Origin of the sequence: Shewanella sp. Isolate13 (assembly GCF_022398325.1) — a bacterium.
Classification (GTDB): Bacteria; Pseudomonadota; Gammaproteobacteria; order Enterobacterales; family Shewanellaceae; genus Shewanella.
Genome location: NZ_JAKEVD010000007.1, coordinates 57,672 through 115,342 on the forward strand (window position 1 = coordinate 57,672; position 57,671 = coordinate 115,342).

The window sequence follows — 57,671 nt, forward strand, 5'->3', positions numbered from 1 at the left end:
AGCGAACGTCTGGCAGTCGTATATTAACGCGGATATTGATTTAGTGTTTGTTAGCCACGTTTATTCTAATATTGGGCAGCAAGCTCCGTTAGCTGACATAGTGGACATTGCCAAGTCTAAGAATGTGCTGACACTTATCGATGTGGCTCAATCGGCCGGTATCGTGCCGCTCGATCTTGCCGCTTTGCAACCTGACTTTATGATTGGCTCTAGCGTTAAGTGGTTATGCGGTGGTCCGGGAGCAGCCTATTTGTGGGTGAGCTCGCAGCATATTGAGGGCTGTCAGCCCAAAGACGTGGGCTGGTTTAGCCATGAAAATCCCTTCGAGTTCGATATTCATAATTTTCGTTATCATCCGACTGCACTAAAGTTTTGGGGCGGAACACCATCGATAGCCCCCTATGCAATTGCTGCGCACAGCATAGGCTACTTTGCGGAATTGGGCTCCCATAAGCTTCGCGAACATAACCAATGGTTAATCGATGTGATTGCTGAGCAATTTGAGACAGAGCTTGTATCGCCTCGGCTTGAGGCTAAGCGCAGCGGTACCCTCATTTTAGATTTTGGTGGGAAACAGCAGCAGGTGCTAGCGGCATTGCTGAGGGCCGATGTGAGTGTGGATTTGCGTAGTGAAGGGATCCGAGTATCACCGCATATTTATAATGACATGGCCGATGTTGAGCGCCTTCTGTCTGTAATAAAGGGATGCCGATAGTGAAAGGCTAATCGTGATAACGAGCTGTAGAATGGTGAAAAAACAGGCCTAAGGCCTGTCATATCACTTTAAGCTTAAGGCTTTACCGCCCTTAAATGCACTTTGCGGTGATTGAATTCTTGGTTGAGATGATTTAATTCACCCACTGATAGCTTAGTCAGTAATGCGGCACCCTTGTCGTCAGTGACAAATTTCTGTGCGGTGCGATTAACAAAATCAACCACATAAACGCTATCGCTTTGCTGTGCTTTTGCCGCCGACAATGCAGCTTGGCTTGAGCAATCATTACATTCCGTAATAGGACTCATAGCGGCAAGACTTGCCGTTGAAAGTAGTAGTCCTGCACTCAACAGTGCTACTCGAGTTGCTGTTTTTCTCATAGTAGGTTCCTTATTACTCAGATGGTGATCTGTGTCACACTTTTAATTTAGTTCATAGTTTAGGCAGTGTCCAGAACTTTTTGTTGCTAACTTGTTGTTTAAATGTGTTTTATTTAGCGTGCACTAATTAATCTATCGATGTTGTATCGCGAGTGTGTGAGTTCATTCTGTCTAGTTTCTAAGCTTGCCTATCGGTGTCGATTGGCCGATAGTGATAGTCATGGGGTATTTTTCAAGGGATTTTATGAAGACATTCATGCTGTTACTCAGCCTGTGTTGTTTTAGCACATCTGCCATGGATTGGAGTATTCAGAAGCTGGCACCCAGTACTGCTTTTAGAGGTAGTGCGATACTCGATGGCGTGGCTTGGGTAACGGGGAGCGATAATAGTGTCTATATTTCCAAAGACGGTGGTAACAACTGGTTAGATATATCGGTTAAAGGCTTCCCTTTGACTGACTTACGCGATATTGAAGTGTTCGATACCAACACGGCGATAGTGATGGGCGCTGGTCAAGGTGGTTTATCTAAACTCTATATCACCGAAAACCAAGGTTTAAGTTGGCAGTTACTGTTTGATAATCCCGATGAGTTAGGTTTTTTCAACTCTATCGCTTTTTGGGATCGCAATAATGGACTGTTACTCGGCGACCCTGTTGGTGGTGGTTACGTGATTTTACGTACGGCGGATGGTGGTAAAACTTGGCAGCGGATTGCTAAAGATGCTCTGCCTAACCTGCTCGATAAAGAGGTCGCCTTTGCCGCTAGCGGCAACACCTTAATTGTTGATAAGCGCGGTAGGGCTTGGTTTACCTCTGGTGGCTATAGCAGCTCAGTCTATAGTAGCGCCGATTGGGGCCAACATTGGCGTAGACGCCCTGTGGCGCTTTATGATGATACCCAAACAGCTGGAGGGTATGCCCTAGCATTTAATGCGTTAGGTGATCTATTTGTGCTGGGTGGTGATTATCAGCAGCGGGATAAGCATGATGCTAACTTGGTCTATAGAAGAGGCTATGTTTGGCATAAAGCCCCAGGTACTACCCCAGGGCTACGCACCGCAATGGCGTGTTATGAGGAAACTTGTATTACATCGGGTAAATTGTCGACAGATATCTCATATGATCATGGTTATAGTTGGCAGCCGCTGCTAATTAATGGCGAAACTCAGGGATTTTTCACCCTAGCGATTGACGGCAATACTCTGGTGGCTGGGGGGCATGGTGGTCGAGTCGCTGTGTACACCTTTAGCGACTAGTTGTTTTCTCAAGAAGAAATGAACGCAATAAAAAAGCCCCAAACATCGCTGTTTAGGGCTCTAATGCTAACCCATTATTCGGGTTAGCGAGTCAACTCAGAAGGATTACAAGCTGTAGTAAAGCTCGAATTCTACTGGGTGAGTTGTTTGGTTGATACGTTCAACGTCTGCAGACTTTAGTTTGATGTAAGAATCGATAAAGTCATTACAGAATACATCACCACGAGTCAGGAACTCACGGTCAGCATCTAGGCACTCAAGTGCATTTTCTAGTGAAGTTGCAACTGTTGGGATTTCAGCGGCTTCTTCAGCTGGAAGATCGTATAGATCTTTATCCATTGCTTCACCTGGGTGGATCTTGTTTTGGATACCGTCAAGACCTGCCATCAACATTGCAGAGAATGCTAAGTATGGGTTAGCCACTGGGTCACCGAAGCGTAGCTCGATACGACGTGCCTTTGCACTCGGTACCACTGGGATACGGATAGAAGCAGAGCGGTTAGCTGCAGAATATGCAAGCATTACTGGCGCTTCGAAGTGTGGAACTAAACGCTTGTATGAGTTTGTAGATGGGTTAGAGAATGCGTTGACTGCGCGAGCATGCTTAATCACACCACCGATGAAGAACAGGGCCGATTCGCTTAATCCGCCGTACTTATCACCAGCAAATAGGTTAGTACCATCTTTAGCTAGTGACATGTGTACGTGCATACCGCTACCGTTGTCACCAACGATTGGCTTAGGCATAAATGTCGCTGTCTTACCGTATGCGTGAGCAACGTTATGAACAACATACTTAAGTACCTGAACTTCGTCGGCCTTCAATGTTAGGGTGTTAAAGCGAGTTGCGATTTCGTTCTGACCCGCAGTTGCCACTTCGTGGTGATGCGCTTCAACAACTTGGCCCATCTCTTCAAGGACTAAACACATTGCACTACGAATATCTTGTGAAGAGTCAACTGGTGCTACTGGGAAGTAACCACCTTTAACGCCTGGACGGTGACCTGTGTTGCCATCATCGTAGTGAGTACCTGAGTTCCAAGAAGCTTCTTCAGCATCAACCTTGTAGAAACAACCTGACATGTCCGCGCCGTATTTCACATCGTCAAATAGGAAGAACTCTGGCTCTGGACCGACTAATACTGTGTCAGCAATACCGGTAGAGCGTAGGTAGTTTTCAGCTTTCTTTGCGATTGAGCGTGGGTCACGGTTGTAACCTGTCATTGTGCCAGGGTTTAGGATGTCACAGCGGATGTTCGCTGTTGTTTCAGCGGTGAAAGGGTCAAGTACGAAACTTGCTGGATCAGGCATCAATACCATGTCTGATTCGTTAATCCCTTTCCAACCAGAGATTGAAGAGCCGTCAAACATTTTACCGTCTTCAAAGAAGTCAGCATCAACTTGGTGAGTTGGAATTGTAACGTGCTGCTCTTTACCGCGAGTATCGGTAAAGCGCAAATCAACGAACTTAACTTCTAATTCTACTAGTTGTTTTAAAACTGATTCTGCTGACATTCTAGAGTCTCCGAGTAGGGTAAAGGATAATCCCTTGGTTTTATCTTTAATATTTAACGCTGAACGCGATTCTGGTATTCATATAGCGAGACTCGTGCCAATAATTTAACTTATTGAAAATAATAGATTAGTTATTTGCCTTCCAGGCTAAAGTTATCATGGTTGCACTGTTTTGGTGCGCTCGATGGATCTATGTGGTGCACGCGCTATTGTTGTGCAGTACCATTCTGACTCTAGCGGATTTATGTTCGTCCCACTTACAACTGCTACACATTAACTAAGCTGGTTGGTTTTTTATAGGAGCTAACTCAAGGAATTAGTATCCCATCTTCGATAAGTGTTATTCAGATTTAAGACAGTGAGATTTTTGAGTGATTAAAGAGGAAAAAGCAGCGTAATTTAGCGAGGAGAGGCTCAAATATCCAATAAAAGACATTGTTTATTATTTAATCTGACGTCAATGGCATCACATCGCAAAACTATAAAAAAGTGTATAAAAAGCGGACGTTAAGACGAAAAAAATCAATGCGAAAGAGTTATTTTTAACGATTGGTTAAAAATAATCCTGTGAGATAGCGCCGAGCTAGAGTAGAATGTCACGCTTTTTATTGCAACTACTATACTAAACTGGCTTTAGTGAGTTGCAAATCCCCCCTATTTATATACCGATGGTAAGAGGTTTAGCCGTGTTAGAGAATTTACGTAACATCGCCATTATTGCACACGTTGACCATGGTAAGACTACCTTGGTTGATAAGATGCTGGCGCAGTCAGGAACCCTTGAGTCTCGAGGAGAAGCCACTGAGCGGGTGATGGATTCAAATGATCTTGAAAAGGAACGTGGTATCACGATTCTGGCCAAGAACACTGCCATCAAGTGGAACGATTACCGTATCAACATCGTTGATACTCCTGGTCACGCCGATTTCGGTGGTGAGGTAGAGCGTGTTCTATCTATGGTTGACTCAGTATTACTACTAGTTGACGCAGTAGATGGCCCAATGCCACAGACTCGCTTCGTGACTAAGAAAGCTTTCGCTCAAGGCCTAAAGCCAATCGTTGTGATTAACAAGATTGACCGTCCAGGCGCGCGTCCAGATTGGGTTATCGATCAAGTATTCGATCTATTCGACAACCTAGGCGCTACCGATGAGCAGCTAGACTTCCCAATCGTTTATGCTTCTGCACTAAACGGTTTTGCTTCATTAGATCCAGACGAAGTTAGCGCAGACATGACGCCGCTATTCGAAACGATCATTGAAAAAGTTTCTTCACCAGATGCTGATGCTGAAGGTGATTTCCAGATGCAGATTTCGCAGCTGGACTACAACTCATACGTAGGTGTTATCGGTGTTGGTCGTATCAAGCGTGGTAGCGTTAAGACTAACCAGCAAGTAACTATCATCGATGCTGAAGGTAACAAGCGTAACGGTAAAGTAGGCCAAGTATTAGGTTACATGGGTCTAGAGCGTCACGAAGTGTCTGAAGCTAACGCTGGCGACATCGTAGCGATTACTGGTCTTGGTCAGCTTAAGATTTCTGACACTATCTGTGCCACGACAACTGTTGAAGCATTACCTCCATTGTCTGTTGATGAACCAACACTAACAATGACTTTCCAGGTAAACACTTCTCCGTTCGCGGGTAAAGAAGGTAAGTACGTAACTTCACGTAACATCCTTGAGCGTCTAGAGCAGGAACTCGTTCATAACGTGGCACTTCGCGTTGAAGAGACTGACAGCCCAGATCGTTTCCGCGTATCAGGCCGTGGTGAACTTCACCTATCTATCTTGATTGAAAACATGCGTCGTGAAGGTTACGAGCTAGCCGTTTCTCGTCCAGAAGTTATCATGAAAGAGATCGATGGCGAGATGTGTGAGCCGTTCGAAACACTAACTGTTGACGTTCAAGAAGAACATCAAGGTGCAGTGATCGAGAAGCTTGGTACTCGTAAGGGTGACATGAAGGACATGCAGTTAGACGGTAAGGGTCGTGTACGTATCGACTTCGTTATCCCTAGCCGTGGTCTAATCGGTTTCCAAACTGAATTCATGACAGCCACTTCTGGTACAGGTCTTATCTACCATTCATTCGACCATTACGGTCCAGTGAAGGGTGGCGATATCGGTCAACGTGCACGTGGTGTATTGATCTCTAACGCTACTGGTAAAGCACTAACGTTCGCACTATTCGGTCTGCAAGAGCGTGGTCGTCTATTCATTGGTCACGCTGCAGAAGTATACGAAGGTCAGGTAGTTGGTCTTCACGCACGTGCTAACGATCTAACAGTTAACTGTTTGAAAGGTAAGCAGCTAACTAACATGCGTGCATCTGGTACTGACGAAGCTCAGGTACTAACTCCGCATATCGAAATGACACTTGAGCAAGCTCTTGAGTTCATCGATGATGACGAATTAGTAGAAGTAACACCACTGAACATCCGTGTTCGTAAGCGTTACTTGACTGAAAACGAGCGTAAGCGTCATAACCGTAAGTAATGACCGCGTTTAGCTTCAACCTGTAACCAGGTTAAGAATTTAAAAAGCCCTGGACATGAAAGTGTTCAGGGCTTTTTTAATGAGTTAATTGACCTCATATAGGCTACCAAGGCTGACTATTGCTTAGCTGTTCTGCAAATATCAGTGTAATAGCTCACAGGCTGATTAAGTTTGGCAATACTAATTTAGACGAATAGGTATAATTCGGAAAAATACCTCAAATAGTTGTAATCATATAGCTATTGAGTGCCCTCTATTAAATCGCTAACAGAATTAAAGGTTGTAACCATGAAGCGGATCTTATCCATTCAATCCCATGTGGTCTTCGGCTGCGCAGGAAACAGTAGCGCCGTATTCCCAATGCGTCGTCTAGGTATGGAGGTGTGGCCAATCAATACGGTTCAGTTCTCCAACCATACTCAGTATGTGCAAGGATGGACGGGAACGATTATGCCTGCAGGGCAGATCACCGAGTTGGTACAAGGGTTAGACAATATCGGTAAACTGCAAAGCTGTGACGCTATTCTCAGTGGCTACCTAGGTAGTGCCGAGCAGGGTGGTGAAATTGTCGCGGCAGTGAAAAAGATGAAAGCCCTCAATCCTCAGGCGATCTACTTCTGTGACCCTGTGATGGGCCACCCAGAGAAAGGCTGCATCGTTGCGCCGGGCGTGCAGGAGTTTCTAAAGACTCAGGCCTTGGCCGAAGCCGATATTATCGCGCCTAATCTATTGGAGCTGGAAACGCTGACCGATAGAGAGCTGCATAATCTGGATGAAGTGATAAATGCGTGTGAGTGCCTGTTAGAGAAAGGGCTTGAGGTTGTGGTAGTGAAACACCTTGCTAAGGCTGCCACGAGCCAAGAACAGTTTGAGATGTTGTTGGTGACCAAGACCGGCAGTTACTTAATCTCTCGCCCTCTATATGAGTTTGATAAGCAACCTGTGGGCGTAGGTGATTTGATCAGTGGCTTGATGCTAGCGAACCTGCAAGCAGGCTTTAACTCAGTAGAAGCTTTTGAGCGCACTAATGCTTCGGTTGATGCCGTACTACTAGAGACCTTTAATCAAGGCGCTTATGAGCTGCAATTAATTGGCGCGCAGGATGCCATTGCATCACCAACAATCAAGACGCACGCCAAACGAGTAAACTAACTCAAGCTTATTCGTATCCAAATCAATAGGCGGAATTTAATGAGCCTGCTCCTTTCATGGAGCAGGCTCTTTTCTTAGCTTTAAAAGAAGTTCCTAGCTCCTAGGACGCTTCGCTGCGAGGACGGGCTAAAGCCCTACTAGTAAAAGTAAAAGCAAACACCAGCAGCTTTGCCCTTTCTTAGCTTTTCCATCTCTTCCGTAAGCGCAGCGTGCCGTAAGTGACCTAGTCACGTTCGTAAGGCCGAAGGCCGTTCGACTATTACCATCCTGGCCTTTCCCTGCTTTCCTAGAACCTAGAACCTAGAACCTTCCGTTAATGGCCAATCCTATCCAGATGTTGAATTAAGTACATCCGTGCCTCGACAGGCGTTTCGCTGTGCCAGAAGCCGCCTAGGTAAGCGAGCAGTGGTAGCAGGAACATGATGATTAGCAGCATGATACTGAGTCCGCGTGCAGAGAGTTTCCAACCGTTACGAGCACTAAAATGCAGCGCCTCCTTCTTAGGGCAGGCGGACACGCAGCGCATACAGGCTTGGCACTCGTCTGAACGGATGTTGATTTGGTTATGTACCTGGATATTAGCCGGGCAGGCGCGGCTGCACTTATCGCAGCTCATCCCTTTTGATTCGATTAAACAATGTTGAGTACTGCGGCGGATCTTAAATGGACTTAAGAAGCTTACTAGTCCAAGCAACGCACCATAAGGGCAGATATAGCGGCAGAAACCTTGGCGGCGCCATGCGGCAAGCCCAAGAATGAAGCCGAAACAGATTAAGGTCACAAGCCCCGGAGTGATAAAGAACAGTGCCATCTTAAGATCGGCAATCTTGTGGTAATTACTGTTTAAGTAGCCGGGAATGCTCTGACTCGGCATGCCAACAATGATGTACAGCAAGGCCAGTAACAGCAGGTATTTGACCATACGTAGTGGCCAGTCTATCCAAGCGGGTGGCAATAGCTCCTGCTTGATGAAGCGCTTTCTGAGTTTATACAGGTATTCACCAGCCAAGCCTAACGGGCAGGCCCAGCCGCAGAAGGCGCGTTTACATAGTAAACCTGTCAGTAACACCACAGTTAACATGACCGCAGCTGCAGGGTGGTTTTGATCCCAGATCCCCAAGCTGAGAATCGCCTTGATCTCGATGCCGCCAGCAATGGGCAAAAAGGCATCGCCAACATCGGGGCTCATCAGCCAAGGTGTGATGCCAGCTTTAAGTAACGCGGCATTAACCGCAAATTGCACACCAACCAATAGCATCGACAGTGCCAAAAGATGTTGTACCCCGTCTCGTAGGTTATTGGCCCTCAGAGCGCCTTGAGCGACTTCAGGCTGAAACTTAGTCACTAGGCCGATAATGATAACGGCAAGGCCTAGAGCTGCGATAAGAGGCCAATATAGGCTAGAAATGATGGCAGCGGTTATTAGGAGGCCGGTAGTTAGTGCGCCCCATTTCTTACCACTCCAATACAGTAGGCTGGTGCTATAGGTCAGCGCTAAGGCAAGAGTTAAAGATTCGATAAAGCTCATAGATAGCGTCAGTTAAAATAGGATTGATACTATTGTGAAACTTTGTTTGAGAATTAGTTCTTGTTGAACGCTTAGCTTGTGCGGGAGATCGAAAAATGAGGATTATAGCGTTGAAAACGATGTGTTAGCTCACAAGTTAGGTTCCTAAGTTATGCTGCTTAGGAACCTCACTTTAGGGGGTGTTTATTTACCTTCTAATGAGGCAATAAACTTGTTCGATTCATCGATCGATTTGTTCATCTCTTTAATTAACCCTGAGATATCGGTCTGCAGGCTAGCAAATTCCCCTTTAATCGCGCCAATGGCTTGGGCGTTAAGGTTATGCTTTAGGTACAGCATATTGTCTTTCATCGCGGTGAGAACTGGTTCCATCTTGCTCTCGGCGCGGCGCATGCTTTTTACTAGTTGGTTATATGAACGGCGAGTCTCTTTGAGCTTAGACTCACTGTTACGGCGTAGGCTGGCCTTGCTGATCTCACCAATCTCTGTTTGCCATTCGTCAAATAGTGCCTCGGCCACATCTTCAACTTTGTCGATACGATTGGTGACATCATCGGCTGCATCTTGTGCCGATTCGTATTCGTCTTTGGCCTTGTTATAGGCACTTTCTAAGTCGCCACCATCATGGTTAAGGAGTGCTTGCATCTCTTCTAGCGCCGAGCTGAATTGCTCTTGGGCATCCTCTTGAGATTCTCTAGCGTCTTCGACCCGATCGACCATAATGTCGCGCTTGTGATAACCCACTTTTTCCATCGCGCCATAATAGGCACTCTGGCAGCCACCCAGTAGTAAACTAGTGCTAATAACAGCGGTGGTAATTAGTTTTTTCATTTTCTTTTATCCCTGAAAATTTAAAGGCTACTCTGAGCGAAACTTAGCTGCATCGATAATACTCCATAGGTGGGCAATACCGCCTATGATAGCCGGAACAATAAGCCACCACAGGGCATAACCGACAACGGCAATAACGCAGAAAAGTAGAGCCGCTAAAATACGCCCTTGAACAAGCTGTCCAAGGCCTGGGAAGAAAAAGCTCGCGATGGCGGCAATAACATTGCCCGCTGATCCTTGTTGAGACATCAATTCAATCCTTATGCTTGTAAAGAGAAGGTTATAAGCTTTATTGTACCAAGATAATGATTATTATCGTCTAATAGATTAAGACTAACTTTAACAGAATCAAGAGTAACAAGTGAAAAATAAGATTGTGATAAAACAGGTTCGTTCTTTCTTACTGAGTATTTGGGCATTTTTCTTACACCTACTCAGTCGCTTTCAAGAAGACCAAGTCAATATTAAGGCTGGACACTTAGCCTATGTCACCCTGTTGTCACTGGTGCCAATTGTGGCGGTGATGTTTTCCATGTTGTCGGCGTTCCCGGTTTTTTCCGGCATTCGTGAAAAGTTAGAGGCGTTTGTTTATGACAATTTTCTGCCTGCCGCCGGTGATACGGTGCAGATCTATATTAATGAGTTTGTTGCCAATGCCTCTAAGGGGACTAGCGTAGGTATCGCTGCCTTAGTGGTGGTGGCACTGCTGCTGATCTCGGCTATCGATAAGGCACTAAACAGTATCTGGCGCACCAAAGAGAAGCGCCAGGCGGCGGTCTCTTTTTCTATGTATTGGATGGTGCTGACCTTAGGACCAGTGTTGGTGGGGGCTAGTTTAGTCGCAACCTCTTACATAGTGTCGTTAAAGGTGTTCAATACCGAAGAGCTTTCCGGGGTGGTTCCCATATTGATTGAGCGCCTGCCTATGTTCTTTTCGGTGGCGGCCTTTCTACTGCTATATATGGTTGTGCCCGTTAAGAAGGTTAAGTTTCTGCATGCGTTACTCGGTGCATTGGTCGCAGCCATGTTGTTTGAGCTGGGCAAGAAGGGCTTCGCATACTATGTGACTCAGTTCCCGAGTTACGAGGCCATCTACGGTGCCCTGGCGATAATACCCATTTTATTTGTGTGGGTTTATGTTTCTTGGGTGATAGTACTCGTTGGTGCAGAGATCACCGCAGGACTGCCTGAGTATCTACACGAATGCCAGCTGATCCGAGAAAGAGTATCGGCTGAGGCTGAGGCCGAAGAGTTGGAGCTTGAGTCAAAACAGAGTGCTAGCCAATTCGAAGAAACGAATGAGCAAGCTAGCGAGAAAACGAGCACGCAAACGAGTGAGCCTAGCCTTGATAAGCAGGGCAAGTCTGTCGATAGGGATAAGCAGGACTAATGCCTATCGCGCAGCCCAAAGCCTTCCATCGAACCTGGATCGATGTTGGCGGTGGTCATCAACTGCACGTGGCACTGTATGGTAATCCCAAGGGGATCCCCTTGCTATATCTGCACGGTGGCCCAGGTGCGGGTTGTAGCGTCGAAGAGCTGAAGCTTTTCGACCTGTCTATCTATCAGGTGATTTTTGTCGATCAGCGTGGTGCGGGGCGTTCACGCCCTCGGGGGGAGCTTAAGCATAATAACCTCTCCAATTTACTGGCCGATATCGAGCGAGTTCGCTGCTGGCTTAATGTTCCTCAATGGATGCTGGCGGGGGGCTCATTTGGTGCCACCTTAGCCTTGTTATATTCCGCCTACTACCCAAACCGGGTGATCTCACAGGTATTATGGGGGCTGTTTGTTCCCAGCCCCGCGGGTATCGAGTGGCTCTACGGTAATCGCGGCGCGGCTCGCTTGTTCAAAGAGGAATATCGAGCCTTTGCTTATGGTGTACAGCCACAAGAGTTAACGGCTTTACTCACTAGTTATCGTTCCAGATTGGAAGATGAGTGCCAAGACGTTCGCTATTCTGCGACAGAGCGCTGGATTAGCTGGGAGATGGCCTTGGCCTATCCTGGCTGTATGTTAGGTGAGATTAATTCGCCCTTCAGTCAGTCTCTAGCAAGCATTGAGCTTTATTATGTTGCTAATGATTACTTTGGTGCATTTGAAAAACTCATCGTTCAATTGCCTTTGATCCAATGTCAAACGCGTGTACTGCAAGGTGAGATGGACTGGGTCTGCCCATTTAAAGTACTGCAAAACTTCTTTAAAGGTAGGGCGAGCCAGTTGATCGAGGTGACAGAGATTAAAGGTGGGTATCATGCTTTGGCCGATGTTAAGATGGCCAGAGCGGTAATGGATGCCATACGGGAAATGGCCAAACAATAAACAAGGAAACATAGACGCTATGAAAAAACTGATTGTTGCAGGCTTAACTATCGGCTTAACTATCGGCCTAACGGCTTGCGCTTCAACCGAAAAAGCAGCAGAGGCAGAAGTTGCTGTCAAAGCGCTTGACAGTGTGGATTTAGGTGGTCTGTCTAACGAAGAAGCCACGACTAAATTGCTCGAAGCACTGTTAAATAAGAGTTATTTGGCATCGCGTGCAGGGCCTAATGGTGTGGCGGTCAATTTTGATAACAGCCAGTTTATTCTGCAGCCGAGCATCAACCCTGATGGTATCGATCGCATCATGATGAATCGCTTCTATGCCATTCACCCTAAGTATGTGGGTAGTAAAGAGATGCTACTGATGATCGGAACCTTGAACCAAAAGCTTAATTTCGCCAAGTTTGTTATCCGCGATCAAGGTGCGGTGATCCAGGTGCAAGGGGCGGCAACATTTGTCGACACCATCACCATGGAGGAGATCCGTCGATTTATCCTATGGATAGATGAAGGTTTACGCCAGATCGGCGAGTCGCTCCCCGAAGGTTCTGAAGACGTGATTAAGCCAATACCTGTGATGCAGAATATTCAGTCGATATAAAGAAGGTTCTAGGAAAAGCAGGCCCTAGGAAAGGCAAAGAAAGGTTCTAGGTGCTAGGAACAGCTAAGACGGAAAAGCGGGAAAAGCTAAGACGAACGGCCTGCGGCCTTGCGGACGTGACTACGTCACTTACGGAACGCTGCGCTTACGGAAAATATGGGAAAAGCTAAGAAAGGTCCTAGGCCCTAGGTGCTAGGAAAAGCTAAGAAAGAGCTAGGTTCTAGGAAAGGCAAAGCCGATAAAGCATACTCTCTTCTGTAGGTTGGGCTTTAGCCCATCAATTTTGCTGTTCCTAGCAGGGCGTAGCCCGTCCTAGAAGCGAAGCGTCCTAGAACCTAGTACCTTGTGTTAAAGCGCAGCGCCCTAGGGTCTAGGTCCTTTTTTTAAGTATTTATTGTTTTAATCGGAGAGTGTTGTACGTGATTGCCCTAATTCAACGTGTGAGTGAAGCAAAAGTTGTCGTTGATGGCACGACTATCGGTGAGATAGATAAAGGCCTGTTGGTATTACTCGGTGTCGAGCGCGAGGATAACATTGAGAAGATGCAAAAACTGGCCACCAAGGTGATGAGCTACCGTGTGTTTTCCGATGAAAATGGCAAGATGAACCTTAACCTTGAACAGGCGGGTGGCAGTCTATTAGTGGTATCGCAGTTTACCTTAGCTGCCGATACTGGCCGAGGATTGCGTCCAAGTTTCTCCGGTGCGGGTACGCCAGATCAAGCGCGTGAACTCTATGAGGCATTTGTCGATTTCTGTAAATCAAAAGGGGTGAACACTCAAACTGGTCAATTTGCCGCAGACATGAAAGTGTCTTTAGTGAATGATGGTCCGGTAACCTTTAACCTGCAAGTCTAGAGCTTTACTGCGTGCTCAGGGGTTGTAAAGGCTAGTATTAGGAAAGCAGATGTCTGATTTAAACTATCAAAACTTGCTAAAGCAGCTGCAACAGACTTGGCATCAAACTATACCTGTAAGTGAGTTTATGCAGATAGCGCCCTTGGCATTTGATGGGGATACTTTCGAAGTCTCTGCGCCAATTGAGCCCAATATCAACCTGCACAACACCATGTTTGCAGGCAGTATCTATACGCTAATGACCTTAACTGGCTGGGGCATGTTGTGGTTGCAGCAGAAACTGGCAGAGCAAGAGGGCGATATCGTATTAGCTGATGCCAATGTGCGTTATATCGCCCCAATTGACTGTCGCCCAGTCGCTAGGGTTAATTGGCCTGATTGCGATTTATCAAAATTGGCCTTAGGCCGTCGAGTCAAAGTGCGCTTAGATGTGGAACTCTATTGCAATGATTTGCTATGTGCCAGCTTTTCTGGGCTTTATGTCAGCAAGGGCAAGTCTTCAAATAGGAAAGACGCTTAGATAGCAGTTAACTACCTAAGCGTTGTTTGAGTAGGGGGTTAGGTCTATTTAGACCTCAAACTCATTGACCAGTTGCCCTTCAGAAGAACCTGAAGATTTTGAGTTTTTATTTTCTATTATCAGCAGATTTGGCTGGGTGATATCACTTGAAGGCAGAGGAGCTACATTGGCGATTTTTGCCATTGGATACTTCTGCTTGAGCTCACTGATTTCACCGAACTGCAATGCTCGCATCGTACATGATTCCACGCATATTGGTTGTTTACCTTCGGCGACACGATCAATACAGCCATCACATTTGATCATATAGCCACGCTGCTGATCAAATTGAGGGGCGTCATAAGGGCATGCTCTTGCACAGCTTTTACAACCAACACATAAGCTAGATTCAATTTTTACAATGCCAGTAGCCCTTTCTTTATGGCACGCCCCCGTTGGACAGGCTTTTACACACACTGGATGCGAGCAGTGATTACATCCAATTGAGGTGTAGTAAGAAAAAACATCGTTACTATGTACAACTTTACCGTCTAAATCGAAGTTACCACCGGCATATTCATACACGCGACGTGGCTTGATTGTGTCGATTACATTGAACTTGTCTTGGCAGGCGATATGGCATGCTTTACAGCCACTGCACTTAGAGGCATCAAATAGGAATCCATATTGTTTATTTGTCATTTTTTACTCTCTCTATGCTGCAGTGAGCTTTACACGTAAGGTTGCTGATGTGCAGCCTTTGGCAATTAAACTTGGGCGAGTGGAAGTGAGCACGTTAATACTTCCGCCATAATCCACTTCATTGACTTCAGTGGCGGTTCGCCATGCTCCTTGAGATAGCGCAATGACTTTAGGCCTAACACGTGAAGTGATTCTGACTGGTAATACGATTTCACCGCGTGGACTCGCAATTTTTGCCAGTTGCTTATTGCTTAGCTGAAGCTCTCTAGCATCGATAGGGTTTAACCAAACACAGTCTTGTACTGCATGGCGCAGCATAGAATGGCTATGGAAACTAGAGTGCACTCGTCCTTTGGTGTGGTATGAAGCCACTTGGAATGGGTAATCAGTATTATCTTCAGTGGCGCCTTCCCAGTGATTTGCAAATTTAGGAATAGCACTGATTTCCTCACCTTCAGGCAAGATCCAGTTTTTGGTTTTATTTACAAGAGACTCTGAGTAGATCTCTATTTTACCCGATGGAGTATTCAGCTTATTTGCAATAGGATCTTGCCTAAACGCTTGTAAGCCTGGAGGTGTAGAGCCGTTGTAATGCTTGAAAATACCTTGAGTCTTGGCGGTGTCATAGTCAGGAAGGCCAAGCGCATTCATCGGTGTCGCCCATAAATGCTTCAACCATTCCTCTTTGGTTCGTCCTTCAGTAAATTGTTCTCCTTTACCAAAACGCTCCGCAATCATTGTGCAAATATCATAAGTTGTTTTTGCTTCATACATAGGCTCAATGGCTTTCTGTGTGATTAAGATATTGGCAAGATCGCCAGAATGCCAGCCATCACAAACGATATCATTGGTTTCAAATTGAGTGACTTCAGGTAGGATGATGTCCGCCATCTTTGCCGATGGTGTCATATAAATTTCAGAGACTAAGACAAACTTAACGCTGCTATTTGGATCGGCTAAAAGTTGTTGAGTACGGTTAATATCCGCATGTTGGGAGCCTGGCATATTACTGCCAGCAACAATAATTGCTCGCAAGTTTTTATCAAGCTTAACTTGCTCAGGATCCGCCGCGCTTGAATCAATCACATCATGTGTTAATGCTGTCATCGGCTCTTTGCTGAGATCATTGGCAATCGCATCTGTCCAAGTAAATGCTGGGATAGACTTAGTGACAGGGTTTTTTAAGCTTGGTATTCCTGGTGTCACAAAAGCATGGGTGTGGTTTTTAGCTCCGACTCCACTAGAGGTTCCTGGTAGGCCAAATTTGCCCAATACCGCGATTAAGGTATAAATGGCTCGGGCGTTGTTTTCGCCATTAGCTTGTCTTTGTAAGCCCCAGCCCATTTGAATAAATGGGGCACTGGCATTGGCAAGTTTAGAGGCTAGATCTTTGATCTGTTGCTGTGAAATCCCAGTGATCGCTTCAGCATACTGGGCATCTTTTACCGTGTTATCGCTACTATTACCTAATATGTAGTCTTTATAGCTTAGCTGCTGTCCTTTTGCTGAGTCAGGTAAAGTATCTTCCGTCCAACCAACAACGTAGCCTTTTAAGAATGCATCATCTACGGCATTGAGCTGAATGAGCTCATAGATTAGCGCCTCAACGAGGGCGGCATCGGTTCCCGGTAGAATAGGCAGCCAAGTATTTTCTTTACCACCGGCAGATTCTGTATAGCGAGGATCAATCATGATCACTTCAGCTTGGGTTTGGCTTAATGCTTCACTCCATTCATAAGCCACACCACCGCCACTCATGAAGGTTTCTTGTGGGTTATAACCAAAACATACCACTAAGTCTGAATTGCGTATCTCTTGTGTAGAGCTTTCTAATCCATTGAGGATTACGCTGCCAACACCATAGGTATACAGGGTTGCAGTATCAATTTGGTGGGTACTATATGAACCATGAATATTTAAGTAGCCACCTAGAAGATGGAATAGGCGTTTCCAAATATGGGTGCCACTGGTTTTCATTCCTGAGGTGCCACTTGATACCGGAAATAGAATCGACTCAGGACCCGCTTCAGGATCTGAATAGATCTCTGAAAGGTTTTCATAGATCTCTGCAATGGCTTGCTGCCAAGATATCTGAATGTACTCACCGCTACCACGTGGTCCTACGCGTTTCATTGGGTATTTAATACGGTTATCAGCATAAATTCGCTGACGCAGTGATCGACCGCGAGGACAGGCGCGAATTTGGCGATTTTCGTAACTGTCTATATCGACGTTATCGGTTTCTAATTGGGTGACTACGCCATCAACAACGGTAAATTTTACCGGACAATTTGAGCCGCAGTTAACAAAACAGGCCTGCCAGCCAGTAGTGACCGCCGGGACTGGTGGCTCTGGTGGATTCACATTGGCATCATCAGAGCTGGTTTTACAGCCAGTTATTGTTGCTGCACAACCCAGTGCCGCACTCGATTTCAAAAAACTTCTACGTTCCATACCTCTATCCTCGTAGTTCACTGCTTGCGATTAACGCAATTTGTAGCTAAACGACAACATCACTTGGTGTGCGTTATAGTTATGATTGATGTCACCCAAGGTCACTAAACCTGGAATATTGTTGATATGCGTTACCGCCGCGTCTGTGTCGTAGTAACGTTCGTACCGATAGCTCAACTTCAACGCCATCTGCTCATTCAGCGCATAGTCCGCATACACACTCGCGCTGTGGTTATAGCTGTAGTAATCGCCGTAAGGTCTAGTGCCTTCAGTCGTCACGTACGTGTCGCTTACTGAGTTGCTAAACAAATAGTCCAGTCCTAATGTCAGCTGCTCTTGCATCAAGCCGCCATAACTTAGTCCTACACCTATGTTGGTAAACTCATCTTCGATGTCGTTGTACCAATCAGCCTGAGCAAAGAATTGACTGCTCGCTTGTGCGGAATTAATCCACTGCTGTCCCACAAAGCCATAGGCGTTTGCATGCTTACTCAGTTGCAAGCTCAAGTTCATGTCATAGCCGTAGTCTTCCGACTCTGTTAAGCCGATTTGTGTTTCGTTGTAATCATCTTTGGCATAGCGAGTGCTCATATCGACACTTAGCCAGTTAAGCGGAGAGTGAGACACTCTCAACTCCAGCGCATTACGAGTGCGGTTGGCTAAGTAGTATTTGCGCATTAAGGCGTTTTGCTCTGATGAAGTCAGTGCATCTGTTTCATACTTTGAGCCACCACGTTCGGCATGCTCCGCCTTTAAATTGATGTTGAAGTTATCTAGTGCGCGTATATTAAACTCCATCCATAAGCTGTCATCATGGGTCTGTTCACGCTCACTGAAACTGCGATCCACTTCCTTACGGTTGTAACCAGCTAGTAAACGGTAACCACTAGCAATGCGGTAACTGGCATTCACCTTGTAATTGTTATGCTCATAATCCCGCGGCGTGTTTTGCCTAAACGCACCCGTCACACTGTTAAACTTGTATTGGGCAAACTCAGCTACTGAGCTCTTGTTGTCGCGCTTGCTGTAGTCAACACTCGCTCCAAGTCGTAAACGGTTAATCAGCATTGAGGTCACAGCCAAGCGCCCATCTAAGGTGTCGACTTGCCCATCCCAGTTTTGCAACGGGTTACCGCTCATCTGAATCAAATCGTCGTCTTGTATCATCCGCCCTGACACTAAACGGCCACTCATCACTGTACGATTAAGTTGGTATTGACCCGACAGTGACACTTGGTGCGCTTGATTATCTGGACTTGCTGAGTACACATCTTTAAGGTGCGGTAAGCTTAGGTGGTTGATGTTGTTCTCATAGAAACTGCCCATGTAGCTGAGCTCTGTTATCCAGTTATCACCATTTAGCGCTAATCCGGCATCCCACTGTTTGGTGGTGGCATCAACGGGTAAACCAAAGTTCACTGGGCTGGGTGTTAGGATACTGCTCGACAGATGACCGGTTTTGTCTTCTTGGCTGTAATGCGCAAAGGCATTGTAAAAATCACGGCCATAATCAAACCCAAGGCCAATCTTTTCGCGCTCAAGGGCTAAATCAAACTGATGGACACTCATACTCGGCGTCAGCATGCCGTTGTTGTGCCATAACTGGCTTTCAACATCACCCGCTTGGTAGGTTTTGATCGTGCTGTAGTCAAACGCCAGCTCATACAGACCCGTTTTACCGGTTTGCAGACTTAAAAAGCCGTTGTCCATGCCTAACTGATGCGCTTGCAATTGACCGCGATACCCTGACTCATCTTGATAACGGACATTACCACTGACGGCAGCTATGACGCCGTCTTCTGCCGTACCAAATGCATTGCCCGCATGAATATCGTTGATATCGTTGTAGCCGACCGACACACTGACACTACCTTGATACCCATTGCTATCACTACAACGTTTACACTCATACTTGCTCTGGTTCACCGACGAGGTGTTGGCATTACCCACACCAAAATCCGCCGCCACTGCTGAGCTAGACACCGCGATTACCGACAGCGTGATCACATTCATTTTGAATAACTTCATCTTGCTCTCCGTTAGCGTTGCAGCAAGCTGCCTGAAGGATGGTTAGAGCCATGAATTTGGCCGTGACAGTTCAAACAGCTCTTACCGCCACCAAATGCATCCATACCTGGCTCTGGTACTACGCGACTAGCATGACCATCGTTGGCATGGCACTGCTGACATAGCTGTGGTGCGCGCTGGTTTAACAAATCATCATTGACGCTGCCGTGAGGGTTATGACAGGTAATGCAGTCTTCAGTTACCGGTGAGTGCTCCCACAGGAACGGCCCGCGTTTTTCTGCGTGACAGCTGTAACAACTGTCGTTAATGGTGGGTTTGGTTAGCGCAGCTTCATTCATAGAACCGTGGGGAGCGTGACAATCGATACAGGTCATCTGGTCCCACTTCAGTGGGTGCGATGAGCGCTTGTTCATGTCGGCTTTTTCTTGGCTGTGGCATGAAATGCAGGTGTCGTTAACCTTCAGCTTGTCCATCACGGGGTCGTTCGCGCTGTGCACTTGGTGACAATCGCTACAGGCGATTTCTTCGAGGTTGTGGGTAGAACTATGCCAGGCCATCTGCTGAGCATCGTTATGACAACCTTGGCACACGGTGTTTTGCGCATTGGCCGACAACTTGCTGTCTGAAGCAAAGCTAATCATCGGCTCTTTACCACCTTTGTTGTGATTGCCTTGTGGACCATGGCAGGCTTCACATTGCAGCCCCGCCATCGGCGATTGGTTGTTGCTACGCAGTCCGTGTACGCCATCGAAGATAGCCATCACTTTCTCGCTTTTTCGGTGACACATCAGGCAAGAGTCGGCACCCTTCGGTGAGTATTTTCCGGCTGCAAACTTCTTAACTAGTGTGGCTTCTAAAGCTTCACTGCTTAAATCTTTCCAAGGGGTGGCCTGTGCTACGCTTGTAAAGAGCACGCTTAACAAGACGATAGAAAGGGGGATTGAGTAATAATAGTTTTTCATTTATTTTATTTTCATCACTTCCGCTTTTTAATTGCACGTCATGATATTTAAATGAGATTTTTGTTTTTTTCATTTTTAGTATCAGAAAAAGACAAGTGTGATATTTATCACTGTAAGGGTTCAAGTAATGGGAAAGATAAGAGTAACTAAAGTAGCTAACTTGAATTTTGCTTTAGATATCTCTGATTCAGATGAAGTAAAGAAGAAGTTGTTAAGTATAGGGTTAAACAGAACGGACTGGATTCTAACCAGTTACGTTAGAAGTTTTCTAAAGAAGCAAAATCTGTTTTTTTGCAATAAGTTAGTCGATGTTATAAGGGCTAATATATCTAGTCATTATTATGCATCTTTTAATCAAGAGTTAAGTGTTTTAGATAACTTAGTTAGGCTTATTGAATTTAATAATATGTCTTCTGCCACTCACTGGGAGGTAGAGGTTAAAGATGGACGTTGTTATATATTTATTGCGGATACGCTCAATGTTAATGGTTATTCTGTATTTGATGAAATTATTTTTTTAACATTTATTTCTGACTACTTGCCTTATTATTTAGGTTTGGAGTGTGATGATCTTGTTGTGCATCTTTGTGGTGAAAGCGATTACTATTCTGATTCATGTAGACATTTTAAAAACATTGAATTCGCTAACCGTTTCACAGGAGTATCGTTTTTAATTGATAATTTCGAAAGATTACCTAAGGCGAAAAATGAGGAGTCATTATCACTGCCTTTTTCTGATCTTGTTGTGGCGGCTATTAATACTTGCTTAGTCATGGAGTTGAAAGTCACTGTCGCTAATGTCGCGTTTTTACTAGGGATGTCTTCTAAGTCTGTGCAACGAGAGTTAAATAAGAATGGTTTAAAGTTTATGCAGATTGTTAAAGGTGTTAAGTTTGCACTAGTAGAAAGGAAGCTCGATGATGTTGTTTTAAAAAATATTTCTTTAGAGATTAGTCCAAACAGTATTAATAATTTTTATCGAGACTATAAAAAATATAGAACTAGAGGTTGATTTTGAATAGTTTCAACCTCTGAATAGAGAGTTATTAAAATTGTTGTAACGAACTCATCGCTAGCGCTTTGGCTGACAGCAGAGTAGATCTTTTAATGCGCCGCCGTTGATTACGCATTCCAAGCCATTGGCCTTTAATATATCGCAGCCTTTTTGGGCGCGAATACCTGCGCCACAATAGAGTACGAATACTTGTTGGCGGTTTTCAACCTTGTGTAACCAAGCATCTAAGTTATCTAGTGGCACGTTTATGGCTTGTGGCAGATGCTCGCTGGCAAACTCTTGCGGTGAGCGCACATCAATCACGGTCGCGCCGTCCTCTATCAGTTGCCAGCATTGATCGCCTGCAGGCTTAGTCGATAATTTTGAAATCTGAGTGTTTAACATATCCACCTCTATTTATTATGATCTTTGATTAAGCGAGTACTGACGGAGCTTATGCTGCTCAAAATCGTACTGGCTAAAGTTTAGACACACATTTAAACCTTTAATTAGATTAATTTCAATAAGTTTTAACTAATACTGCTTTTTGATGGTTAACGGCTTATGACTAGAACACAAAATTAACAAAGAAAATCAGTTATAAAAAAGGATTTTGGTTCTAGGGCGTTGCACTTCAAGGACAGGCTAAAGCCCTGCTAGGAAAAGCTAAAAGCATCACCAGTGCTCTTTCTTAGCTTTTCCTGCTTTTCCCATCTTTTCCGTAAGCCCAGCGCTCCGTAAGGCAGTATGCCGTTCGTCTTAGCCTTTCCTAGAACCTGCTTTTCCTAAAACCTAGAATCTAGAATCTAGAATTGTATTTATACAGAGCCCCCTCTAATTGCCTAAAGCTGCATGTTTGCGTCATGTCACAAGGTTGCTGGTCATGGCTTTGATATGGTTAACAGTAAACTGAGCGTGAGGTGTGTAAGGTTAATGTATTGTGATAATTGATTGTTGGTTTATTTAGCCAGTAAAAGTTTGGTGGTCATTTAATGGTAGAGCAAATAGCTAAAGTTCCGGTAATTGAATTTCGAGCACCACCTAGTCATAAAGAAGGTTTAGAAGTTTTAGATTTAGATAACTTTTATAAGAAGTTGTCACAGTGTAGCTTTGATCCTGCCAAACCACACCGCCTTAAATATTACTGCTTTATTTATATAACTGAAGGTGAGGGGCGGCATTTTATCGATTTTAAATATCACTCTTTCAAGCAAGGGAGTTTTATTTTTATCAGTAAAAATCAGGTTCATGCATTTGATATTGCGAGTCAGGCAAAAGGAAAAATGATCAATGTGACTGAAGAGTTTTTTGATACTATTTTGACTAATGTTCGATTACCATTTTTTGTGCCTACTTATTTTTTAAGCTCATATACACCAGTATTTGATTTGTCACCAGCACTGGCTGACACTTGTGGTTCACTTCTGTATGAAATTGAAAAAACACAATTGAGGCAAAGTTGTGATTCACTGTTTTCTCAACTGGTTTTTTCATCTTTATTGGTCGCGCTTGGCGAAGAGCGTAAAAGTAGCATGGAGCACTTAAGCGAAGCTCAAGCTGTACGTTTTAATCATTTTCTTATATTGATTACTCAAAAGTACACTGAAACGAGGCACGCTCAAGACTATGCTAAAATATTAGGGGTTACATATAAGTCTTTGAATCAATTGTGTAAACTTGCTTGTGGTAAAACAGCTAAACAGTTAATTGATACACACATTATACTTGAAATTAAACGACGTTTAGCGATAGGTAGTTCGCAGGTGCAGGAGGTTGCATATCAGCTTGGTTTTGATGATGTAACCTATTTTATGAGATTTTTTAAACGACATACACAATTGACGCCTTCGAAATTTAAGGCTTGTAGCTATTCTTAATTGTTTGCATTTTAGTGTTCAGACAGAGACTCCGACGAGCCTAGCATTCACTTAACTTTTAGTGTTTTTTTGCGTGATCTCATTATTCGGAAAAATGTGAACTTGTATTTGTCGTCAAGTTCACACTTTGTACCTTAGGTTCGAAAATGACCACTTTAAAAGACAATAAGTCCATATTTATCCCTCCTTGCTTTGATCTATTTTGGTTTCGTTAAGCTTTAATTGCTTAGTTGTGCCTCATTAAGTTGGAGACTTGTGAATTAACGGCTGCAGCGAGTGATTAAGTTTAATTGTGACTAACATTGCGTAGAGAGTTTAGGTTTAAAAAGTCAGTCGGATACATTGCTATATTCACTGTTACTTTCTTAAATGCTTAAGCATGTGTAAGTCAAATAAGAAAAAACAAATTATAAAATTCCTTAAAGGGTGAATGATGATGGATATTTTTGACTTAAATTTTCCGTGTAAAAAGCTGTTACTTGCCAGCATGGTTTCTTTGCTGGTGGCGTGTGGAAGTGATAATGATGACCCTGTTCAACCGCCGGTTGAAAATACGCCACCAGTTGCTAATCCAACAGAGGGAGCAACCACGTTAGGTAATAGTGTCTTAATTGACGCACTTGCAAATGACACAGATGCTGATGGTGATTCATTGGTCATCACTGATGTGAAAGTCAAAGAGGGTACGGGGCAAGCGACAATTAGTGATAACCAAATTCTATTTGAGCCTGCAGAAGTTGGCACAACGATAATCGAGTATTCTATCGAAGATGGTAATGGTGGTTCAGCTCAATCAATCATCACCATAATCGTGTCTGAAAATAATTTAGTTTATGTTGGATCTAATAAGTGTGTTTCTTGCCATATTGATAAAAAAAGCTTTTTTGAAACAGGGCATAACTTTAAGTTTACTAAAATTGAAAATGGTGAGGAGCCTATTTATCCCTTTACATCTATTTCTGGAATTTTAGACTTTATAGAGGGAGTTGATAACACCTTAGGTAAGCCAACTGGTTGGGGGGATATCAGTTATGTGATCGGTGGCTATAAGAGTAGTGCCATGTTTGTTGATATGAATGGCTACATCTTTAGTGGGGATAAAGTCGGGGGAGCTGTCGTGCCAAAAGGCCATCAAGTGACAGCTGAAATGATGTATGCATATGCTCCTAATGATGCCCCTGATGCACATCCTTACGATTACTGTGGACGATGCCATACAACTGGCTGGAAAGATTACACTGAAGCGACAGGTGATTATCGTAACTTGAACAGACAAGATGACATGCCAGGAATGGGCGGTACTTTCGCGTTAACAGGTGTGCAATGTGAGAGTTGTCATGGTGCGGGTGGAGAGCATATTCAAGAGCCATCTAAGCAAAATATTGTTAAGCGTGCAACTGCACGTACTACAGAAGATTATCTTCGTGATGACATGGGTTACGGCAAGGCTGTAGCTTGTAGTGAATGCCATACTGTTGATGATTCAATAAAACGCTATCCTGACTATATTTCGCCGCAAAACGCAGTATTTGGTGGAGATACACAAGGAGGTCGTATTGCCAAGAACGGCGGTGGCCTTAATGGCCGAGGCGGCAGGCATGCAGCAACCACTATGATTGGTACCGATCCAGACTCTGGAGAAGCTATGGGTAAGAAGAAAGATTTTACTTGCTCAACTTGTCACAACCCTCATAAATCTGAGCATTACCAAACGCAACCAGGGCATGAAAACGCGATCGTTAGAGAATGTACAGATTGTCATTCTAAGAAGTTTAATCCGGGTAACGGTGGTGGAGTCGCACATGCGACTATTGCCAAATGTACCGATTGTCATATGCCAAGTGAATCACATATGTTTAAGATTGATATTTCACGGGCGTCTGATGACGCAAGTAATTTCTCTTTAGACGGCAAATATAATAAACCTTGGTTAAGAGCATCTGATAGCTGTAAGACTTGTCATGAGCAGGATTATGATGAAAGAGCTATTGCAATAGGCAATATCCATTAACAGCGATACCTTAATGAGATATTAAATCAACGCCAAGGAGGTTTATGCTCCTTGGCGTTGTTATTTCTTCAGGCTAAATACAATATTAAAGCGATCTGAAAAGGCAATTTAGTGCCATTTTTTAAAGATAAGTGAGGTATTGATGCCGCCAAAGGCGAAGTTATTACTCATCACATAGTCGGTTTCAAGCAAGCGGATCTCATCTTTGATGTAGTCCAGCTCGCCGCACTCAGGGTCGATATCGGTCAGATTCAGTGTCGGTGCAAACCAGCCCTCGTTCATCATCTCTATGCTCACCCAAGCTTCTAGCGCACCGCAGGCGCCGAGGGTATGGCCAGTGTAGCTTTTGAGTGAAGAGATAGGCTGCTCAGCACCAAATACCGCATGGGTCGCCTGTGTCTCAGCGATATCGCCGCGATCGGTGGCGGTGCCGTGGGCATTCACATAGCCAATCTTGTCTGCATCTATGTTGGCATCTTTCAGGGCCAGGCGAATCGCCGTTTCCATGGTGCTGCTGTTTGGCTGCGTTACATGCAGGCCATCGGCATTGGTACCAAAGCCAACAATCTCCGCGTAGATCTTAGCGCCGCGAGCCTTGGCATGCTCAAGTTCCTCTAGCACTAGCGTGCAGGCGCCTTCACCAATCACTAGACCGTCGCGCCCCTTGTCGAACGGGCGTGGCGTCTCCGCTGGCGTATCATTCTTAGTGCTGGTGGCAAATAGGGTATCGAAGACTACCGCCTCGGTTGGACACAGTTCTTCGCCGCCGCCAGCAAGCATAAGATCTTGTTGGCCATACTTGATCGCCTCATAGGCGTAACCGATCCCTTGGCTACCTGAGGTACAGGCGCTGCTGGTGGTGTGCACTCGGCCCTTGAGGCCAAAGAAAACTCCCACGTTTACCGCCGTGGTGTGTGCCATCATACGGATATAGCTGGTGGCAGTAACACCCGACATATCGCCATCTTTAAGCATGTCACCGAATGCCACAATTGGATCGGTACTGCCCGTCGATGAGCCGTAAGCTATGCCCATGGCGCCCGATGTCACCACGGGATCATCGAGTAGGTTGGCATCTATCAGTGCCAGTTCACTAGCACGGGTGGCCATGATCGACACCCGTCCCATGGAACGGATCTTCTTACGCTTGTAGTGGCTTGGTACTTCGAAGTCAGTAATAGGCGCTGCTAAGCGGGTATGCAGATCGGCAAACCTGTCCCATTCGTCCATGCGTACCACGCAGTTCTTCTGCGTCTTTAAGCTCTCAGCAATGCTTGGCCAATCATGGCCTAGGGCTGAAATGCCACCAACGCCAGTGATCACTACGCGGCGAGGAAAAGCTGCTTGGCTCATATCATGCCTCCGTTTACCGAGATCACTTGGCGGGTGATATAGGCGGCGTCTTCTGACATTAAGTAATTGGCTAGGCCTGCAATCTCAGACGGCTTACCCATGCGGCGCATCGGCACAATATCGTTGACCATCTCTTTTGGTATATCGCTAACCATATCGGTCTCGATAAGGCCTGGGGCGATGCAGTTTACGGTGATTTTACGTTTAGCGAGCTCTAAGGAGAGCGCCTTAGTCGCGCCAATAATCCCCGCCTTAGATGCGCTGTAGTTGACCTGACCACGATTGCCAGCAATGCCCGATACCGATGCAAGGGTAATGATGCGTCCACCTTGGCGGCTTTGTACCATAGGCATCACAGTCGGATGAATAACGTTATAGAAACCATCTAGGTTGGTGTGGACTACGCTGTCCCATTCTGACTCTGTCATCGCAGGGAAGGCGGTATCGGCATTGATACCGGCATTGAGCACCACGCCATAATAGGCACCATGCTGCTCAATGTCTTGCTCTATGGCTTGTTTGACCGCGGCTCTGTCGGCGATATCAAACTGCAGACAGCTGACCTTAATCCCGAGCTGCTCAAGCTCCGTCTTGGTGGCATCGGCGGCGGTTTGATTGCTATGAAAATGCATCGCAATATCATGGCCTGAAGCGGCAAGTTTTAGGGCGATGGCTTTGCCTATTCCGCGGCTTGAACCGGTAATTAATACTCTTTTCGTCATCTTGTTGCTCCCTGCGTAGCGCCCATTAGTCTGATATTTGTGGTTGCCTCAGTGAGGCTAGTTATGACTGAGTAGGTACGCTGCACCTTGGTATTTTTATCGATAAATTACTGAGTAGACTCGGCAATGTAGGCTAAGGCATCTTGTGGCTGGAACACATTCACATTGGCTTCGGCCACTACCTCTTGGTTATGCAATATTTGGCAGTCAAATACCGCTAAGCCCGATTCCTCTTGGTAGAGGCGAGTCACTCGAGTTTGATAGCTTTGTCCAAGCTTAAATATTGGGATATGCATCTTCAGCTTGCGGCTTCCCAGCAAGAATCCCACTCTAATAATGTCGGCCCGCAGATGGGCTTCTACACCTGCCAGTGCCGCGATGCTTTGTGCCATATATTCGATGCCTACATAGTTGGGCACGCCATTGAGAGTGGCATCGAAATAAGGACTTGAGGCCGATATCTCCGTCTGGGTCAGCAAGCTATCAGGGCTATAGTGCAGTAGCTGGCTGATTAAGATCATCGGCTGACGGTGAGGGATAAACTTTTCCACCTCTTGTTCGGCAAGCTTAGTGACATCACACGGAGTTGCATCAAGCATCTTGGTTGGTCTCAATTGAGTCATTGTTTATATTCTTTGGCGCTTCTTTGCTTGAGCAGTTACGGCTCAAGATCAGGCTAGCATTACTGCCACCAAAGGCAAAAGAGTTACTCATTACGTGATTAATATTGGCCTGTTGCCCTTTGGTGACTAGCGGAAGGCTTGGGTCGTTAGGATCTTGCTCGCCATCCCACACCTGCGGTGGCAATTGCTGGTGAGTATTGTAATCACTGAGCAGTAGATAGCAAAATGCCGCTTCTATCGCACCTGCGGCGCCCAAAGTATGGCCGGTTAGTGACTTGGTTGAGCTGCATGCTGGCAAGTTATTGCTAAACACTTGGTGTACGGCGCGGCTCTCCATGGCATCATTCTTGGGCGTCGCAGTGCCATGTAGGTTGAGGTAATCGATCTGTTCCGGCTTAAGCTTGGCCATATCAAGGGCGGCTTGCATAGCATTGACTGCGCCTCTGCCTTCGGGGTGCGGCGCCGAGATATGGTGGGCATCGCTAGATTCACCTATGCCACTGAGAATTATTGCTTGCGCCTTATTTTGTCCTGTTGATCTCTCTAGGGTAAAGAGCGCGCCGCCTTCTCCGATATTGATACCATCACGATTGACGCTAAAGGGTTGGCAATGACCGCTAGATATCGATTCGAGGGAGTAAAACCCATTAAGGGTAAGCTTACACAGGGTATCGATACCACCGACAATCACCATGTCGCAAACATCGGCATCGATAAGACGCTTGGCGCTGGCAAAGACTTTGGCGCTAGAGGAGCAAGCGGTTGAAACGGTATAGCAAGGACCAGTTAACTCAAAGTAGGCCTGCAAAAATTGGCTGGTATCGCCAAGTTCTTGCTTGGCATAGTCATACTCTTTTGGAAACTCACCATGAGCTTCAAGCTCGCTTAGCGCGGTTTCGCCAGTGGCAATACCCGAGGTGCTGGTGCCGATAACGATGCCGATCCGTCCACAACCATAGCGTGCCTTCGCTTGCTCAACGGCTTGTTCAATTTGCTGGGCAATCAATAGCGTAAGTTGGTTATTACGGGTATCAAATCGCTTTAAGGCGGATGGGAGTTCGGGCAACTTGGCATTGACTTGGCCAACCAGTACTGAACGTTCAAATAGCAGGTCGTCACGCCACTGCATGCCAGTGGTACTGGCTTGGAGTAGATTATCGAGCACGACTTGCTGGGACTGACCTAGAGGGCAGCATAAACCTAGATGGGTTATCGCGATTTGTGTTGTTGAGTTCACTAAAATGTCCACTAAATCAGGTTTATAACGGGCTGATGGTCAGCTTAAAGTTGGCAGCATCAATATTTAGGTTAACATCGGTCTGCCACTTGTCTAACTCACTCTTATTTGAGCCATTCTTATTTAAGCCGTTTTCACTTATATTGCTATAGCGTATGGCTATTATCGGCTGCTTGCCAGCAGCCGAGTTAATAGTGCCATTTTTAGCAAAAAAGAGCCCGCGACACAAAGTGGCATCGCAGTCATAGCTCTGCATCTTCGCGCCTCGTAAATGCTGGTTGACGCTGGCATCGGGCCAATAGATGAGTTGCATAATAGCTAACAGATACTCCGCCTTGAATTGATCGCCGAGTAGTTGGCTCTGCTCGCTGATTAAGATGTTGCCATCATAGGTGAGGGTAAACAGTGCCTGCCCAAGTGGCGCAAGGCCAACTAGGGTGAGCCGCTGTGGCTCAAGCTCTAACTGACTAAGCAGCTCGTGTTGGCTATCTTGAGTCTGGATGCTGACCTTTTGAGTTGCACTTATCGTGTGCTGCTCCCCTAAGACTTGCTGGGAGACAGGTGCTAAGCAATAGCTCACATCGGCCGCCAGTTCGACACAGGTTTGACGCTGCAGTATCTGGCTACAGGCACTAATGACTAGGCATAGAGTTGCAAAGGCTAATCTTCTGCTTAACTTCGACATAGTTCTACAACCATATTGAGTCGGCGTTTCGATTCGCTAACGAATGGATTGTTCTCATCCCAAGCGTAGCCCGCGAGAATAGAGCTGATCATCTGCTTGATTTTAGGGTCGGGCCTGTCGAAGAAGATCGCCTCTTGGAAGCTGCAATTGTACCAAGCCTCGACATAGGTTCTGAAGGTGTCGACCCCTTTCATTAGAGGTTGGGCATAGTCTTGCTGCCAATCGACCTGCTCGCCATCGAGCTGTTTTAGCAAGGTGTTAGCCGCTATGGATGCAGACTGCATCGCTATGGTCACACCCGATGAAAAGACCGGATCGAGAAACTCGCCGGCATTCCCCAGCAGGGCGAACTTATCGGTTGCTAGTGTCTTTACATTTGCCGAGTAGCCTTTGAGTAGCGCAGACTCATTAATCAGCTCGGCATCGGCGAGTAACTTTTGCAGTCCCGGCTCTTGGTTAATCATGGTCTTGAGAATCGAATCTAAGTCGCTATTGCCGATCTCATCGCTGAAGCCATTATTACCGTAACCGCTTAGAGAGGTGAGTTGCTCTGGCTCACCGACAACGCCGACCGAGCAACGGCCATCGCTGAAAGGAATAAGCCAATACCAGATATCTTGGTTATCTGGATGCACACTGATCAGGATCTTATTTCGATCAAAGTTAGGATCTGTGATCTTGTCTCGAATATGGTTAAATACGGCGCTCCGCGTCGGCAGTGTCGAGGGCTTTTCTAAGTCGAGTAGTCTAGGTAACACACGGCCAAAGCCGCTGGCATCGAGCACAAACTTGGCTTTAACAGTCTGCTTTTGGCCTTTGTCGTTGCTCACTTCAAGGCTTGGTTCAGGGCTTAAATCGATCGAGTCGACCCTGTGACCGTAACGGATCTGGACTCCTTGTTTTACCGCTTCATCGGCTAGCAGTTTATCGAAATTGGCGCGCTCGACTTGAAAGGTTGTGCCGGGACCTTGGCTAAACTTGTCGGTAAAATCGAAGGTGGTGTACTTATCTTGGTAACGAAAAGCGGCACCATTCTTAAATTGAAACCCTGCTTGATTGACCGCTTCAAGCATATTGGCTTCATCGATAACTTGCATGCAGCAGGGCAGTAGACTCTCACCGATAGAGAAGCGCGGAAAATGTTGTTTCTCTAACACCAATACTTTCTTACCTTGAGCGTGTAATAAGCTAGCGGCAATGCTACCCGATGGCCCCGCGCCAATAATGGCCACATCAACCGATTCGGTTACACCAGATTCACTCTCATACTGAACAGCTTGATCAGTCGACATCAGTAGACTTCCTTGTAAAATTTTGGATAAAAGGGGAGAGCAAGAAGGTAAAGTCAATCCCCAGTAATAGGGTTAGGCCGAACGCATTAATTGCCGGTGTTTGGCTAAAGGCAAGCAAGCCAAAGGCAAGCAGGGTCGACATGGCTGACATAAATACCGCCATCATCACCCCGCGAGTCTGTTGTTTCGACTCGGCAAAAAATAGACTGTAATCGATGCCTATGCCGAAGACTAAGATCAGTGCCAGTGCATGAAATAGGGTTAACGGGTTATGACTGACCCCTAAGCAGGCTAAGGTTAGCAGAGCCGACAGGGCTGGCACCGCGACGACGACGGCAGCGAGCCTCAGGCCAAATCTAAAGGTGAAGATGATGCCTGCGATCAGCAGCGCGAGTGCTAACAAGCCCAAGGTGAGCTGGCGATAGTGACCCATGACCGTCGATATATCGCCGACTTTATCGACTAGCTGAACATGAGGGAGAGCTTCGAAGCGTTGCGCCAGCGTCTCTAACTGGGTGATCCCACCAAGCAGCACGATAGCGCCATAACCTGTCTCACCCTCTGGTGGCGACAGCCATAGCGGCTTTAAGCTTGCGCCCGCTGCATGGTTTAATAAGCTATCGGCAGTGATGAAATCTTCTTTTGCCGCTTGGTATTGCTCTACGAGTGCGCTCTTAATGCTGGGATCTAAGCCTAAGCTGGCAAGGATCTCATCGAGGTGTTCTAGGTAGATCAGCCCCTGTAGTTGGTAGTGGTCTTGTTGCTCCGATTGACTTGGCAGGAAGCGGCTTAGGCTGAGGTGATTACCGATTAAGTTATCTTGCTCAGCTTGTTTGAGGAGCGGCTCCAACTGAGCCAGCTCATTGGTAACCTGCTGCTCGCTATCTCCACTCACCAGTAGAAACTGGTTGTCGGTGCCGCCACTGAGCAGGGTGCGTAGCTCATCTTCCTCGGCTTGAATGTCGGTAGGTGTATGCTGCAGCTGGCGGATATCGTCATTAGCCTCTATCTGGGTAAAGCCTATGGTGATAAAGATGCATGTCCCAATCGCGAGCAATAGCCGTTTAGTCAAACCTGTCGGCATCAGGTTAAGCATAAAGCCTTGGTAGCGACTGGCGTAATCGAGTGCTCGGCTAGCATCACGCACAGGACGAGCGGCAAGTATTGGGTAGGCCAGTAGTAAGGTTAAGTAGGCACCGGCTAAGCCTGAGGCGCAGAATATCGCGACCTGTTGCATCCCTGGGAAGGGGGCGAGGCCTATGGCACTGTAGGCGATAACACTGGTCAGCAGCGCCAGTGATATGGCGATGAAAATCTGTTGGATAACCCGATCACTACTATAGCTTGGGTGATTTAAGCGCTCACAGTAGTAATGAAAGCAGTAGTCGATGGAGATCCCGATAAGGCTAGTACCAAAGACCAGCGTCAGTAGGTGTAGCTCACCAAATACCGCTGTTGTGGCAACCACTGCAAATAGAAAACTGCTACTGACGGTGACTAAGGCGATTGTCAGCGGCATAAAGGATCGAAACGCAAACCAGACCAAAGCAATAACACCTAGCAGGGAGATCACGCCGATAGTCGAGACCTCTTTCTTGGCATTATCGGTAGCGGCTATAGCATGAAATAGTGCTCCCGCCTTGGCGATCTCAATATTGCTGTCTTGCTGCATGACGGCATCGAATGCCGATGTCAGTGCCGAGAGTTGCAGCTGTTGTGCGTTAGGGTTAAAGGCACTATCACGGCCTTTAGCCATGACGATGGCGGCAAATTTAGGGCTCTGGTTTGGAGCTTTAGCGGAGATAGTCTTGAGCAGCACTCCTTGCTTAACGTTGAGTTGCTGTGATGGCGCCAGCGCGAGCAGGTTATCAGGGTAAAGCAGCAGTGGGTCATGGCTCAGCAAGTCGCTGTTAGCATAGCTAAAGGCGTTATAGAGCTTTTCGAGCGCGGTTTGCGTGAGCGGCTGCCATTGCCCCCGTTCAAGAAGTTGTTGCTGCTTATCTGTGAGTAGTTGAAATCTATGTTTAAAGTAATAACTGTTTAGTGCCTCGGCCTGCGCCATATCCGCGCTGCTAACATCGGTAAAGGCACTTTCTTGATTATTTACTCGAGTCCCGTCTTTCGAGGGCTGGTTAAGCTTAGCCATTGCTGTCTTGGCTGCATCGATTGCCGACTGCTCGTTATCACTAATGAAGCCTAAGTAAATGCGGTTCGCCAGCTGCTGTTCGACCTGCGCCATCGCTCGCTGGGTCATTGGGCTCTCACTCACCTTGGGTAGCATGGCGAGAATATCGCTTTGTACTCGAGCGCCGCTTTGCCATAAAACAAGGCCTGTCGCAAAAGTAATGCTGATTAGGGTTAGCCAAATGAGCAGTCTCAACTTGGCTGTCTTGTGGCTTAGAAATCGATTAAAGCTCGGCTTCATTATGGCTGTTTGCCCTCGTTCTGAGGGACGGTATTTGGCGATAGTTCAGGTAACGGAGCGGGGCTAAAGCGTTGCTTATCTGCTGCCGTTAATGGGCTTTCATCGATGGCTGAAAATTCGATACGGCTGCGATCGCCGTTACGGCTAAACAGCACCAGAGTTTGGATCTGCTCGTTACCAGCCAACACCATCTGTGGCATCGCTTTCTCTAGCAATGGGTCGGTGGGGATTAACCCTAGTTGCCATTGTTGTGTCGCTTGTCCTTCAGTATTGGGGGCTAGCTGTAGGCTGAGGGAAAAATGCTGCTCTAACTGTTTAATGTCACCGCTTAATAGGGCGTTTAACAGCTTTGGCATCAACTCACTCATCTGATTGACACTGCCTGCTTGCTCGGCGTTATTGATGTTGATATTGCCTTGGCTATCTATCTGGATAAGTTGCTTATCCTTTAAGATCAGAGTGCTGGCAAACGGGGTATTCTGTTGCCAAATCACGCCCAGATCTTTAGCAAAGACAAACTCCCCCTGACTCACTAGCGGCTTCTTAAGCACCTTGAGGTAGCGATATTGGCTGAAATCCCCTTTCGCCTGCGGGCTTGGCGATAGCTGGGCCGTTAGTCTCGTCAGCTCGGCACTGCTTGCCTCATGCTGAAATAGCTCCGAGTAATCGGTGTGTGTATCAGCCTGCGCGTAACTGCTGCTGAGCAGCAGCGTCGGCACGAAAGCAAATGCTAGGACGAGTGCTAGAGCTTGTGTTAGGGGAATGAGACGTTTCATTCGCTTTGCTCGGCAGTGGGGGACTGAGGCAGTAGATGAGCAATCTTCTGTTGGAAAACATCAGGCGTGACAAAGCACAGCTCCTGAGTTTGCATATCTACCGCAGCCTGAATGGTGTGCCCCTTAGTGATTCGCTTACCGGTTTGGGCATCGACCACCTGATAGTTTATCTTGAGTCGGTTTTCCCATTCGACCAGTGCCGCCTTGATGATAATCCTCTGCTCGAAGGTACTCGACTGTACGTATTTTATCTGCACATCGACAATCGGCCAGACGTAGCCCGAGTCCTGCATGGCGCGGTAGCCGTAGCCGATTTTATCTAGCAGTTTACAGCGTACCAGCTCAAAGTAGCGTAGGTAGTTGCCATGCCAAGTGATCCCCATAGAATCGACGTCATGGAATGGGATCTCTACTTCTAGTTCTGCGAATAAGATACCTTTCATTAGCAAGCTCCCGTCATTAGCCGCACACTTCCCAGTAACCATTTTGAATCTTATCCACGGTTGAGCGCAGGGTCTGCTCTAATGGTCTGTCTTCGGTCAGTAGCTCAAAGTCTGCTTCAACCTGAGCTAAGGTCTTACCCAGTGAGAGCGTAATCGAGCTGGGCTGCAGCTCCTCTTGGGCGATGCGCAGGCGAATACCTTGAGACATGGCCAGTAGCGCCGCCGCTGCCACTTGTTCGGTAAGCTGTAATACCCGCATACAGTCGCGAGCCGAGATGGTGCCCATGCTCACTTTATCTTGGTTATGGCACTCGGTTGAGCGGGAAAATACGCTAGCAGGCATGGTGTTTTTCAGCGCCTCAGCCGTCCAAGCCGACACGCCAATCTGCACCGCTTTAAAGCCGTGGTTAATCGCCTTACGCTTGCCTTGGGCACCCGACAGGTTGGCGGGTAAACCGTTATTGAATTTTTGATCCATCACTAACGCCATCTGACGATCGATCAGATCGGCAATATTCGCCACCGCGTTTTTCATCGCATCCATGGTAAAGGCGATGTGACCACCATAGAAGTGACCACCGTGCAGGATATGCTCGCCTTCACCGTCGACAATCGGGTTATCGTTGGCGCTGTTCAACTCGGTCTCGATAAACTGGCGCATAAAGGGTAGCGCATCTTGCAGTACGCCAATCACATGGGGGGCGCAGCGGATAGAGTATCTGTCTTGCAGCCTGTCAGAGTTACGTGGATGGATATGATGATTGAGGTCTTCACGGATCCATGCGGCGATCTGGTTTTGCCCCGGGTGAGGTTTTGCGGCAAACAAGATGTCATCGAAGTGGTTCGAGTTGCCTTTTAATGTTAGCGAAGCCATGGCAGTAATACGGCTAGCAAGGCGAGCCATATATTGTGCACGATCATAAGCTAAGCAGGCAAGGGCGGTCATAACCGCAGTGCCGTTCATTAGCGCTAAACCTTCTTTTGGACGAAGTTTTAGCGGCACGATATTTAATTCTTGGTAGACGTCACTGGTAGCGCGTCGCTCACCTTGATAAATCACATCACGCTCACCCACTAACACTGCTGCTAGGTAAGAAAGCGGCGTTAAGTCGCCACTGGCACCGACCGAGCCTTCTTCAGGGATCACTGGGATGATGTTGAGGTTGAGTAGGGTTTCGATACGCGCGAGTAGCTCATAACTCACGCCTGATTTACCAATTGCCAGTGAGCTGAGTCGGCATGCCATCACGGCACGGGCTTGCATGGGGGACAGTATCTCTCCCATACCGCAGCCATGAAAACGGGTCAGGTGCAGCGGCAGTTCATGGACTAAGTCTAAACCAACGGTAACAGTGCAAGAATCACCATAACCTGTGGTGACGCCGTAAACCACACCCTCTTCTTTTAGCAGGCTATCGATGAACAGGGCACCCTTTTGGATATAGGTGCGATACTCGGCCGTCTGATTTAGCTTGGCTGTCGCGCCCTTGGCGATAGCCACCACATCTTCAAGCGATAGGCTGTTATAGCCAAATTCAACGGTTTGCTGGCTAAGGTTATGGGTATTGTGTTGGGTCATTTGCTTGCTTGTCCTTTACTGCTACGACTACTGCTGCGACTGCTTTGTGCATCGGCACGCTGGAACTCTTCATCCTTGCGCCAGAAATCATAAAAATTAAACCATTGCAGTGGCTCACTCAGAGCAAAACGCTCCAAGCGACTGCTAAATTCATTTACGGCTTGCTCGAGCCTTTCGGCGCGCCCCGCTCTTGGGCCTTTTAAGGTATCGGCGAAGTGCTCAAGGTGAACATGATAGCGACCATTTTGGCGCAGACAGAACATGGTATAAACCGGACAGTCCAGCAGCCCCGCCAGAATGAATGGCCCCTGTGGGAATGCGGCCTGCTCACCCAGAAATTCTTGGTAGATTACTCGTCCAGCCGTTTGAGACGAGGTTCTGTCTCCTGCAATTACTACTAGTTCACCGGCTTCAATCTTTTGCTGTAGTAGCATCGAGGTACTCGGGCCGAGCTCGGTCACCTGAATAAGATTCAGTGAGCTGTCGGGATTAAGCTGCTTGAGCACCCGATTAAAGTTCTCGGCGTTTTGCGTCAGCACCATGACGTTAACCTTGACTTGGCGCTGGTGGATTGAGATCGCGCGGCACAGCTCTAAATTACCTAGGTGTGAGACCAGTAACACGGCGCCATTGCCGGCAGCAAGTTGGCTGGCGAGCATTTCGCGGTTGGGAAAGTCCACCTCTGAGAGCTTGATACGATCGCACCAGGCATCGATTCTATCGAGGGCGGCATTACCGAAGGCGAAAAAGTGCTTCAGACTATCGCGCCAGCTGAGTGGCTCCCCCAACTGTGGGTGGTTAGGGCGCTGGTGCTTCACATGGGTTAAAAACTGCTTCGATGCGGTGCGCGCCGTGGTGCCTGTGATAAAGAAGTAGCAGATCACCGGATACATGATGGCGCGGCACAGCCAGTGCCCACCTAAGCGGTAGCTTTGGGCTAGCAGCTTAATTCCCCAGTAGCTGCCGCGTTCCCCCATGCTGGACCAGTGTTTGTTCTGGCTCGGCCTAGTCAGCTTGTGCAACAGCTTCTTGGGCTGGCGCAACAACATGCCAAAGAAGAGTTTGCTGTGCATCAGTGAGATGCGCACATTGTCTTTGAGGCCTTGGAAATGGCTGACACCATCTTCGGGGTAGATCACCCGTGTTGGCAGATGGATAACGGGGACGCCTTGCCAATAGAGCCGCACCAGCACTTCGATATCGAAATCCATGCGCTCGCCCAAGGCGTGGCTTAAAAATAGCTTCTCTGTTGCCGCCAGTGGGTAAACTCGAAAGCCACACATGGAGTCTTGAATATCGAAGCTTAAGGTCTCAATCCACACCCAGAAGTGGGTGATATAGCGGCCATACAAGCGACCCTTAGGCACGGACTCGTCGTACTGTGGCAGGCCGGAAATCAGTGCCTCTGGCGCTGACTCTGCACGGGCGATCATCGCCGGAATATCATCTAAATCGTGCTGACCGTCGGCATCGACCTGTAGCGCGTGGGTGAAACCATCGGCGTAGGCTCTGCGCAGGCCAGTCATCACCGCCGCACCTTTGCCGCGATTAAATGGGTGGTGAATGAGCGTCACCCAATCATATTTCTCAGCCAGCTCGATGAGCAGAAAGCGAGTGTCATCGTCACTGCCATCGTTAATCAGATAGCAGGGGAGTTCAAAGGCCGCGAGGCGCGCCAAGGTCTTCTCGATTGCGCCGCGATGATTGTAGTTTGGAATAACCAGAGCTAGACGCATTAGTTTGCATCCGTTGTGTTAGAGGCACCATTGAGTGCAATGCGTCCCGATGCAAAGCGCTTATCGCCATCGCTGTAGGCAAAGGTAAGCTTAGCCTTGGCCGCATTGTGGCTGACGTTGAGCTCCACCTGAGTGCCGGGCAACATGAGCTGTTGAAACTTTAGAACCTCTAAGGTTGCGACATCGATGGCATACCCGAAATGCTCACAGCCGAGCTTTATCGCCCAATCGAGCTGGGTCACACCCGGCAGTACCGGTTGCTCTGGAAAGTGGCCATTAAAATAGTCGAGTTCGGCAGCAATATCGAGCCGCCAAGTCACTGAGTCTTGGTCCTTGCTGCAACTGATGATGGTGGGCAATTTAGATCTAATCATTTGCTCTTAAACTTATCGATATCGAATAGGGCTAACATGCTAGATTGAACGCGCTTCCCCTGCTGATCCAGTGGCAGCTGGGCTACATAGCGCCAGCGTCTTGGTAAGGTGACTCGTTCAAACTGTGACAACAGGTGATTTTTCAGTTGGTTATTGAGCGCCAACTTGCCGTTTGCTTCGAGTTGTTCTATCCCTTGGGGTGAAAGCTCTATGGCTGCGCCAAGCTGCACTCTAGGCTGTTCGAGCATCACCAGTGCGGCTTTAGCCACATAGGGGTGACTCTCTAACAGTGACTCCATCTGCACCAGCGACAAGCGCTTCTCTTCCACCTTGATAATTCGGTCTAAGCGGCCTTGAAGGGTAAATTTACCATCGGCGTGCAGGGCAATCTTATCATCGCACTTTAGCCATTCACTATCTGGCAGGTAGGGCGATTTGAGCACTAGTGCACCATCGCTTGGATCTTGCTGGATTTCAATTGGCGCGAAAGCTTGCCAGTCGGCGTTAGGCTGGTGTTGACGACGATAAGCGATACCGCCAGTTTCGGTGCTGCCAAACACCTCTATCGGTGCTTGCCCATAGCAATGTGCCACGGCTTTAGATGCATCAAAACTTAACGGCCCGCCAGAGCTGAAGACTAAACTCGGTGCACGCAGTTGACGCTCGTTATCGAGCGCATCGGGCAATCGAGACAGTTGGGCCGGACTACTGATCAAACACAAGTTTGGAAATAGGTTGGCGTAGTAGTTTAAGGTCTCAGGGTATTCGACCAGATCGCTTAAGAATGGGCGACTCGCCGCCAGAGGCCAGAGGATCTTAAACAGTAGACCGTAAATATGCTGATGAGAGACGGTGGAGATGACACTGCAGTGAGGCAGGTGCTCAGCAAAAGTCTGCTCTAGTACACTGACTTCGGCATCGAGCTGCTCGATAGATTTTACGACTCGCTTAGGCTTTCCGCTGCTACCTGAGGTGAATAGAACTAGCTCACCCAAGTTATCGGTTTTCGGCCAGTCACTCGTGGGTGGGTTGAGATCTTTATCGAGACGCAAGAATGCTTTGCCTTCACAGATGGGCATATCGGAGAGTACGCCATCGAACTCGTGGGTCAGTTGGCTCAAGGTTCCCGCTTGCCTGTTTGCGGGGAGTACAACCTGTTTCCCCGCGAGTAATCCTGCGCACAGTCCAACGGCAAACAGATCGCTGCTATCGCAACATAGCAACCAACGCTGGGAGCTGGAGTCAATGAGTTGCTGTTGCAGCTGGGCGACTTGGGCGGTAAATGCAGAGCCCGTCACAATATCGTGATGATTGAAGCTAATTAGCTGCTGGGCTGCAGGGCCTTGGCAGAGCCAAGATTTAAGGAGATCCGTCATGACTTTTTCAACCAAAATGTTCTGTATAACCATTCGCCACCAAATAGCGACCCGATAAGCAGATAGGCGATCAGCCCGTTATAAAGCGTCCATGTTTCAAGGCTGGCATAGAGTGCGGTATAAAGCGCCATTGCGCCATTAAAGATAAACAAACCGCACCAAACTAAGGTGACGGTCTTGAGGTAGCCGATTGCCTCATCGGGCAGCTCTGGCTCCTTTAATCTCGCCAGCCTCTCTATCATGCTGGGCCCACGCCTTAGTGAATAGCCAAAAAGCGCCAACATGGTGAGGTTTATTACCACAGGATAAAACAGTAACCAGTGATTTTCTTTGGCTACAAAACTGCCAGCGGTTAAACCTATACCCACAAGGAGCGGCAGCACAAGCGCCTTTACTTGCTGCTGTTGCAGCACCAGTCGTAGGATTAAGACTGCGCACAAGGCGAGCGCGATGCTGCCAGCCGGCAAATAGTGCAGACCAAAATAGACCGCCAGCGGGTAGCCTATTACCACGAGGGTCGTCACTATTTGCAGGAGCAATCGCATTACTCTTTAACTAAGCCTTCGATGGCCGACACAACGTCATCTACGGTTCTCACCGCTTTAAACTCTTCAGGCTTAATCTTCTTGCCTGTCATCTGTTGTAGCTTAATCACCAAATCGACGGCATCGATGCTGTCTAGATCTAGCTCTTCATACAGAGAAGCTTCTAGGGTGATATCTTCCGCATCAATCTCGAACTCTTCGACGAGGATCTCAGTCAGCATTTCAAGGATCTGTTCACGACTTTGCATACTTCCCCCTAGACTCGCTGTGACTCAATGAAACTGACTAAGCTGGCAACACTATAGAAATGCTGTTTTGTTGCATCTGAGTTTGCTTCAATCTTCACATCAAATTGCTTTTTGATGGCAAGGCCAAGCTCCAATGCATCGATAGAGTCGAGTCCAAGCCCTTCACCAAATAGCGGTGCCTGTGAGTCGATATCTTCAATGCTGACGTCTTCAAGGTCGAGACAGTCAATGATTAGTTGTTTTACTTCGTTATCTAGGCTCATAAGTATCTATCTAATTGTTGTTTATAATAGTTTTCTAGGTCACGAGTCATCTGCCGTGCCATTTTTGCATCGCCGCCTGCACAGGCATCATAACGTAAATAGGGCAGTGTTTCGCCTATTTCGATATGCATGCCTATGGTTCGTCTCGGCAGCTGATACCAAGCCTGCTGCTTACTGAGTCCAACAGTATTGGTTTTCAAAAATACAGGCAATAGGTCGCTTCGTGTTCTAAGGGTGATATTGGCGGCCCCACGTGCAAAGGGGTTCACTTTTTCACCTATGACTGTGCGGGTTCCCTCTGGGAAAATAATTAAATTAGTGCCACGCTCAAGTACCGATTTACAGTCCTCCAATAGCAGCTCTGCGCCGCGGTTGGGAATGTAACCTGCACAAGAGACTACGCCTCGCAAAAAGGGGTTGCGCCATAGTCCTTGCTTAACGATGCAGCCTGCATTTGGCATCAAACTGATAAGCACGACCACATCGACTAAGGTGGGATGATTTGCCGTGACAATGACGCCTTTTGCATCGCGAAGACGACCCAAGTCTCCATGACTGACATTAATCACGCCAGCCCAGGTGAGCATCTTTACGAATCCCTTAAACATAATATGTACGGCGCGCTGTACCCGCTCGATACGCTGCTGGGGCGTACCAGGCCAAAATCGCAGGATGGGCAGGATAGTAAGCGAACTTAAAAGGCCACCAAGGCCGAAGGCGATATAGCAGGCGGTGCCGCCGAGCCAGCGTGGCACATAGGCCAAGCCAGTTAACTTAGGGGCGAGAGGTTGCGCTCTCTGTGATGGTTTACTTGCTAAAGACTTAGTCACAGCAGATTAGCTCCCAATGCCAACCCGCCAAATAACCTGAGATACTCTGCTTAGCCGCAAGGCTTGCGAGTAACTGGCCGAAACAGAGTTGCTCACGTTCATCTCTATGTTCGCGCTTGTCGGCAGTTAAGTTCAAAGTCGCGATAGCACCTTGCTGGCAGTTTGCTGGAGCCAGCATAAAGGCGATGGCGATAGGCCATTCTGGTTCAGAGGAGAACTGCTGATAAACTTGCGGCACGGGCTCGTCTGCATAGGCTAACAGTAGCGGCTCAGGATCAGCATGCAGCTGTCCAAAGGCTTCGATGAAAGCCTGAGAAAAACTATTCTTGCCCGCCGCAATGGAGGTCGATGCAGCTTGATTCCCCGTTAAAATGCTGAAAATGCCACTGGCGGTGTTGTGTACCGACTGACTAAAACCTGTAGGTGACAGAGGTGATTCGGCAACAATATCCTTGAGTAAACCTACAGTGCGGTTAATTTCGCCGTGTTGCGAGGAAAATATGCTGCGGCATTGCTCAGGCGGATCACACTGAGATACCGCTTCAAGGATGATTTTGGTGAGTTTGCTGAGTCTTCTACGCTGCATAGCTGGCACATGAGCCAGTTTTGGCACAGCAGAGTGCTGTACAGAGTCGTCTTGGGCTATGCTTGGCCAATTTAACCATTCATTGGCTTGTTGGTACTGCGGCGACCAGGCGCCCCATGAAAGAATGCTAAACTTCAAATGCATCGCCTTAGATCCGAATATCCTTTCGTATCACCTTGACTGGTAAAAAGATAGTGCTGACCGACGACAGCAATTATGTCTGTAAGTGGTCAAATATAATGTTATTTAGAGCCGCTATTCTACATCATAAATGCAGAGCTTAATAAGCTCTTTTATGATACAGGTGTCGCTTAAAGGTGAGAGGGAGGTGAATAAATGTTGGCTTTGGATGAGAGCCCTGTTAATCCAGGGCTCTTGAAGAAATGATTTAACGGCTGTGATGGCCTAATTTAGATGCTGCTGTAACCGACGTAGTGCAGATTTTACTTTGCGTGAGTTTTCAGGTCCCATACGGATCATTAACTTCTGCGCATTTGGCAGTGCTTCAAGTTTTGGGTCGACAAACTGGTAGTTCACACTCACACCATCTAGCTCGATGGGCTGTTCGATTATCGGTGCATCTAACATCACCTCAATCGCCTGCTGCATACGTTCATCGAATGAGATGTCGTTATAGCCGAGCTCGACAAATGCTTCGCTCAATAATGGCGTTAGCTCCTTGTAGGTCTTCGCTAACTCCTCATCATTTAGGCTAGCTAGAAAATCGGCGTAGAGATCGTATCTATGGTAACTATCAGGGTTGATGTAGGTCTTGTTGGCGATCTCCGATACGGTAAAGCTATTATTTGGTGCCTTGAGCGGACTCACTTTGCGGGCCAGTTCGCCCTGAGCTAGGTTATCGACAAACACCACAAATTGACGCACTAGATTATCTTCAATCAGTAGCGGCTCAATCGCCATACCATCGGCAACGTCAGTGACTTTGCTGTGAACGAATTCGTCGCTCTCCGCGAGTGTTGGCAGAGGCTCGACTTGTGGAGTCGGATCGACTTCCGGTAGCTGTACAGGTTCAGCTTCTATCACCACTTCTGGCTCTGGAACCGCTTCAGTTTCAAGTGGCTGTTCAGGTACAGGATCTGGAATAACCACAGGGGCAATCACTTGAGGCTCTTCGACTTTTTCATTGCCACTGAGGTAGTAGTAGCCGCCAGCAGATAGTGCCACCACAGCAACTATAGCCAAAATTGCCAGACCATTGGTGCCAGAACTTTTTTCCTGAGGGGAAATTCTATCTTCTTGACTGAGTTGCATTTTAACTCCTCTGCTACCGCGCAGTGAAAGGACTAATAATATAAAGTATAGCTTCAATCCATTCTGCAAAAATCCAACAGATTGTCTATAGGTTGAAGCTCTATTAAGGATATTTAATTTCGAAAGCAGACCAAATGAGTCGTTTACGCTTGTACGAATTGCTCACGGTCACCTAGCCAGCGTTCGATGATGGCGTCGACGCAGTCGGGCGCTTGTTGCATAACGTGGGCGGCGAGCTTCTGTACATGGGGGATAAGGGCTTGATCACGCATCAGATCGGCAATCTTCATATCGGCGATACCCGTCTGTTTGGTGCCTAATACCTCACCCGGCCCGCGGATCTCTAAGTCTTGCTGAGCAATCACAAAGCCATCGTTACTCTGTCTGAGCACACCGAGCCTCTTGGTGGCCGTTGCCGATAGTGGCGCCTTGTATAGCAGCACACAGTGACTGGCGACGGCACCACGGCCGACTCGCCCCCTAAGCTGATGCAGTTGAGCTAGCCCTAGACGCTCGGGGTTTTCGATTATCATTAAACTGGCGTTGGGTACGTCCACGCCAACTTCGATCACAGTCGTTGCCACCAGTAAGTTGAGTTCTCCGGCTTTAAAGCTCGCCATGATCTGCTGTTTCTCGGCAGGTTTCATCCGGCCATGGACTAGGCCTATCTTTAGTTCGGGTAGCGCTCGCTTCAGCTCTTCGGCAGTATCTTCGGCGGCTTGGCACTCAAGCGCTTCCGATTCTTCAATCAAGGTGCAGACCCAGTAGGCTTGACGCTGATCGGTGAGGGCTGCCTTGCGGACGCGGTCGATCACCTCTTCGCGGCGCTGATCGGAAACTGCAACCGTAGTCACAGGTGTTCTACCTGGTGGCAACTCATCGATAATCGAAGTGTCGAGATCGGCATAGGCGGTCATAGCGAGCGTTCGTGGAATCGGCGTGGCCGTCATAATTAACTGGTGTGGGTGAAAGCCCTGACTGATGCCTTTCTCTCGTAGCCCTAAGCGTTGATGCACGCCAAATCTATGTTGCTCATCGATAATAATCAACGCCAACTTATTGAATACCACCTGCTCTTGGAAGATAGCATGGGTACCAATCACAATATGAGCGTCACCCGATTCGATATCCGCCAGCGATTGGGCTCTGGCTTTACCCTTAAGCTTACCTGCAAGCCAGCCGACCTTAAGCCCGAGAGGCTCGAACCAAGCGGAAAAGTTAATGGCATGCTGCTCTGCCAGTAGCTCCGTTGGCGCCATCATGGCGACCTGATAGCCGCTCTCAATCGCCTGCAGTGCTGCTAAGGCGGCGACTAAGGTTTTACCTGAGCCAACGTCACCTTGCACTAGGCGCATCATCGGTTCGTGTTTAGCCAAGTCTTGAGTGATGTCGGCTACGACTCGTTGTTGCGCGCCAGTAGGCTTAAAGGGTAAGGAGGCTAAAAATGGATTAAGTAGCTGACCTGTAGCATGCATGCTGACCGCACTGTCACGGTTGCTGCGCTGACGCAGTCGAAGCATACTTAAGTTATGGGCCAATAATTCTTCCTGAATCAGGCGTTGCTGCGCTGGATGTGTGCCTTGCTCCAGCTCAAATAATGACACCTGATTATTGGGTCTATGCAGGATCTGCAGTGCCTGCTTTAAATCTAAGTTGTTTGGTTGCAGGTGTGGCGGCAGCAGCTCATGTAGGCCGCCATTGTCTAACAATGCCAGTGCCTGCTCGGTGAGTTTGATCCAGCTAGCCTGCTTCAACCCTTCTGTGGTTGGGTAAACCGGTGTAAGTGTATCGCTTAGCTGTAGATCTTCGCCCGGGGATATCAGCTTATATTCTGGGTGGATAATTTCGGCAAAGTGCTTACCACGGCGAATTTCACCATAGGCACGAATAGTCATACCGATCTCTAAGCCGTTGCGCTGGGCCACCGAGAAGTTAAAAAAGCGTAGGGTTAAGCTGCCGGTATCATCGCGCACCGTGCAGGTCAGCATGCGCTTACGCCCTTGAATAATTTGGCTGGACTGAATGACGGCTTCTATGGTGCCGTAACTGCCAGGATAAAGCGAGGCAATAGGGTAGACTTGAGTGCGATCCTCATAACGCAGCGGCAGATGAAACAACAGGTCTTGCACTGTTGTAATCCCTAGCTTTGCTAATCTCTCGGCCATTTTACTGGCAACGCCCTTGAGATCGGTTATTGGAACAAGATCGAGTCTTTGCAAACTGTTAGCGCTCAAACACTGTAAATTTATACATATATTATCAGAGTTATTGGTTTACGCAAATTTGATAGTTTCTTATTATAACCAACCCTTCTGTTTGGCAATTCTTGCGGCATCAATGCGGTTAGTGGCATGTAACTTACTCATAGCCTCACTAAGATAATTTCTTACAGTCCCTTCGGCAATAAACAGTGTGTTTGCTATGTCTGCTGTACTTTTGCCTTCTGCGGCTAACCTTAGTGCACGGCGCTCTTTGTCATTGAGTGGATCTTGCTCGCCTATCGCCATAATCGCAAGTTCGGGGTCAATTACCCGCTTGCCTGTCATGACTTGGTTGATCGCGGCAATCAATGTGTCTGATGGAGCATCTTTTAGTAAGAATCCACCCACCCCAGATTCTATTGCTCGCTTAATGTAACCAGCGCGGCCAAAAGTAGTGATGATGACGATTTTTAATTCAGGCTTATTGGTTTGGCACCAAGTTGCTAGTTCTAGCCCTGTGAGACCAGGCATCTCAATATCTGTGAGTAACAGGTCAAATTCGTGCTGTTTTAGTAAGGATAATGCAGCGTCTCCATCGGGAGCTTGTACAACATCAAATTCGCCACTTAAGCTCAGCAGTGCACTTAAAGCTCCCCTTACCATGGCTTGATCTTCGGCTAATAGTATTTTCATTATTGCTGCAATCCTTGCTGTGGCAGGGTGATGGTAAATTGGCACTGTTGGTTTAGGTCCCAAGTGAGCGAGCCTTGAAACTGCTGCAAACGCTCACGAATACCACTTAATCCATTACCTTGGTTAACACTGTCTGGTTGACCATTGTCAGTGATTTGAACAATGGTTTGTTGTTGGTTTTGGCTAAACCGCAAACTGCATTCTTGAGCTTGGCTATGGCGAATAATGTTATTACACAGCTCGGTTAAACTGAGAATTAAATGGGTTTCAAGCTCAGGGCTTAGGCTTGGTATTTCGCCCTCTAACGTTACGCTTAAGCCTTTATCACGTAAAGTTTGGCATAAGCCGGTTACGCTGGCTGCAAGGCCTTTATGTTTATAGCCGGATACGGTTTGACGAATTTGGCTTAGGCTATCGCGGGCTATGCTATTGAGTTCGGCTAGTTGTAGTTTGGCTTGTTCAATATCGTCTTTAGCAAGTAGCTTTTCTGCAAGCTCTGCTTTGAGTGAAATAGACGATAAGCTATGGCCCATTATGTCGTGCAGATCGCGGGCGATCCTCTCTCGCTCTAACATAGTGGCTAATTGGTGGATTTCATCTTGGCTCTTTTGCTGCTTACATATATTTTCAATGCGGGTACGTTCCACTACCCCAAAAAGGCTGACACCTGCGAGCAGCGCTGCGCCATAAATAGCCCAATAGTAATGATCAAAGTTAAGACTCACATTGAGCAAAAATAGGGTAGCAATAAGCGCTGCGATACAGAGTACTGCTTTCCGTAACGGGTAAAAGAAACCAATAAAAAATCCGGCAAAAGTAAACAGAGATAGCGAGCCGGTATTTATCGGCGTCACTGCAATAGCAATGGTTATTATCGCTAATATGGGCAGATGTGCTTGGCTGCTAGTGCTACGGTAAGCCCTGTAGTAGCAATAAACAAAAGGGATTAAAGCGGCTAAGCTAAGCAGAATTTGCCACAGTGGCATATCGATAATGAAGTAGGGAATAAAGTAGAAAACCAAATTGATTAAATAGACCCATGCATACTTGTCTTCTGTTTTGCTTGCAGGGTTTGGTATGTCTTGCGTCATAATTAATTCCTTTTAGCTGGAGAGCGCTGTGCTCGCGGCGCTCTCCATTTACGATTTGTCATCTTTTGACTCAAATATACGGTTATCTTTTAGCGTTTTGTTGAGTGTTTTGCTGTAAAAGAAATTGAGCCCAAGCGTAGTCAGATTCAACCGTTAATGCTGCATTCCAATCCGTGATAGCGCCTTCTAAATCACCTAGATTTTGCTTTGCTAGGCCGCGCCAAGTATAAGCCTCTGCATGTCCCCAACAGATGTTATCGCAAGGATTGGCATAAAGTTCAATAGCTTGACTAGCTAAGTCTGCCGCACGCTGCATGCTACCGCCGTACATTGTGGGTGTGTTAAAGGCCGAAATGGCTTCTACTAGCGTAATCCTTGGATTATTAGGCTCAAGTTGTTTGGCTTGAGCTATTGCTTGGCCTGCTTTAGGACCATAGGTAGCGGCTTTACCGTTATCGAACGCGATAAGCATGCCATACACTGATGATAGTAATGCAAGGCTATCGGCGTTGCTGCTGGTGCTAGTAAGATTTTCTAAGGTTGTTTTGGCATCTTCTAATGCGCTTAGAGTTAGCGTTGGTTGGCCTACAATATTGGCTGTAATGGCTAAGCGATAGTTTGCATAAGCTTGTTGGTAATCATCACCTTGTAGGCTATAGCTTTTGAGTGTGTTTACATCCATTTGATTGGCAGCGGCATCAATATTTTCGATACTGCTGGCATTAGCAAGTTGGCTACTAAGAGCAGATGAAAGAGCAAGTGATGCTGTAAGTAGTAAAGTTTTCATATCAATCTCCATTTGAGTGTCATGCCTACCTTTGTTGCGGTAGGTATTGTTGGGTACGGCTCTAGTATTGGAGATTGTGGCTAACAAATGCAGACACAAACGTCATGACTTGAAGGTGACATTTGTCATTTTTAGCTAAAATGTTGCTGGTAATTAGGGATAAAAAAATGGCCTAAAGCGTATTCGCTTTAGGCCATTTCTATTTAAATTATTGTGTATAGCTTAATGTTTAAGCTTGAGCTACTAGGTAGCCAATATAAACGAGGTAACCTAGTACTAGTAGTCCTGCTTCACGGCGACCAATGCGCAATCCTGTGTAGGCAAACGGCAATAAGATCACTGCAAAGGCAATCATCGCGCTCCAGTCTAAGGTGCTGATATCACCACCAATAATTGGATGGATTAGCGCTGTTACACCTAAAATACCTAAAATATTGAATAGGTTTGAGCCAACAACGTTACCAATTGCAATGTCGCTTTCGCCTTTTAACGCGGCAACAATCGAGGTAACGAGTTCAGGCATACTGGTACCGATAGCCACAATGGTTAGGCCGATAATCACTTCGCTAATGCCGAATGATTTAGCTAAGGCGACTGCGCCATCAACAAATAGAATACCGCCGCCAACCAGCATGCTAATACCGATCACGATAAACAGTACCGATAACAGAGGATTTTGCTTGGTATCGGTTACATCATCATCGCTCTGTTTCTCAGCCGTGAAGTAGCTAAAGGTCAAGTAAGCCACAAGCAGCGCAGAAAGAATCGCACCATCCCAGAAGCTTAAGCCGCCATCGAGTAGCAGACTCCAGAACAGTAGCGATGCCGCGATCATGATTGGAATGTCACGGCGTACCATCTGAGACTCAATCTTGATTGGGCGGATAAGCGCTGTGATACCTAAGATCAGACCGATGTTGGCAATGTTTGAGCCGATCACGTTACCTAGTGCAATACCGCTATTGCCTGCAATGGCAGATTTTACGCTCACTGCAAGTTCAGGCGCGCTGGTACCAAAGGCAACGATGGTTAAGCCAATAATTAGAGGAGTAAGCCCTAATCTAAGTGCAATTTGGCTCGCGCCTCTTACTAAGGCTTCAGCCCCTAAAGTAAGGATTAAAAAACCGCCGAGTATCGACAATAAAATAAACATGGTTAACTCTATAAATTGGATTTTCTTGAAAGGAGGGCAAGAATAGTTTCTTTCAAAAATTGCGCAATCAAAAACTGTCCATCCATCATTAAATTTAGTTAATTGAAATACACTGTTTATAGAAGAAAAACGGCACACGTAAAAGTGTGCCGTTTTAGAAAATATATCTTTAGCAATTACTAGATTTCATCTTCCCAACAGACTTTACCACCACGAATGCCATCAACCTTGTCGCTAAACTTCTTCTCGAGAATATGGCGCTTGATCTTCAATGTTGGTGTTAGCACGTCATTTTCTACATCCCATGGCTCGCTGACGATGACGATAGCGTCGACCGTCTCATGGGACTCTAAGTGTGGGTTTACTGCATCTATGGTGTTTTTCAGCGATACCCTCACTTCTTCCCTTGGCTGTACCGTCGCCCCTTCTGACAACTGAACTAGGGCGATAGGGTGAGGTAGACCCGAGCCGATAACACAGATCATCTCCACATGGGGGTCTTGTGCAAGTTTGCGCTCGATCGGTACCGGTGCAACATACTTACCCTTAGCCGTTTTAAAGTTGTCCTTAACACGGCCGGTGATGCTGACGTTGCCCTCATCATCGATAGAGCAGAGATCCCCTGTATGGAAGAAACCATCTGCATCGAAGCACTTAGCGCTCTCTTCTTCTTGCTTATAGTAGCCCTGCATCAGGCCAGGGCTCTTAACCAAGAGCTCGCCCTCATCGGATTGCTTGGCTTCACAGCCTTCTACGGCGCGACCAACTGAGCCAATTTTTCTGGGATCGAATGGGTGGTTGATAATCGAGTAGGCACAGTTTTCTGTCATGCCCCAAGCTTCTGAAATATCCAATCCAATCTTGTGATACCACTCAACCAGCGATGGCGGGATTGGCGCCGAGCCAGAGCCTAATAGGTGGCAGTGCTCTAAGCCTAAACCTTGGTGGATCTTACGCTTCACTATGCTGCTAATGATCGGCACTTTTAATAGGAAGTTAAGCTTCTTGTAGCCGATCTTGTCGATAATATTTTTCTGGAATAGGCTCCAAAGACGGGGCACAGAGAAAAATACCGTCGGTCTTGCGCGCTGCACGTCGGCAACGAAGCTGTCTAGACTTTCAACAAAGGCGACACTGCTACCTGAATAGAAAGAGGAGCCTTGAATCGCCACGCGCTCGGTAATATGCGCCAGCGGCAAGTATGAAAGCAGCCTGTCTTGGACATCGGTTTTCAGGTCGCGCACAACCGCGGTACAGGTCCAGGCGTAACTGGCAAAGTTCTGAATTGCTCCCTTAGGCCGACCCGTTGAACCTGAGGTATAGATGATGGTCATGATCTGCTCAGGAGTTGGCAGCGGCGCATCGATTAATGGCTGCCCTAAGGTCAGCATCTTATCCCAGTGATATTGAGATGGCATGGTGTCGTAGGGCATGGCAATACGTAAAATGTCACCACCGACGCCAGCCTCTTGATCGGCCCAATAATCTAGCTTACCGATGAAAATGGCCTTGGACTCACTGTGTTCTAAGGTGTAGCGAATGGTATCGGCATTGGCGGTAGGGTAGATAGGTACGCTGATATAGCCACCGTGCATAAGGGCCAAGTCAGTAATAAACCACTCGGCGCAGTTTTTAGAAAGTACGGCAACCTTGTCTCCAGGATTGAGGCCTAGGTGTCTCAATGCGCCGGCAATCTGCTGCATCTTGGTTTGCACATCGCGCCAAGTAAAGGTCTTATATTTGCCGTCAATAGGCTGCTTTAGATAAACTTGATCGCCTTGTTTTTCAACCCAATGTTCGAGCATCTCAATCGGGGTTTTCATAGAGGATTCCATTGCAATTCCATATTGATAGTTGTTAATTTCAGTTCAGCCTAGTTATTTCTTTTTTGTTTTAATCGTTCGTTTAACAGGCTACTTTAAACTTGAGTATGGCGAAAAATGTGATCTAAGACAAACTTTTTCAAACGGTCGTTACAATTTCTACAAAAATGCGTTGAGGGACTGATTGGTATGAGTCGATAAAAAAATACCAGCAGGGATGCTGGTATTGTGCGGGGAGCTGGTTTAAATATGCAAAAGGAAGCGCTATATCAGAGCTACTTGATTTGTCGTACCAAGGTTACTCTTCGTCTGAAGGGGCGCGCATCTTCTGCCACCATGCTTCATCGGCAACAATTTGCCCGGTTTCATCTATGGCAGGATAAGGCAATTTTTTACGGCGACAGGCCTTGGCATAAATTGGATGGCCTTGCTCGAAGAGTTTCACTTGGCAGTAAGCTTCATCGAGTTTGCGTGTGCCATACATACCGGCTTCGGTACGCTGACGCTGGGCTTCATACATAATTAGCGCCGCGGCAACAGAGACATTAAGTGATTGCACCATACCTATCATTGGGATGATGATATGTTGATCGGCGCTCGCGATGCCTTCTGGGCTAACGCCATCGCGCTCATTACCTAAGATAATAGCGGTCGGGCGAGTGTAATCAATTTCACGAAAATCGACGGCAGTATCGGAGAAGGTGGTGGCTAAGATCTGCATATCCTTACCACGAAAATCACTGATCGCATCTTTCATGCTGTGATGCACGCAGGTCTTGACCCATTGCTGGCTACCCGAGGCTGTGTTACCTGACACACGCATCTCGATATCAGACCAAACAGCGTGTACTTCGTGCAGACCTGCTGCATCGGCCGTTCTTAGTACGGCGGCGATATTATTTCCCTTGTGCACGGTATCTAGGCACACGGTAAGATCGGGTTGACGGTTGTCTAGCATCTGGTTGATACGGGCGAAACGTTCAGGACTCATGGCAGGCTTCTAATTAGTGGGATAGCTGGTTTTAAATAATAAAATGGGCGCCGTAGCGCCCGTTTGATCGAGATATGGAAATGATTAGATCTCCATGACTCCATCCATCTCAACGAGCGAATCTTTCGGTAGTTGCTTCACACCGATAGCTGCACGTGCTGGATAAGGCTGCTCAAAGTAGCGACCCATGATCTCATTGACAGTGGCAAAGTTGCTAAGATCTGTCATAAAGATATTTAGCTTAACGATATCGCTAAGAGAACCGCCGGCCGCTTGGCAAACTGCGGTCAGGTTTTCAAATACTTGAACCACCTGAGCTTCAAATTCGTCGCTGACGATCTGCATTGATTCAGGATCGAGTGGGATCTGACCAGATAAATACACAGTGCTACCGACTTTAACAGCTTGAGAGTATGTGCCTATCGCTTGTGGTGCTTTATTGGTTGCGATGATGATCTTTTCTGCCATGCTCTTTCCTTGTTTATTTGAAGTAAATTAACGGTTTCTCGATGTACGCAATACTTCCGGAAGTACCCTGATCCGACGCATCACGTTAGCTAAATGAATGCGATCTCTCACTGAAATGCGTAGGTTGATGAGGAAAACTCGCCCATCACGCTCTTCAGTGGTTAAGTTATGAATGTTGGAACCTGCAGCGGCCACAATCGAGGTGATTTTAGCCAGCGCACCCTGATGATTGACTATCTCGACTCTCAGATTAGCTTGGTATTCAACGCCTTCTGCGCTATCCCACTGTACAGGAATGTACTTATCAGGCTCACCTTGATAACCACGAATATTGGCGCAGCTTTCCATGTGAACCACTAGGCCTTTGCCTGGGCTTACATGGGCAATAACCGCATCCCCTGGAATTGGACGACAGCAGTTTGCAAAGGTGACTAGCATGCCTTCGGCGCCGCGGATCGACATGGTCGGCACTTCTTTTTGCTCTTCAGGAGCGATCTGATCACCAAGTAGTCGTTGTGCGATAACGATGCTCATGGCATTGCCTAGGCCAATGTCGGCGAGCAAAGAGTTGAGCGAGTCATGTTTGGTATCCTGAACAACTTTATCTATCTGCTCTTGAGATAGACCGTCTAGCTTAGTCTCACCTAGCGCGTGATTAAGTAGACGCTTGCCCAGTAACACGGCATCGTCTTCTTTCAGGCTCTTTAGAAGCTGACGGATTTTGGCGCGAGCCTTACCTGTCACCACAAAGTTAAGCCAGGCCGCGTTTGGTCGTGCGCCATTGGCTGTAATAATCTCAACGGTCTGGCCGGAGATCAGTGGCTGACTCAGTGGATAGGCTTGGCGATTAACCTTGGCACCAACGCAGGTATTACCCACATCGGTATGGACTTCATAGGCGAAGTCGACTGGAGTGGCGCCCACTGGTAGCTCTAAAATACGGCCTTCAGGGGTAAACACGTAGATCTCTTCAGGGAAGAGTTCGGTCTTAAAGTTTTCAACAAATTCAAAAGAGGTGCTAGCGCTTTGCTGAAGTTCCAGCAAGCTCTGCATCCACTTACGAGCACGCACTTGGGTGGTGGTGCCTTGCTCTGCTGCGCTGCCTTTCTTGTACAGCCAGTGAGCCGCGACCCCTTTATCAGCCATCTGGTCCATATCTTCGGTACGAATTTGGATCTCAACTGGTACGCCGTGAGGACCAAAAAGTGAAGTATGCAGTGACTGATAGCCGTTAGCTTTAGGGATAGCGATATAATCTTTGAAGCGACCAGGATGCGGCTTATAGAGGCCGTGCATGGCGCCCATGACGCGATAGCAGGTGTCGATAGAGTCAACGATGACCCTAAAGGCATAGATATCCATCACTTCTTGGAATTGCAGCTCTTTATTGCGCATCTTGTTGTAGATGGAATAAAGGTTCTTCTCACGTCCTTTTACTGTGCCTTCTAGGCCAGTATCTTCAAGGCGAGTATTGATTGCCGCTTCGATGCTTTGGATAAGCTCTTTACGATTGCCACGAGCGGCTTTCACCACCTCTTTCAGTACGCGATGTCGCATTGGATAGTAGGCTTGAAAACCTAACTCCTCTAACTCGCTCTTAATATTATGAATACCAAGACGGTTGGCGATCGGTGCGTAAATTTCTAGGGTTTCTCGGGCGATGCGACGGCGCTTATCGGGCCGTAGTGCACCTAAGGTGCGCATGTTATGGGTTCTATCGGCAAGCTTGATCAGGATGACTCGGATATCTTGGGTCATCGCCATCATCATTTTGCGGAAGTTTTCGGCTTGGGCTTCTTTCTTATCGCGGAATTTGAGCTTATCGAGCTTGGAGACGCCTTCAACCAATTCAGCAATAGAGTCGCTGAATATTTCAGCTAGTTCTTCTTTGGTGACTGGGGTGTCTTCGATAGTGTCGTGCAAGAGTGCGGCCATAAGCGTCTCATGATCGAGACGCATATCGGCCAGGATGCGGGCAACCGCAACCGGATGGGTAATATAAGGTTCGCCACTCGTGCGCATCTGACCTTCATGGGCATCACGCGCCACCTGATAGGCCTGCTTGAGTAATTCTACCTGTTCAGGTTCTAAATAACCTGAAGCAGACTCCTTGAGACCTTCAAACAGATACAAGTGACTCCACTCCTTATATAGCGTTGCGGCCTTCAGCGATGGCAGCAACAGCAGCGATTTCAGCTGCTTCACGTTCACGAACTGTTTGGCGCTCATCGGCATCCAAAGTATCAGCTGTGACTAAACCTAGTTCGATTTCGCGCAGGGCGATAACCGTTGGCTTGTCGTTCTCTTCTTCAACCATAGGGTCTTTACCCTGCACAGCGATTTGGCGAGCACGACGCGCTGCAACCAGAATCATATCAAAACGGTTGCCGATTTGGTTTACGGCATCTTCTACAGTTACGCGAGCCATGTTTGGAAACTCCAGTGTTTTATCGATTGAAAAAATGACGAAAAATTGTACATGAAGACAGTTAGCCTGCCAACAGATCTTTAATCATATCATTTTGCGTATGAATTTGGCTAGCAGAGGTTAATCTTTGACTGCGAATGATCGCTAAAAGATCGGCCAGTGCTTTGTCGAAATCATCGTTGACGATAACGAAGTCATATTCATTGTAGTGTGACATCTCTGAAACCGCTTGTGCCATGCGGCCTGCAATCACTTCTTCGCTATCTTGTCCACGGCCGGTAAGGCGACGTTCTAGTTCGGTTTTTGATGGTGGCAAAATAAAAACGCCAATAGATTCAGGCATTAGCTTTTTAACTTGCTGCGCCCCTTGCCAGTCGATATCGAGAAATACATCAATACCCTTCTCTAGAGTTTGCTCGATCGTGACACGAGAGGTGCCGTAGTAGTTACCAAATACCTCAGCCCATTCAAAAAAAGCGCCATCGGCAATTAAGCTCTTAAACTCATCTTGATTAACGAAGTGGTAGTGTTGACCGTTCTCTTCACCTGGGCGTGGTTGCCTTGTGGTGTGCGAAACTGAAACTTGCATATCTACAGGCTGGTCTCGTAACAGAGCCGAAATAAGCGATGATTTACCTGCGCCACTTGGCGCTGAGACGATAAATAGGTTTCCGCGAGCGGTCATTAGCTGCATATCCGATGTTTGTACCAACTCGATCTAGACTCAAATTGGGCGATAAAAAGGTTAAGCGAGCCATTATACAGCCTAGGGTGATATTTGCGCTAGTCGCAGTTAGGGGAATTCCAGTCGTTGTGAGCAATTATTGTGGTGGGAACTCCTGCCTGTATCAATTATCTTTAATGATAAAATTGCCCGAAAACACTGACATTGAGAGGCAAATTCGGTAGGCTAGCTCTTTACTTTTTATGCTTTCGCCTGAGCATGGAAATGGGGTGCTGTTACAACATCAAGTTGGGGGAACAGCCGAGTCATAGATTATTATTTAAGGTCGGAAGAGTATGCAGCTTAAGTCGCTTTTGTGTGTTAATGGTTTAGATAATGGACAGCGCTTCGCTGCTATCAGTGGATTGATTTATTTCGTTTTATTGTTAGGTGTTGTGCTTTTTAGTCCCTCTGCTGCCTTGTATGGTGTCGCGCTATTTATCACACCAGTTTTAGCCTTAACCACGATGCGTCGATTGCGTGATAGCGGTAAATCACCGAAGTTTATTCTGTTAACGCTGTTGCCATTCTTATTGGTGCTGATCACCTTAGTGCATATTCAAAGCATGATGTTGTTGCTGACTTTGCTGGTGATTGCGGGTTTGGGTATAGGCTATATGGCTATACTACCTTCGACATCTGGCGCTAATTATGTGCAGGGTTATTCTGGGCCTGTGGATATGACAGCAAGTAACGCTACTGCCCGCTCTGCAGGTCAGCGTGTCAGAGTTGAGCCGACCCTAGGCGGTAGTGAATCGAGCGCGAGTTTTGAGGCAGAAGGTACTAGCGAGTTTGTAGAAACGGATGCCGATGCTTCAATTCAACAGCAATACGCTGATGCATACACAGGAGCTGAGACTCATAGGCAGTCATCATCTCTGCGGGGGGGTAAGACGCCATCAGCAATTAACCTAGCTCAGTTACGGCAGGCGCTGCAGGTTAATCAAAAGTGGCTGTTTGTCATCTCAGGTGTGTTAGTCAGCGTCATGTTGATTGCCAGCATCTGGTCACTTATTCCAACTTCCGAGCCAGAAGTCGAAACTGCGGCGCTGCCTGAAAATACCATTGAGAGTGCGCCTCAAACCGATCGGATCTCGACCGCTATGCCTGACGGGTTTAGCTTGGTGCTTGAAGATGATGTGTTGATCATGCGCTGGCTCGGAGAAACCGGAACGCCCACTAATATCTGGTCTTTAGCCACGGCGAAAGGCGATAAGACCTGCTCGCTTATGCGTTTTAATAACGGCACCGAATACCGTCCGCTTGTGGTTGACTTACTTGCGGATACTGGCACTGAAGCACGATTTTCTCCACTCGATACCGAAGCCATTATTGTCGATATGGCGAGGCGCGGTAACGTTAGCCTCTGCGGTTATAACTTTAGCTTGAAGGGCAGCCAAGCCGCACTTGGCAAGGTCGCCGCTTTCCGTACTTATTTATAACCCTGATTCCAAGCGTGGAATTGTAGAGCTGATTAGCATCGATTAGCGCTGGAAATTAGCCTATAGACTCATTAAACTGCTTCGCCTTATCGCGCGGTAGCACTTTAATCGTTTGAGGGCGCCATTGTTTGAGAGAGAGTCATGAGTAACAACAAGCAGGATTTAACCTTAGTGATCCTCGCGGCAGGTTTAGGTAGCCGATTTGGCGGCGATAAACAGCTGGCGCAGCTAGGGCCAAATGATGAGACCATGTTGGAGCTATCGCTAAAAAGTGCCTATCGCGCAGGGTTTAATCGTGCGGTACTGGTTATCCGTCCGGAG

General features: G+C 47.2%; 53 protein-coding genes and 1 pseudogene (2 of these 54 cut by a window edge). 14 read left to right on the top strand and 40 right to left on the bottom strand.

Going from position 1 to position 57,671, the window contains the following annotated elements; translation table 11 throughout:
• On the top strand, window positions 1-715 hold the 3' portion of the coding sequence (locus L1D44_RS06565; RefSeq protein WP_239889405.1) for an aminotransferase class V-fold PLP-dependent enzyme. It extends 404 nt beyond the left edge of the window; only the last 715 of its 1,119 coding nucleotides appear in the window; its start codon lies beyond the left edge, outside the window; the stop codon is at window positions 713-715.
• Window positions 716-789: 74 nt separating this feature from the next.
• Here L1D44_RS06565 and L1D44_RS06570 read toward each other — a convergent pair whose 3' ends face one another.
• A complete protein-coding gene (locus tag L1D44_RS06570; RefSeq protein ID WP_239889406.1) occupies window positions 790-1,095 on the bottom strand; it encodes a hypothetical protein in 306 nt (101 codons plus the stop codon).
• A gap of 244 nt (window positions 1,096-1,339) precedes the next feature.
• On the opposite strand from L1D44_RS06570, the gene L1D44_RS06575 reads away from it, so the two are divergent.
• On the top strand, window positions 1,340-2,353 hold the full coding sequence (locus L1D44_RS06575; protein WP_239889407.1) for an oxidoreductase: 1,014 nt from the start codon (window positions 1,340-1,342) through the stop codon (window positions 2,351-2,353).
• 105 nt (window positions 2,354-2,458) lie between these two features.
• On the opposite strand, the gene glnA is transcribed toward L1D44_RS06575, so the two are convergent.
• Window positions 2,459-3,868, bottom strand: coding sequence for a glutamate--ammonia ligase (gene glnA, locus L1D44_RS06580; protein WP_239889408.1), 1,410 nt, complete (start codon window positions 3,866-3,868; stop codon window positions 2,459-2,461).
• Between the two features lie 686 nt (window positions 3,869-4,554).
• Here glnA and typA point away from each other — a divergent pair.
• Both typA and pdxY read left to right on the top strand, forming a co-directional pair.
• A complete protein-coding gene (gene typA / locus L1D44_RS06585) occupies window positions 4,555-6,366 on the top strand; it encodes a translational GTPase TypA (RefSeq protein WP_239889409.1) in 1,812 nt (603 codons plus the stop codon).
• A gap of 288 nt (window positions 6,367-6,654) precedes the next feature.
• Window positions 6,655-7,518 carry a pyridoxal kinase PdxY gene (pdxY, locus tag L1D44_RS06590; RefSeq protein ID WP_239889410.1) on the top strand — a complete coding sequence of 288 codons (864 nt, stop codon included), beginning with the start codon at window positions 6,655-6,657 and terminating at the stop codon, window positions 7,516-7,518.
• Window positions 7,519-7,831: 313 nt separating this feature from the next.
• Here pdxY and L1D44_RS06595 read toward each other — a convergent pair whose 3' ends face one another.
• The 3 genes from L1D44_RS06595 to L1D44_RS06605 form a co-directional block, all read right to left on the bottom strand.
• The gene (locus L1D44_RS06595) at window positions 7,832-9,046 is read right to left on the bottom strand and encodes a 4Fe-4S binding protein (RefSeq protein ID WP_239889411.1); all 1,215 of its coding nucleotides are present in this window, start codon (window positions 9,044-9,046) and stop codon (window positions 7,832-7,834) included.
• 183 nt (window positions 9,047-9,229) lie between these two features.
• Window positions 9,230-9,877 carry a DUF2959 domain-containing protein gene (locus L1D44_RS06600; RefSeq protein ID WP_239889412.1) on the bottom strand — a complete coding sequence of 216 codons (648 nt, stop codon included), beginning with the start codon at window positions 9,875-9,877 and terminating at the stop codon, window positions 9,230-9,232.
• Between the two features lie 27 nt (window positions 9,878-9,904).
• Entirely contained in the window at window positions 9,905-10,126 is a 222-nt protein-coding gene (locus tag L1D44_RS06605; RefSeq protein ID WP_220768561.1) for a hypothetical protein, read from the bottom strand.
• Window positions 10,127-10,238: 112 nt separating this feature from the next.
• Here L1D44_RS06605 and L1D44_RS06610 point away from each other — a divergent pair.
• The 5 genes and pseudogenes from L1D44_RS06610 to L1D44_RS06630 form a co-directional block, all read left to right on the top strand.
• A pseudogene (locus L1D44_RS06610) lies at window positions 10,239-11,075 on the top strand (virulence factor BrkB family protein); the annotation flags it as partial.
• Window positions 11,076-11,266: 191 nt separating this feature from the next.
• A complete protein-coding gene (locus L1D44_RS06615; RefSeq protein WP_239889414.1) occupies window positions 11,267-12,199 on the top strand; it encodes an alpha/beta fold hydrolase in 933 nt (310 codons plus the stop codon).
• A 19-nt stretch (window positions 12,200-12,218) separates the two neighbouring features.
• Window positions 12,219-12,800: a hypothetical protein gene (locus L1D44_RS06620; protein WP_239889415.1), complete on the top strand. Its 582-nt coding sequence runs from the start codon at window positions 12,219-12,221 to the stop codon at window positions 12,798-12,800.
• 419 nt (window positions 12,801-13,219) lie between these two features.
• On the top strand, window positions 13,220-13,657 hold the full coding sequence (gene dtd, locus L1D44_RS06625; protein WP_239889416.1) for a D-aminoacyl-tRNA deacylase: 438 nt from the start codon (window positions 13,220-13,222) through the stop codon (window positions 13,655-13,657).
• Between the two features lie 49 nt (window positions 13,658-13,706).
• A complete protein-coding gene (locus L1D44_RS06630; RefSeq protein ID WP_239889417.1) occupies window positions 13,707-14,177 on the top strand; it encodes a thioesterase domain-containing protein in 471 nt (156 codons plus the stop codon).
• Between the two features lie 48 nt (window positions 14,178-14,225).
• Here L1D44_RS06630 and L1D44_RS06635 read toward each other — a convergent pair whose 3' ends face one another.
• The 4 genes from L1D44_RS06635 to L1D44_RS06650 are packed head-to-tail and all read right to left on the bottom strand — an operon-like array spanning window position 14,226 to window position 20,302.
• Window positions 14,226-14,858, bottom strand: a complete 633-nt coding sequence (locus tag L1D44_RS06635; RefSeq protein ID WP_239889418.1) for a DMSO/selenate family reductase complex B subunit — start codon at window positions 14,856-14,858, stop codon at window positions 14,226-14,228.
• 12 nt (window positions 14,859-14,870) lie between these two features.
• Entirely contained in the window at window positions 14,871-17,312 is a 2,442-nt protein-coding gene (locus L1D44_RS06640; RefSeq protein WP_239889419.1) for a DMSO/selenate family reductase complex A subunit, read from the bottom strand.
• 30 nt (window positions 17,313-17,342) lie between these two features.
• A complete protein-coding gene (locus L1D44_RS06645) occupies window positions 17,343-19,340 on the bottom strand; it encodes an MtrB/PioB family decaheme-associated outer membrane protein (RefSeq protein WP_239889420.1) in 1,998 nt (665 codons plus the stop codon).
• Between the two features lie 11 nt (window positions 19,341-19,351).
• Complete coding sequence (locus L1D44_RS06650) at window positions 19,352-20,302, bottom strand: DmsE family decaheme c-type cytochrome (protein WP_239889421.1); 951 nt, start codon at window positions 20,300-20,302, stop codon at window positions 19,352-19,354.
• Window positions 20,303-20,429: 127 nt separating this feature from the next.
• On the opposite strand from L1D44_RS06650, the gene L1D44_RS06655 reads away from it, so the two are divergent.
• On the top strand, window positions 20,430-21,314 hold the full coding sequence (locus L1D44_RS06655) for a hypothetical protein (protein WP_239889422.1): 885 nt from the start codon (window positions 20,430-20,432) through the stop codon (window positions 21,312-21,314).
• 60 nt (window positions 21,315-21,374) lie between these two features.
• On the opposite strand, the gene L1D44_RS06660 is transcribed toward L1D44_RS06655, so the two are convergent.
• The gene (locus L1D44_RS06660; protein WP_239889423.1) at window positions 21,375-21,701 is read right to left on the bottom strand and encodes a rhodanese-like domain-containing protein; all 327 of its coding nucleotides are present in this window, start codon (window positions 21,699-21,701) and stop codon (window positions 21,375-21,377) included.
• 587 nt (window positions 21,702-22,288) lie between these two features.
• Between L1D44_RS06660 and L1D44_RS06665 the strand changes: the two genes are divergently transcribed.
• Window positions 22,289-23,173, top strand: coding sequence for a helix-turn-helix transcriptional regulator (locus L1D44_RS06665; protein WP_239889424.1), 885 nt, complete (start codon window positions 22,289-22,291; stop codon window positions 23,171-23,173).
• Window positions 23,174-23,603: 430 nt separating this feature from the next.
• Complete coding sequence (locus L1D44_RS06670) at window positions 23,604-25,184, top strand: Ig-like domain-containing protein (RefSeq protein ID WP_239889425.1); 1,581 nt, start codon at window positions 23,604-23,606, stop codon at window positions 25,182-25,184.
• 108 nt (window positions 25,185-25,292) lie between these two features.
• On the opposite strand, the gene L1D44_RS06675 is transcribed toward L1D44_RS06670, so the two are convergent.
• The 30 genes from L1D44_RS06675 to gmk form a co-directional block, all read right to left on the bottom strand.
• A complete protein-coding gene (locus tag L1D44_RS06675; protein ID WP_239889426.1) occupies window positions 25,293-26,537 on the bottom strand; it encodes a beta-ketoacyl-ACP synthase in 1,245 nt (414 codons plus the stop codon).
• Window positions 26,534-27,259: a 3-ketoacyl-ACP reductase FabG2 gene (locus tag L1D44_RS06680; RefSeq protein ID WP_239889427.1), complete on the bottom strand. Its 726-nt coding sequence runs from the start codon at window positions 27,257-27,259 to the stop codon at window positions 26,534-26,536. Before L1D44_RS06680 ends, L1D44_RS06675 begins: the two co-directional genes overlap by 4 nt.
• A gap of 107 nt (window positions 27,260-27,366) precedes the next feature.
• A complete protein-coding gene (locus L1D44_RS06685; protein ID WP_239889428.1) occupies window positions 27,367-27,882 on the bottom strand; it encodes a hotdog family protein in 516 nt (171 codons plus the stop codon).
• A complete protein-coding gene (locus L1D44_RS06690) occupies window positions 27,851-29,119 on the bottom strand; it encodes a beta-ketoacyl-[acyl-carrier-protein] synthase family protein (RefSeq protein ID WP_239889429.1) in 1,269 nt (422 codons plus the stop codon). Before L1D44_RS06690 ends, L1D44_RS06685 begins: the two co-directional genes overlap by 32 nt.
• Window positions 29,120-29,141: 22 nt before the next feature.
• Window positions 29,142-29,804: a DUF3261 domain-containing protein gene (locus L1D44_RS06695; protein WP_239889430.1), complete on the bottom strand. Its 663-nt coding sequence runs from the start codon at window positions 29,802-29,804 to the stop codon at window positions 29,142-29,144.
• Complete coding sequence (locus tag L1D44_RS06700) at window positions 29,792-31,096, bottom strand: NAD(P)/FAD-dependent oxidoreductase (protein WP_239889431.1); 1,305 nt, start codon at window positions 31,094-31,096, stop codon at window positions 29,792-29,794. The genes L1D44_RS06695 and L1D44_RS06700 overlap by 13 nt, the downstream gene beginning before the upstream one ends.
• Window positions 31,086-33,521, bottom strand: a complete 2,436-nt coding sequence (locus tag L1D44_RS06705) for an MMPL family transporter (RefSeq protein WP_239889432.1) — start codon at window positions 33,519-33,521, stop codon at window positions 31,086-31,088. Before L1D44_RS06705 ends, L1D44_RS06700 begins: the two co-directional genes overlap by 11 nt.
• Window positions 33,521-34,297: an outer membrane lipoprotein carrier protein LolA gene (locus L1D44_RS06710; protein ID WP_239889433.1), complete on the bottom strand. Its 777-nt coding sequence runs from the start codon at window positions 34,295-34,297 to the stop codon at window positions 33,521-33,523. Before L1D44_RS06710 ends, L1D44_RS06705 begins: the two co-directional genes overlap by 1 nt.
• Complete coding sequence (locus tag L1D44_RS06715; protein WP_239889434.1) at window positions 34,294-34,740, bottom strand: acyl-CoA thioesterase; 447 nt, start codon at window positions 34,738-34,740, stop codon at window positions 34,294-34,296. The genes L1D44_RS06710 and L1D44_RS06715 overlap by 4 nt, the downstream gene beginning before the upstream one ends.
• 16 nt (window positions 34,741-34,756) lie before the next feature.
• Window positions 34,757-36,319, bottom strand: coding sequence for an aromatic amino acid ammonia-lyase (locus L1D44_RS06720; RefSeq protein ID WP_239889435.1), 1,563 nt, complete (start codon window positions 36,317-36,319; stop codon window positions 34,757-34,759).
• The gene (locus tag L1D44_RS06725) at window positions 36,316-38,055 is read right to left on the bottom strand and encodes a glycosyltransferase family 2 protein (RefSeq protein ID WP_239889436.1); all 1,740 of its coding nucleotides are present in this window, start codon (window positions 38,053-38,055) and stop codon (window positions 36,316-36,318) included. Before L1D44_RS06725 ends, L1D44_RS06720 begins: the two co-directional genes overlap by 4 nt.
• Window positions 38,055-38,429, bottom strand: coding sequence for a thioester dehydrase (locus tag L1D44_RS06730; RefSeq protein ID WP_239889437.1), 375 nt, complete (start codon window positions 38,427-38,429; stop codon window positions 38,055-38,057). Before L1D44_RS06730 ends, L1D44_RS06725 begins: the two co-directional genes overlap by 1 nt.
• On the bottom strand, window positions 38,426-39,805 hold the full coding sequence (locus L1D44_RS06735) for an AMP-binding protein (RefSeq protein ID WP_239889504.1): 1,380 nt from the start codon (window positions 39,803-39,805) through the stop codon (window positions 38,426-38,428). Before L1D44_RS06735 ends, L1D44_RS06730 begins: the two co-directional genes overlap by 4 nt.
• Window positions 39,802-40,350 (bottom strand): hypothetical protein, encoded by a 549-nt coding sequence (locus L1D44_RS06740; protein WP_239889438.1) that lies wholly within the window; start codon window positions 40,348-40,350, stop codon window positions 39,802-39,804. The genes L1D44_RS06735 and L1D44_RS06740 overlap by 4 nt, the downstream gene beginning before the upstream one ends.
• Window positions 40,350-40,598: an acyl carrier protein gene (locus tag L1D44_RS06745; RefSeq protein ID WP_220768580.1), complete on the bottom strand. Its 249-nt coding sequence runs from the start codon at window positions 40,596-40,598 to the stop codon at window positions 40,350-40,352. Before L1D44_RS06745 ends, L1D44_RS06740 begins: the two co-directional genes overlap by 1 nt.
• Before the next feature lie 8 nt (window positions 40,599-40,606).
• A complete protein-coding gene (locus L1D44_RS06750) occupies window positions 40,607-40,861 on the bottom strand; it encodes a phosphopantetheine-binding protein (RefSeq protein ID WP_220768581.1) in 255 nt (84 codons plus the stop codon).
• Entirely contained in the window at window positions 40,858-41,625 is a 768-nt protein-coding gene (locus L1D44_RS06755) for a lysophospholipid acyltransferase family protein (RefSeq protein ID WP_239889505.1), read from the bottom strand. The genes L1D44_RS06750 and L1D44_RS06755 overlap by 4 nt, the downstream gene beginning before the upstream one ends.
• Before the next feature lie 58 nt (window positions 41,626-41,683).
• Window positions 41,684-42,421 (bottom strand): beta-ketoacyl synthase chain length factor, encoded by a 738-nt coding sequence (locus tag L1D44_RS06760; protein ID WP_239889439.1) that lies wholly within the window; start codon window positions 42,419-42,421, stop codon window positions 41,684-41,686.
• 261 nt (window positions 42,422-42,682) lie between these two features.
• Window positions 42,683-43,549, bottom strand: coding sequence for a DUF3014 domain-containing protein (locus L1D44_RS06765; RefSeq protein ID WP_239889440.1), 867 nt, complete (start codon window positions 43,547-43,549; stop codon window positions 42,683-42,685).
• 143 nt (window positions 43,550-43,692) lie between these two features.
• Window positions 43,693-45,768, bottom strand: coding sequence for an ATP-dependent DNA helicase RecG (gene recG / locus L1D44_RS06770; protein WP_239889441.1), 2,076 nt, complete (start codon window positions 45,766-45,768; stop codon window positions 43,693-43,695).
• Window positions 45,769-45,846: 78 nt separating this feature from the next.
• Complete coding sequence (locus L1D44_RS06775) at window positions 45,847-46,443, bottom strand: response regulator transcription factor (protein WP_239889442.1); 597 nt, start codon at window positions 46,441-46,443, stop codon at window positions 45,847-45,849.
• A complete protein-coding gene (locus tag L1D44_RS06780; protein WP_239889443.1) occupies window positions 46,443-47,534 on the bottom strand; it encodes a sensor histidine kinase in 1,092 nt (363 codons plus the stop codon). The genes L1D44_RS06775 and L1D44_RS06780 overlap by 1 nt, the downstream gene beginning before the upstream one ends.
• Before the next feature lie 82 nt (window positions 47,535-47,616).
• Complete coding sequence (locus tag L1D44_RS06785) at window positions 47,617-48,321, bottom strand: hypothetical protein (RefSeq protein WP_239889444.1); 705 nt, start codon at window positions 48,319-48,321, stop codon at window positions 47,617-47,619.
• Window positions 48,322-48,550: 229 nt separating this feature from the next.
• On the bottom strand, window positions 48,551-49,474 hold the full coding sequence (locus L1D44_RS06790) for a calcium/sodium antiporter (protein ID WP_239889445.1): 924 nt from the start codon (window positions 49,472-49,474) through the stop codon (window positions 48,551-48,553).
• Window positions 49,475-49,653: 179 nt separating this feature from the next.
• Complete coding sequence (locus L1D44_RS06795) at window positions 49,654-51,309, bottom strand: AMP-binding protein (protein ID WP_239889446.1); 1,656 nt, start codon at window positions 51,307-51,309, stop codon at window positions 49,654-49,656.
• 286 nt (window positions 51,310-51,595) lie between these two features.
• Complete coding sequence (trmH, locus tag L1D44_RS06800) at window positions 51,596-52,288, bottom strand: tRNA (guanosine(18)-2'-O)-methyltransferase TrmH (protein WP_239889447.1); 693 nt, start codon at window positions 52,286-52,288, stop codon at window positions 51,596-51,598.
• A gap of 84 nt (window positions 52,289-52,372) precedes the next feature.
• A complete protein-coding gene (locus tag L1D44_RS06805) occupies window positions 52,373-52,756 on the bottom strand; it encodes a RidA family protein (protein WP_220768589.1) in 384 nt (127 codons plus the stop codon).
• Window positions 52,757-52,783: 27 nt separating this feature from the next.
• On the bottom strand, window positions 52,784-54,889 hold the full coding sequence (spoT, locus tag L1D44_RS06810; RefSeq protein ID WP_239889506.1) for a bifunctional GTP diphosphokinase/guanosine-3',5'-bis pyrophosphate 3'-pyrophosphohydrolase: 2,106 nt from the start codon (window positions 54,887-54,889) through the stop codon (window positions 52,784-52,786).
• Between the two features lie 13 nt (window positions 54,890-54,902).
• A complete protein-coding gene (gene rpoZ / locus L1D44_RS06815) occupies window positions 54,903-55,184 on the bottom strand; it encodes a DNA-directed RNA polymerase subunit omega (RefSeq protein ID WP_012275521.1) in 282 nt (93 codons plus the stop codon).
• 61 nt (window positions 55,185-55,245) lie between these two features.
• The gene (gene gmk / locus L1D44_RS06820) at window positions 55,246-55,869 is read right to left on the bottom strand and encodes a guanylate kinase (RefSeq protein ID WP_220768590.1); all 624 of its coding nucleotides are present in this window, start codon (window positions 55,867-55,869) and stop codon (window positions 55,246-55,248) included.
• A gap of 335 nt (window positions 55,870-56,204) precedes the next feature.
• Between gmk and L1D44_RS06825 the strand changes: the two genes are divergently transcribed.
• Both L1D44_RS06825 and L1D44_RS06830 read left to right on the top strand, forming a co-directional pair.
• On the top strand, window positions 56,205-57,350 hold the full coding sequence (locus tag L1D44_RS06825) for a DUF805 domain-containing protein (RefSeq protein ID WP_239889448.1): 1,146 nt from the start codon (window positions 56,205-56,207) through the stop codon (window positions 57,348-57,350).
• Window positions 57,351-57,491: 141 nt separating this feature from the next.
• Window positions 57,492-57,671, top strand: the start of a protein-coding gene (locus tag L1D44_RS06830) for an NTP transferase domain-containing protein (RefSeq protein ID WP_239889449.1). 723 nt of this gene lie beyond the right edge of the window; the window shows 180 of its 903 coding nt (coding positions 1-180); it begins with the start codon at window positions 57,492-57,494; its stop codon lies beyond the right edge, outside the window.

What these genes read in the sequence shown, in the direction of transcription:
- L1D44_RS06570 (WP_239889406.1), bottom strand. Translation starts at nt 1,095, where the DNA reads ATGAGAAAAACAGCAACTCGAGTAGCACTGTTGAGTGCAGGACTACTA.
- L1D44_RS06575 (WP_239889407.1), top strand. Translation starts at nt 1,340, where the DNA reads ATGAAGACATTCATGCTGTTACTCAGCCTGTGTTGTTTTAGCACATCT.
- glnA (WP_239889408.1), bottom strand. Translation starts at nt 3,868, where the DNA reads ATGTCAGCAGAATCAGTTTTAAAACAACTAGTAGAATTAGAAGTTAAG.
- pdxY (WP_239889410.1), top strand. Translation starts at nt 6,655, where the DNA reads ATGAAGCGGATCTTATCCATTCAATCCCATGTGGTCTTCGGCTGCGCA.
- L1D44_RS06595 (WP_239889411.1), bottom strand. Translation starts at nt 9,046, where the DNA reads ATGAGCTTTATCGAATCTTTAACTCTTGCCTTAGCGCTGACCTATAGC.
- L1D44_RS06600 (WP_239889412.1), bottom strand. Translation starts at nt 9,877, where the DNA reads ATGAAAAAACTAATTACCACCGCTGTTATTAGCACTAGTTTACTACTG.
- L1D44_RS06605 (WP_220768561.1), bottom strand. Translation starts at nt 10,126, where the DNA reads ATGTCTCAACAAGGATCAGCGGGCAATGTTATTGCCGCCATCGCGAGC.
- L1D44_RS06615 (WP_239889414.1), top strand. Translation starts at nt 11,267, where the DNA reads ATGCCTATCGCGCAGCCCAAAGCCTTCCATCGAACCTGGATCGATGTT.
- L1D44_RS06620 (WP_239889415.1), top strand. Translation starts at nt 12,219, where the DNA reads ATGAAAAAACTGATTGTTGCAGGCTTAACTATCGGCTTAACTATCGGC.
- L1D44_RS06630 (WP_239889417.1), top strand. Translation starts at nt 13,707, where the DNA reads ATGTCTGATTTAAACTATCAAAACTTGCTAAAGCAGCTGCAACAGACT.
- L1D44_RS06635 (WP_239889418.1), bottom strand. Translation starts at nt 14,858, where the DNA reads ATGACAAATAAACAATATGGATTCCTATTTGATGCCTCTAAGTGCAGT.
- L1D44_RS06640 (WP_239889419.1), bottom strand. Translation starts at nt 17,312, where the DNA reads ATGGAACGTAGAAGTTTTTTGAAATCGAGTGCGGCACTGGGTTGTGCA.
- L1D44_RS06645 (WP_239889420.1), bottom strand. Translation starts at nt 19,340, where the DNA reads ATGAAGTTATTCAAAATGAATGTGATCACGCTGTCGGTAATCGCGGTG.
- L1D44_RS06650 (WP_239889421.1), bottom strand. Translation starts at nt 20,302, where the DNA reads ATGAAAAACTATTATTACTCAATCCCCCTTTCTATCGTCTTGTTAAGC.
- L1D44_RS06655 (WP_239889422.1), top strand. Translation starts at nt 20,430, where the DNA reads ATGGGAAAGATAAGAGTAACTAAAGTAGCTAACTTGAATTTTGCTTTA.
- L1D44_RS06660 (WP_239889423.1), bottom strand. Translation starts at nt 21,701, where the DNA reads ATGTTAAACACTCAGATTTCAAAATTATCGACTAAGCCTGCAGGCGAT.
- L1D44_RS06665 (WP_239889424.1), top strand. Translation starts at nt 22,289, where the DNA reads ATGGTAGAGCAAATAGCTAAAGTTCCGGTAATTGAATTTCGAGCACCA.
- L1D44_RS06670 (WP_239889425.1), top strand. Translation starts at nt 23,604, where the DNA reads ATGATGATGGATATTTTTGACTTAAATTTTCCGTGTAAAAAGCTGTTA.
- L1D44_RS06675 (WP_239889426.1), bottom strand. Translation starts at nt 26,537, where the DNA reads ATGAGCCAAGCAGCTTTTCCTCGCCGCGTAGTGATCACTGGCGTTGGT.
- L1D44_RS06680 (WP_239889427.1), bottom strand. Translation starts at nt 27,259, where the DNA reads ATGACGAAAAGAGTATTAATTACCGGTTCAAGCCGCGGAATAGGCAAA.
- L1D44_RS06685 (WP_239889428.1), bottom strand. Translation starts at nt 27,882, where the DNA reads ATGACTCAATTGAGACCAACCAAGATGCTTGATGCAACTCCGTGTGAT.
- L1D44_RS06695 (WP_239889430.1), bottom strand. Translation starts at nt 29,804, where the DNA reads ATGTCGAAGTTAAGCAGAAGATTAGCCTTTGCAACTCTATGCCTAGTC.
- L1D44_RS06700 (WP_239889431.1), bottom strand. Translation starts at nt 31,096, where the DNA reads ATGTCGACTGATCAAGCTGTTCAGTATGAGAGTGAATCTGGTGTAACC.
- L1D44_RS06705 (WP_239889432.1), bottom strand. Translation starts at nt 33,521, where the DNA reads ATGAAGCCGAGCTTTAATCGATTTCTAAGCCACAAGACAGCCAAGTTG.
- L1D44_RS06710 (WP_239889433.1), bottom strand. Translation starts at nt 34,297, where the DNA reads ATGAAACGTCTCATTCCCCTAACACAAGCTCTAGCACTCGTCCTAGCA.
- L1D44_RS06715 (WP_239889434.1), bottom strand. Translation starts at nt 34,740, where the DNA reads ATGAAAGGTATCTTATTCGCAGAACTAGAAGTAGAGATCCCATTCCAT.
- L1D44_RS06720 (WP_239889435.1), bottom strand. Translation starts at nt 36,319, where the DNA reads ATGACCCAACACAATACCCATAACCTTAGCCAGCAAACCGTTGAATTT.
- L1D44_RS06725 (WP_239889436.1), bottom strand. Translation starts at nt 38,055, where the DNA reads ATGCGTCTAGCTCTGGTTATTCCAAACTACAATCATCGCGGCGCAATC.
- L1D44_RS06730 (WP_239889437.1), bottom strand. Translation starts at nt 38,429, where the DNA reads ATGATTAGATCTAAATTGCCCACCATCATCAGTTGCAGCAAGGACCAA.
- L1D44_RS06735 (WP_239889504.1), bottom strand. Translation starts at nt 39,805, where the DNA reads ATGACGGATCTCCTTAAATCTTGGCTCTGCCAAGGCCCTGCAGCCCAG.
- L1D44_RS06740 (WP_239889438.1), bottom strand. Translation starts at nt 40,350, where the DNA reads ATGCGATTGCTCCTGCAAATAGTGACGACCCTCGTGGTAATAGGCTAC.
- L1D44_RS06745 (WP_220768580.1), bottom strand. Translation starts at nt 40,598, where the DNA reads ATGCAAAGTCGTGAACAGATCCTTGAAATGCTGACTGAGATCCTCGTC.
- L1D44_RS06750 (WP_220768581.1), bottom strand. Translation starts at nt 40,861, where the DNA reads ATGAGCCTAGATAACGAAGTAAAACAACTAATCATTGACTGTCTCGAC.
- L1D44_RS06760 (WP_239889439.1), bottom strand. Translation starts at nt 42,421, where the DNA reads ATGCATTTGAAGTTTAGCATTCTTTCATGGGGCGCCTGGTCGCCGCAG.
- L1D44_RS06765 (WP_239889440.1), bottom strand. Translation starts at nt 43,549, where the DNA reads ATGCAACTCAGTCAAGAAGATAGAATTTCCCCTCAGGAAAAAAGTTCT.
- L1D44_RS06775 (WP_239889442.1), bottom strand. Translation starts at nt 46,443, where the DNA reads ATGAAAATACTATTAGCCGAAGATCAAGCCATGGTAAGGGGAGCTTTA.
- L1D44_RS06780 (WP_239889443.1), bottom strand. Translation starts at nt 47,534, where the DNA reads ATGACGCAAGACATACCAAACCCTGCAAGCAAAACAGAAGACAAGTAT.
- L1D44_RS06785 (WP_239889444.1), bottom strand. Translation starts at nt 48,321, where the DNA reads ATGAAAACTTTACTACTTACAGCATCACTTGCTCTTTCATCTGCTCTT.
- L1D44_RS06790 (WP_239889445.1), bottom strand. Translation starts at nt 49,474, where the DNA reads ATGTTTATTTTATTGTCGATACTCGGCGGTTTTTTAATCCTTACTTTA.
- L1D44_RS06795 (WP_239889446.1), bottom strand. Translation starts at nt 51,309, where the DNA reads ATGGAATCCTCTATGAAAACCCCGATTGAGATGCTCGAACATTGGGTT.
- trmH (WP_239889447.1), bottom strand. Translation starts at nt 52,288, where the DNA reads ATGAGTCCTGAACGTTTCGCCCGTATCAACCAGATGCTAGACAACCGT.
- L1D44_RS06805 (WP_220768589.1), bottom strand. Translation starts at nt 52,756, where the DNA reads ATGGCAGAAAAGATCATCATCGCAACCAATAAAGCACCACAAGCGATA.
- rpoZ (WP_012275521.1), bottom strand. Translation starts at nt 55,184, where the DNA reads ATGGCTCGCGTAACTGTAGAAGATGCCGTAAACCAAATCGGCAACCGT.
- gmk (WP_220768590.1), bottom strand. Translation starts at nt 55,869, where the DNA reads ATGACCGCTCGCGGAAACCTATTTATCGTCTCAGCGCCAAGTGGCGCA.
- L1D44_RS06825 (WP_239889448.1), top strand. Translation starts at nt 56,205, where the DNA reads ATGCAGCTTAAGTCGCTTTTGTGTGTTAATGGTTTAGATAATGGACAG.